Here is a 57344-nt window from a genome sequence, read left to right as displayed (position 1 = left end):
AAGGTTTTAAACCTGAGGATTTAATGTTTGATACCCCAAGATGTTGGTATGGCTACTGCCCTAAAAATTTTGGAGGGAAATATTATGGTGAAGTTTCTCTTTCAGAAGCCTTCAGCAAATCATTAAATACCATTGCTATTGATCTTTTAGCAAAAGTAGGCTTTAAGAAAGTCATTGCCATGGCCAATCAACTGGGTGTAGGGAATGAAGCCAAACTTGGCCATTACTACCCTTTAGCGATTGGAGCATATGAAGAGACAGTGTTAAACATGACAGGGGCTTATGCTGGAATTAATAATCGCGGTTTATACATAGAGCCATCTCCTTTTGAAGAAATTAGGGGGCCTGACAACAGCATTATTTGGAGCAACGAGATAAACAAAAAGAGAAGCAAAAGAGTCCTCTCCAAGCGAGTAGCAGATACAATAAACTGGATGCTAAGAAGAGTTGTTAGCGAAGGTACTGGTGTGGCAGCATCGCTAAAGACAAGGCAAGTCGCTGGCAAGACTGGGACTTCAGAAGGCAATAGAGACCTTTGGTTTATTGGGTCGATCCCACAACTTACAACAGGTGTTTGGCTGGGCTATGACAATAATAAAGAGATAAAAAGTAGTAGTGGAGAAGCTGCATTGATTTGGAAGCAATTTATAGAAGGAATAGACGATGATTTTGAACCTTTAAAGTTTCCCAGAAAACCATGAGGGCTATATATAAAGCACTTAATCTATATCAATAACTGCCGCATAGAAACCATCTCCTGATTGTGCATCATCTGGCCAAATTTGATTTTGATACTTAAGTTTTACTTTGGGGTGCAATGCTAAAAATTCCCCAACTTGTTTGAAGTTTTCTTCTGGGTGCATAGTGCAGGTTGAATATACGATTCTCCCTCCAGGAGACAATAAAGGTAGAACTCCTCTCAGTAACCGGGCTTGTAAAATAATCAACTCATCAATTTTTTCGGGAGTCATTCGCCAACGAGCATCTGGATTTCTACTCAATGTTCCCAAACCCGAGCAAGGGGCATCAACCAAAATTCTTTGAAAATAGCCCTTCCAGTGGGGCTTACAGTCTAATAACATTGAGGCATCAGCAGCCAAGCATTTAAGAGAATTCAAGCCTAAACGCGTCGCGTTCTCAGACACTTTCTGTAGACGTTTAGGAGAGCGATCAACTGCCCATATCTCACCATTATCGTCAATCAATTCCGCAAGATGAGTTGCCTTGCCTCCTGGAGCAGAGCATGCATCTAAAATTCGATCGCCAGGTTCAGCTTCAAGCAATGGAGCAATCCACTGAGATGATCTATCCTGAACTGACCATTCACCTCCTTCATATCCAGGCCATTTGCGTAAGTCACCCATCCCTGAGGTTATTTGCAATCCTGAAGTGCATCCTTTAATAGGTAGACTCGTAATCCCAAATTTATCAAAAATCTCTTGCACACTCCTAGGGTTTGTTTTACATCGATTAATTCTTAAATCAAAGGCAGGGGGCTGATTAAAAGCCATAGCAATACTCTTTGCACCTTGTTCGCCACGCCAAGTGATCAATGAATTAGCCAACCATAATGGGATCGAGAAAGACTGTGCTAACTCTTCCGAAGCATTTGACTTGAATGGTAAGCCTTGCCCAGCCTCTCTAATTCGAATCGCATTGCGAAGAATTCCATTTACTACCGAAGAAAGCTTATTTAAATTATTGTTTTTGGCCAATTGAACGGTTGTATTCACTACTGCAGAAACAGGTATTCTCTCCATTAAAAAGATTTGGTAAAGGCCTATATGCAGTAGCCATCTCAGCCTAGGAGGTTGTTTTAAGGCCGAAATCTTTGCCAAGTTATCAATCCAAGAATCTAAATACTTCCTTTGTCGAATTGAACCGTAAGCAATCTCTGTTGTCAGAGCTTTATCAATTGCTTTCATAGAGTATTTGTTTAAGACCTGGTCAAGGGCCGTCTCTGCATAAGCACCAGCAGAGACAGCCTGCAAAACCTTCCAAGCAGCCATTCTTGGCAATAGTCCAGATTTTGAAGTTTCGATTGAGATAAAAGACTCCTTTTATTTTTTATACCAAGTTAGAAAAGTTTCCTAATGGTTTCCAGACAATTCCTAGTAAAGATAATTACTAACTTTTAGTCTAAGTTTCGAGCAACAAGATTGCATTGAATACACTCTTATAGATACTGGCTACCTTTGAAATATAGCTCTCTTAAGCTTATGTTGACGATCGAATCCTTATCAGTCAAACCATCCATCCTCCTTCTAGCGTCGAGGCTCCCCGCCCCATTGCATCCAGAAATCAACTATTTCATAGAGGTTCCAATTGAACACACTATTGAAAACTAGTCCATTAAAAGTTCCATCTCATGCCTTTATTGCCCCGACGATTTAAAAAGCTTAAATCTATACTTAATCGTCGCATCTCTGACCTAACAATCCTTGTTGAGCAAGTAGAAAAACCCCATAATCTCTCAGCCATTATGCGTACATGTGATGCAGCTGGAGTTTTAGAAGCACATGCAGTAGCACGTGAAACTAAAACAAGAACTTTTAATAGCACTGCCCAAGGGAGTCAAAAATGGGTCCCCCTTAAAGATCATAAGAATATCGAAGCGGCCGCTCTCTTTCTAAAAAAGCAAGGTTTTAAGCTTTACGGAACCAATCTAAGTGTTGACGCTATAGATTATCGTTATTGCGATTATACTGGCCCAACAGCATTTGTTTTAGGTGCAGAAAAATGGGGACTAAGTGAACCTGCTACAAGATTAATGGATGCTGCAATTTACATCCCAATGAGAGGAATGGTGCAATCTTTAAACGTCTCGGTAGCCGCGAGTGCACTACTCTTCGAGGCATTACGTCAAAGAGAAGTAAGCGGAACTCTTCCTCAAAATGGTGAAGGCCTACCCAATGAAATATATGAAAAAATCTTGTTTGAGTGGTGTTATCCTGAAGTCGCCAACTGGTGCAATCAAGAGGGAAGGCAGTACCCTAAATTGAATTCAGAAGGAGAGATTCTTGAACATATACCAAGAGCAATAAAAGTTAGATGTTAAGCCTACTAATTAAAATGAATTAGATTTTCTGATAATTACTAAATTCCACTGTCTTCAACATTGTTCAGATTCATAAATTCTTCTAGAGCCTCACCAACGAAAGAGAGTCCCAATACCAATCCAAACATTGCGATGCCAGGGTACAGAGCAGTCCACCAAATCCCTATAGGGACAGCATCTAATGCCATATTTAAATCACTACCCCATTCGGGTATAGCTTCGGGCAATCCTAACCCTAGGAACCCAAGACCTCCTAGGACCAAGACTGCATCAGCAGCATTTAAAGTTAAAAGCACAGGCACAGATGTAATTACATTTTTCAATAAATACTTTCGCATTATCCACAAAGGTCCAGCTCCCATTGCTCGTGCAGCTTCAACATAAAGCTCTGCTTTAGCTTGAGCCGTTTGGTTTCTGACAACACGAAAGTATTGCGGGACGTATACAACACACAAAGCAATTGCCGCATTGACAATCCCACGGCCAAGTAAAAATGCAATAACTACTGAAAGTAGTAATACAGGCATCGTATATAGTGTTTCCATTAATAGAACAATTACTCTGTCAAAAAAACCACCTAAATATCCACTTAATATTCCCAAAGGAACTCCTATTAAGACTGCCAAGCTCACAGCGAGCAAGACAACAGTCAGAGCAACTCTACTTCCTGTCAAAGTTCGTACACACACATCTCTGCCCAGACGATCTGTTCCACACCAATGGTCTAATGAGGGCGAGGCGTAAATCGGATTATCAAGGCCTAATTGAGGGTCTGGCAAGAAGCCGAGACTGGTAAGAGCTGGGGTGATCAATGCTGCAGCAAAATAAGCACATAAGATTAAGATCCCCCATCGAGCCATCTGACTAGAAAGAGTCTTACTCCCAAACACCCTAGGGGAAAGAGGAAAGCTCAATGCAAAAACCAATTCTTAAAGTCATGATAAGGGTAGAAATGTGAAGTAAGAAGCGCTTAAATATAATTACTAAATAAACTCAAAATGAATTTAAAGAATGATGGCCTAACAGTAGGTGAATTAACCATAACAATAGGAGTATTATTTTTAGTATTCATTGCTTGGTCTACTATTAGCAAAAAGAAAAGTCCAAATCAAACTGAATTAACTCCAAGCCAGCGAACAATTTTCTTGAACAATAAACCCCAAAGAATCTTTCATGTTAGTTCTCTACCTATGAATTCAACTTCAATACAGCCATAAATGCCTCTTGAGGTACATCGACCTTACCCATAGACTTCATTCTTTTCTTGCCTTTCGCTTGCTTTTGAAGTAATTTTTTCTTTCGTGAGATATCACCACCGTAACACTTTGCTAAAACATCCTTACGTAAGGCACTGATATTCTGACTTGCAATAATTCTACTGCCAATAGAAGCTTGTAAAGGTATTTTAAACTGCTGCCTAGGGATAAGCTCTTTTAACTTATCGACCAGTGCCCTCCCTACCCCATAAGCCTTATCACGATGAACAATTGTAGTTAATGGATCTGCCTTGTCTGAATTAATCAAGACATCTAAGCGAACCAAATCATTTTTACGATAACCAATTAAATGGTATTCCATGGAAGCATATCCTTTAGTCCGACTCTTCATTTGATCGAAGAAATCAGTTACCACCTCAGCAAGAGGCATCTCATAAATAAGTGTCACCCTATCTGTAGTTATATACTTCATATCTACGAATTCACCCCGTCGATCCTGGCAAAGGCCCATCAGAGTTCCATTGTAATCATTAGGAGCATAAATCTCCATACGAACATATGGCTCTTCTATAGAGTCTCGGTGTTGCGGGTCAGGCAAAGTCGCAGGATTATCTATCATCAGGGCTTCCCCATTAAGCATGTTGACTTGATAAATTACTGACGGGGCTGTCACTATTAAGTCCAAATCATATTCTCGCTCTAATCTTTCCTGAACGATCTCCATGTGAAGGAGACCAAGGAAGCCACATCTAAAACCAAACCCCATAGCACTACTTGTTTCAGGTTCATACTTCAAAGCAGCGTCTGAAAGCTGTAATTTCTCTAAGGCTTCTCTTAAGTCAGGATATTGATCTGCATCAGTAGGGAAAAGACCGCAAAATACCATTGGCTTTGCTTCTGTATAGCCTGGCAATGGGTCAGCCGCGGGAGCATTAAGTAAAGTAATGGTGTCACCAACTCGAGCATCTGATACCGCTTTAATCGATGCCGCTAAATAACCAACTTCTCCTGCATGTAGTTCATTGACCTTTTGTTGGTCTGGTGCCATGATTCCGATCTCGTCAAGCTCATAGCTCTTCTTACTCGCCATCAATAGAATTTGATCTCTTGCTGAAATACTTCCTGCAGTTACTCGAAAATAAACAATCACTCCTCTATATGGATCGTAATAAGAGTCAAAAATCAATGCTTGGGTTGCCTGTTCTAACGTATCTTTGGGTGGCGGAACACGTTCAACAACTGCTTGAAGAATATCAGTAACTCCTAAACCTGTTTTGGCGGAACAAGAAATTGCTTGAGAAGTATCCAGCCCAATAATTGACTCAATTTCTTTTTTAATTTTCTCAGGGTCAGAGCCTGGTAAATCAACTTTGTTTAGAACAGGAATAATTTCCAAATCATTTTCTAAAGCTAAGTAGACATTTGCCAATGTCTGAGCTTCAACCCCCTGACTTGCATCTACAACCAATAGGGCCCCTTCGCAAGCCTGCAAGGAGCGGCTAACTTCATAAGAAAAGTCAACATGGCCTGGAGTGTCAATCAAATTAAGTACATATTCGTTACCATCGGTAGCGGTATATTTCATCCTCGCAGCCTGTAATTTAATAGTTATTCCTCTCTCTCTCTCAAGCTCCATGTTGTCCAAAAATTGATCTTGCATATCCCGAGAAGCGACTGTAGCCGTATCTTGCAAAAGCCGGTCCGCAAGCGTGGACTTCCCGTGATCTATATGAGCAATTATGCAAAAGTTCCTCAACCGAGAAACAGGGACATTGGTCATGTGATTAAAGCTTCAATTCGCTAAGAGGCATAATGTGGCAATCTGCTCTTATATAGCTAACCCTATCTTCCCAGAGGATACTATTGATTTTTTTCACCAAAGCCCAGCAAAGAATCATTACGGTCACGAGTGGCTTTAAGCATAGATTCATTTGAGTTAAGATCTTCTCCAAAACTTGGTATTAACCTTCTTAACCTGTCCTGCCAAATCTTGGTAGACATCTTTTCTCCCCAGGAAGAGCGTAACAAATCAATCATAATTGCAACAGCTGTACTTGCTCCTGGTGATGCTCCGAGTAAAGCAGCCAATGAACCATCGGAAGAAGAGACCATCTCAGTACCCATTTTTAATTTTCCTCCCTTTGAAGTTTTTTTAATAATTTGCACCCTTTGGCCCGCCAAAGACAAATGCCAATCTTTTGATTTTGCATTTGGAAGGAAGTTCTGCAAGGAGTCAACTCGAGATATATGGTCTTGCTGAAGTTGACCATATAAATACTTAATTAAATCAATATTTTCTAGTCCAGCTTGAACCATTGCTCCCACATTGCCCATTTGAATAGAACGAAATAAATCCCAATTTGAACCATATTTTAAAAACTTTGTATTAAATCCTGCAAAAGGACCAAACAGAAGTGATTTTCGTCCTCTTATCCAACGGGTATCTAAATGAGGGACGGACATTGGCGGAGAGCCAACGTCTGCATTCCCATATACTTTAGCGTTATGGTTATTTGTTACTTGCGTCTCATTACAAACAAGCCATTGACCACTTACAGGAAAGCCTCCATAAAATTTACCTTCAGGGATACCAGATTTTTGCAAAAGCGATAATGCACCTCCACCGGCTCCAAGGAAAACAAACTTACCTTCCACGCAATAAGAATTTAAATCGCTTTTCAAGAATAATTTCCATGGATCCTGACCAAACCTTTGAATATCTATTACCTCTGTAGAGAGTCGAATATGCACAGACCCACTCTCTTCAAGTGAATCAAAATAGGCCCTAGTAAGCGCACCAAAGTCTACATCTGTACCACGTTGAATTCGAGTTGCTGCAACTTTTTCTGAGGTAGGCCGCCCCTGCATAACAATTGGCATCCACTCTTTAAGCTCGGCTTTATCATCACTCCATTCCATTCTTTGAAAAGCCACTTCTGAACTTAGCTGCAAATAACGTTGTTTTAAGAAATCCAAGTCCGCTTCTTTCCATACAAAACTTATATGAGGTAAAAAATTAAGGAAGGTTGCAGGAGATATCCTTCCCATTTCAGCTAGTGAAGCCCAAAACTCCAAGCTCCTCTCAAATGAAGAGTTAATGCTTAAAGCTTTTTCTATTTCTATTCTTCCGTTTGATTGTAATGGGGTGTAATTAAATTCACAGTTGGCTGCATGGCCTGTACCTGAATTATTAAAAGCTGATGTACTCTCAAGTGCCGGGGAATCTAATCTTTCAACAATGAGGATTCGCATACAAGGGTCTAGTTCATGAAGCAATACAGCCAATGTTGAGCTCATAATCCCAGCACCTATTAGCACTGCATCGAATCGATCTTCTGGTCCAATAGCTTCAGAGATAAACACTGATTAGTTTCTGTTTTTATTCACAAAGTGAGTTAGTTAACTAAGCTCAAAGCAATCAACCACTCAATCAACATTATGACTCAAGAAACAATGCCCCTTACTAAAGACAATGTCGAAAAAGTACTTGATGAATTAAGGCCATTCCTAATGGCTGATGGAGGCAATGTTGAAATAGTAGAAATTGATGGTCCAATCGTCAAAGTTCGTCTTCAAGGAGCATGTGGAAGTTGCCCCAGCAGCACCATGACCTTAAAAATGGGAATTGAGAGAAAGCTACGTGAAATGATCCCCGAAGTCAGCGAAGTTGTTCAAATCCTTTGAGCTTTAATACTAGCTCGAAAATCTATTCGACATTAGATTCATTGCCATATTCGGGCCCCTAAAGGTGCTTCTGCTTTACAATGTTGCACATAAATAGAGATATAAATTTCTTCAATTAGAATTAGGATACAAAGACGAAAAGCGAGCAGAAGTCAAGCAGTCAAAGAATACTTAGATTAATTCATACGATAATTATCTGTTGTGAGATTTTATGAATGCAAAGCGATGAATTACTTCCTTTTCAGGTCTAATTATCAATTACCTCAAGCTCACGACTTATAGCCGTCTGATAATTTAGACAATCAACGGGAAGACCGCCATATATAGCTAAAAACAATGGTGCAAGCACTAGCGATGTAAACAACAAACCATAGCCATCAAAAGAGCTTGTCTTGGCAACATACATAACTAAATAAATGAAAGAGATATAGGTATGAAAAACAATGAATCTAGAAGGTTTTAAAGCCATTGACCTGATTGCAGTGCCAAGGAAAAAGAATAGTATTTTCATCTTCTAAGGAACCTGTTTAAGAAGAATTTCATAATTCAAGAGTCGAAAGAAGCCCTTTAACGAGAAAGTCAAGCAAGAATTTCACCTGGAGATTAGTTTAGACCCTCAAGACGAAATCTTAACCAAACCTGAAAATAAATCCGTTTTGTATCCTTTTGAACTACATACGCAGAAAAAAAGCAGGAATAATAAAACTGTAGCAATGGCTACAAGCGTTCACCCTGTTTCAACCAGGGCGCAAATTAGAACCAGGCCATGGAACGGGGACCTGGTCATCTAATCGGACTCTCACAATGCCTACACTTACTTATCGTGGCAAAGAGTATGTTCAGACCAAAGAAGCTGCTCCAAAGCAGTTTGTTGAACTGACATACAGACGTAACATCTACTCCACTCGTCGACAAGAGATCTCTACAGATCATCCTATCCTCAAATACAGAGGAGTTGATTACCAAAAGTAATCAACTCCTCTCATTCACAACAAAATGCCCCCCTCACAAGGGGGGCATTTTTTAGATCTTTAATTCAAATCTCTTTTCAAAGTTTTGAAGAAACTGGAATCTATATAAAATAAACAACGATCAAATTAATCATCTTGACTAACAAGTGCTGCAATCAATCTGAAAACAATAATGATCAAAGCAATATAAATCAAACTAGTGCGGTGGATAAGAGATATGGAGCTGCCGCTATAGATCAAGAGAAATGTTTGTGCTCGCCCATTGCCTTTAATCCAAAACTATTAGAAGTCATTCCAGCTGAAAATATAGAAAAAGATTATGGATGTGGTGACCCAACTCGGTGGATCAAGAAAGGAGATATAGTTCTTGACCTTGGTAGTGGAAGTGGCAAAAATGCTTTCATTTGCGCTCAGGTAGTAGGTAAATCTGGTCATGTTATTGGAATAGACAGGAACAATGAGATGCTTGCCTTGTCAAGGCAAGCTGCGCCTATAGTCGCCGCAAGAATTGGTTTTTCGAATATGACTTTCTTAGAAGGAGATATTCAAGCTCTTGATTCAATGCAAGGCAACGGAGAACAGTTGGTCAAGGATGCAAGTATCGATGTCGTAATAAGCAATTGTGTCTTGAATCTAGTGAATCCCTCAGATCGAGAACGTTTACTAAGAAACATCAAGAGAGTTCTAAGGAGAAATGGAAGAGTAGCCATTAGTGACATAGTCTCCAATAAGAAAGTGCCTTTAAATCTCCAAGAAGACCCTGAACTTTGGAGTGGTTGCATTAGTGGAGCCTGGCAAGAGGATCAGTTCATAAATGACTTCAAAAATTTGGGTTTTAAAGAAGTAATCTGTGTAGATCGTTCCTCAATGCCATGGAAAGTTATTGAAGGTATTGAATTTCGATCAATAACCTTAACAGGTTACTTATAAAGCATTTATTAACATCAGCCAGGCCAAAGCCCCTATTACGAATCATGCGTACCTCTTGATCAAGAGAAGTAACCACTTTGCTTTATAGATAATGACTGTAAGCTTAAGAAAAATGAGTCATTTCTAAAGTGCTTGGGTGTCAAAAATAAAAATCTACGTTAAAAAGAAGTGTCCATTATTCAAGCATTAGGAGTACATTCCAATGGTTGAACTTACTTTACTAGCATTATTAAATTCCGTAGGTGAGAATTTCTGCGAATATCGATCAGCAGGAAATGACACTTATAAGTCATTACTGCTTTCTTATAGTGATGCTAGTCAAGAGTATGGCGTTAATGAAGTGAAAAAGGTTATAAAGGATTCAGATGGTTTAAATTTTTCAGCTGTAGCTGTAGCGATGCTAAAATGCCCACAGCATTTATAAAATATGTACATAATTTTCACTATTGAGTGAAATAATTTTTATTAAAGCACTTATATCATGATACGTGTGAGACCTAGATTAATTCTTTTTTATGACAAGAAATTTCACCTATGCCTACTGGTGCTATGACGATAAAAATAATTGCCTCCAACCCCATAGAATTATCAATTTGATTAACAACATTTCAGGAGTCAATCATCCATGAACAAGTCTTTAAAGTGACCTCCTTAAGAGCCTTAATGCCAGCTCTGGCCAACAAAAGTTATTTCAATTATGGTGGACAAGGGCCATTGCCTCAACCATCTCTAGAAGCAATAATAACTAGTTGGCAAAAGATACAAGAGTTGGGTCCTTTTACCAATAAGGTCTGGCCATATGTCAATGATGAGATAGAGGCTACAAGAAATATGCTTGCAGAAATTTGTGGTGTATCTAAGAGACGTATTGGATTTACAGAAAATGTAACTAGTGGATGTGTTTTGCCCCTATGGGGATTAACTTTTTCGGAAGGGGACAGGATTCTAATAAGTGATTGCGAGCATCCAGGTATTGTTTCTGCATGCAAAGAACTAGCTCGTCGAAAAAGTCTCTATATAGATATATTCCCAGTTCAGCACCTCCACCAAGGTGTCAATAATAGTCATGAGCTAAACGACCAGTTGTTAAAAGGTTTGGATTTTGCTTTAAATCCAAAGACAAGGCTAGTGGTTCTATCTCATCTACTCTGGAATACAGGTGTAATAACACCAATTCCTTCTGTAGCAGAAAAGCTTAACAAGCATACAAACAAGCCTTTTCTTCTAGTGGATGCAGCCCAGAGTTTTGGACAATTGCCTATTGCAGAAGCAGCCTCTCTGGCAGATATTTATGCATTCACTGGTCACAAGTGGGCTTGTGGGCCAGAGGGGCTAGGAGCAGTTGCCATTTCTCCTAGGGTTCTCGGCGCATCAAATCCAACTCTCATTGGATGGAGAAGTTTAAAAAGCGAAGGAAGTATTTATGAAAATAATCCCAACCCTTTTCATGAAGATGCTCGTCGTTTTGAAGTTGCTACATCATGCATTCCATTATTTGCGGGTTTAAGATCATCACTGAAACTTATGGAAAAAGAAGGAACTGTTACCCAAAGATTGCATCAGATCCAAAGGATGAGCAAAGCACTTTGGTCACAGCTCAAAGGGATTAATGGCGTAAATCCTATTCTTGAGGGGCCTCCAGCGTCAGGACTTATTAGCTTTTCTGTAGCCTCAAAATATTCATCCAAGGAAATAGTTAAAATTCTTGGGAGACAAAACCTTTGGATAAGGCTACTTGAGGATCCTACATGGCTTCGTGCTTGTGTTCATATAACAAGCAATACTGATGAGATCAATAAACTGGTTAAATCTCTAAATGATTTAACTAAAGAGATCTAACTATCGTTTTTCTAGTGCTTCTATTGCCGCTTCCTTGTCATTGAAATAGATTTTTTTATCCCCAAGGATCTGATAATCTTCATGTCCCTTCCCTGCAATAATGATTAAATCGTTAGATTTTGCATGTAATATAGACATCTCAATTGCTTTACATCTATCCAACTCAACTATTGCCTCAAAGGTAGTAGGTATTCCAGAAAGAATATCTTCAATAATTGCCATAGGATCTTCAGTCCTTGGGTTATCTGAAGTTACTATTACGATATCTGATATTTCAGCTGCTATTTCACCCATATAAGACCTCTTGCTTTTATCTCTATCACCACCACATCCAAATACACAAATAAGTTTTCCAGAAACAAAAGGCCTAACAGCTTTTAATGCATTTTTTAATCCATCTGGTGTATGTGCGTAATCCACTAAAACAATAGGCATCGGAAGGCTGTCACTTTTAACAGGGACTTTCACCTGTTCCATCCGTCCTGGAACTCCTGAGAAAGTAGCAGTTGCGTGCAAGAGTGTATCTAATTTAAATCCTTGCTGAAGAAGTACTCCAATTGATTGAAGCAAGTTCATCAAATTAAATCGCCCTATTAAAGGCGTCATGAAAGGGCCCTCTCCAAAAGGAGTATGAATAAAACCTTCTGCTCCTGCAGCAGTCATTTTTATACCTGTGATAAATAATTCAGGCCTGACAGATTGAATATTCTTAAGATCTAAAGAAGACTTCCAACAATTCCTTCCCAATCGTTTTGCCAAGCGAAAGCCCCATTGATCATCAATGTTCACTACTGCCCTTGCCTGACCATCTTTAATTAAATACGATTGAAACAAAAGTGCCTTAGCCTCAAAATAAGCCTCCATAGATTTGTGATAATCCAGATGGTCCTGAGTAAGGTTTGTAAATATCGCGCCAGAGAAATACAACCCAGCAACACGTCTCTGCGAAAGGGCATGAGAACTAACCTCCATCGCGCATAACGAAGCCCCTGAGGCGACAATTTGAGAAAGCTGGGCATTCAAAGTGTCTCCAAATGAAGTGGTATGAATAGACTGCTCGGAGTACTTAGGCCACCGATTGATTAAAGTCCCTAATAATGCAGTTGCTTTCCCTGAACTCTTACTAAGGTGTTCAATCAAATGAGTCGTAGTCGTTTTCCCATTAGTTCCAGTTACACCAATTAAAGCCATCTCTAAAGAAGGTTTGCCCCAAAACACAGAAGCAATCTCGCCCATCCATTGACTTACTGGGTCAGGTACAACTACTACTAAGTTTTTCTTATCATGAGGTATACAATCTCTTGCAGAATCTCCCACCACCGCTGCCACAGCACCAGCTAAAAAAGCCTCATTACAGAAAGCCCCTCCATTATCTTTTTGACCAGGAAGTCCAAAAAACAAATCTCCTTTCTTTACGCAGCGAGAATCACTAGAGATATTTTTTATTTCAGGATCTTGCAAATCAATTGGGACATCTAATCCGATAGCCTTTAAGAGAGAATGGAGACTGTGACTCATTTTAAGAACTCCAAGCCAAGACTAGTTAACTCTTTCAATATTCATCTGAATCTGTTTGTGAAGCCAGATTGCAAGATCTTTTCCCCTCAACCTGGGTGAAACTCTTGGCAACTCAACCAAACTTCCCTTCGTTGAATGAAGTGTCAAAACTGGAACTTCCATGGAGAAACGAGCTCGCTCATCATCTGTCACTTCAAAACCATCAATATTTTTAACGGAAAAATCTAATTGAGGGTGTATTTTTTGCCATGAGATATCCCTGAGCTTGTCTTCTAAGCCTTTGCATAAACAGCATCCTACCCTTGAGTACAGAGTTAATTGAACAACACGCATTAATCAGGGACTGGGTCACAGCCACAAGGAGTGAAAGGATGGCATCGAGAAAGTCTTTTCATTGTCAGCCAGCCTCCTTTCAAAGGACCATGACGTGAGATAGCCTCAACCCCATACTCACTGCAAGTAGGAATAAAGCGACAATTAGGGCCCATTAATGGGGAAATCCAGCGCTGATAAAAACGTATAAATGCTAAAAGAAACATTCTCATGGCGTTATTTAGCTGATTCAGCGGATTAAAGGATAGAGTATTAAGCTCGTGCATCAAAATAATCAAGCTGGTTAAATTTATTCCAGCATGATGATTTAATCACGATTATCCCCTATTTAGCTAATTATGTCTCGATACCGTGGACCTCGACTGAGGATCACGCGTCGCTTGGGAGATCTACCAGGTCTCACCCGGAAGGCTGCAAAACGGTCTAATCCGCCAGGTCAGCACGGCCAAGCCCGTCGCAAGCGCTCTGAATACGCGATCCGTCTAGAAGAAAAGCAAAAGCTGCGCTTTAATTACGGAATCTCTGAAAGACAGCTTGTCAGGTATGTAAAAAAAGCTCGTTCCCTTGAAGGTTCTACGGGAACAAACCTTTTAAAGTTATTAGAAAATAGGCTAGATAATGTTTGTTTTAGGCTTGGATTTGGCCCTACGATTCCTGGATCACGCCAACTAGTCAACCATGGCCATGTCACTGTCAATGGCAAGGTCCTAGACATAGCAAGCTATCAATGCAAACCAGGTGATGTGATCTCAATTAGAGAAAAAAAAGGCAGCAAAAAATTAGCCGAAGGGAACTTAGAATTCCCAGGCCTTGCGAATGTGCCTCCACATCTGGAATTTGAAAAGTCAAAAATGTCAGCGAAAATTACTGGGAAGTGCGAGCGCGAATGGGTCGCAATAGAAATTAATGAGTTGCTAGTTGTAGAGTACTACTCACGTAAAGTCTAAAAAACTTCATCAATTATCGTCAAAGCCTTTAATTTCATTTCTTTAGTATCTAGCCAAGCCCTCTTTTTTAAAGGGGGCTTTTCCTACAATTATTAAACCTGCAGAAAGTAAATTGTCATAGTGGCCTCAACTAACCCCTCAAAGAGCCACCTGCCTGGCATAAACACTCGCTTAATTCATCATGGAGAAAGTTTTGCTCAAGAGACTGGGGCAGTTATGGCGCCTATCTTCCAAAGCTCTACTTTTGCTCATGGGAACCCAGCAGGATTCGATTACACTCGCTCGGGGAACCCAAACTTTAGAATTTTAGAATCGGTGCTGACCTCATTAGAAGAGTGCCGTTATTCGACTGTTTTTGCCTCTGGAGTTAGTGCCATTACAGCAATAGTTGCTTCTCTAAAAGCGAATGACCTGATACTTTGCGAAGAAAATCTATATGGCTGTACTGTTAGATTATTTGAACAAGTCTTTAAAAAATTTGGGATTAAGACCAAGTGGGTAGACTTTAGTGAAGCATCTACAATTAATACTATTAAGAGTCAAAATCCAACCATGCTATGGCTGGAAAGTCCTACGAATCCTCTCTTAAAAGTAGTCGATATAAAGAAAATTTGTGATATCGCAAAAGGAGAAGGAATACCAGTAGTAGTAGACAATACATTTGCTACAGCGATAATCCAAAAGCCATTACATTTAGGTGCAACTCTTTCATTGACAAGCACAACAAAATACATTAATGGTCATTCAGATGCTCTGGGTGGTTCAGTCTGTACCAATGATCCAGATTGGGATAGACGTATGAAGTTTGCACAAAAATCATTAGGCCTTCACCCCTCGCCCTTTGATTGCTGGCTAATTACAAGAGGAGTAAAAACACTAAATTTACGTATCGAAAAGCAAGTGAGTAACGCTGCCGCTCTAGCTGATCAATTAGCTAATCATCCATCAGTAAATTGGGTAAGATATCCATTCCGTTCCGATCACCCTCAATTTAGTCTCGCTAGAGAACAAATGCATTTGGGCGGAGCAATTGTGACGACAAGTCTCAAGTCCAATCAAAGTCAAACTTATTCATTCTGTAAAAGTCTCAACTATTTCACTATGGCCGAGAGTCTAGGTGGTGTTGAGAGCCTGGTTTGCCATCCAGCGACAATGACTCATGCTGCTGTTTCTTCAGAGACCAAAGAAAAGCTTGGAATTAACGAATCACTTGTTCGCTTTTCAATTGGATGTGAAGATTTTATTGACTTGAGCAATGATGTAGCTCAAGGGCTAAATATATTGCAGTGATTGCAAGAAATCTGCTGATAGATCCCTATTGGGAAGCCAAAGATCTTGGCAAGGCAATACCTAAAAGTCCACATGCTGTTTCAGTCGCATTACCCCGTTGGGAAGATGTCATTGCATATGAAGAAAAAGATCCTTTGTGCATGAAAACACTTCAATCGATATATCCAAGATTTGGCCTCAACCCATTAGTTGCTGCAATCTCGCAGAAAGCTTTAATGCTTTATGGTAAAGATAAAAGTAGCTGTTGGCCTTATCCAAACTTTTTAACTGCAGAAAAAGCCAAAGAATACTGTGGACGTATAAACAAAAACTCAAAATCAATCATTCAGGAATTGTCTGGACTCCACTGTTTAGTTGTGGATAATCAAACGACACCATCAGCAAAAGCATTTTGGCAGCACACAGGTCTTGGAGCTTCTTCAAGACAAGCCTCGATAGCACTTAATCAAGTAAAACCACCTTCAAGAAATTCAGGAGACAATGCCAGAAAGTCTATAAAGAATAGATTGGCAAAAATATATGGTTGCGAGCCAGAATTAATTCAACTACATCCATCAGGGATGGCTGCACTAACAACGGCCCTTGAAGCTTTAGCAAGACTCTATCCTAACAAGCCTACCTTGCAACTAGGGTTCCCCTATGTTGATGTATTAAAACTACCTCAAGAAATCTTTGCTGGAAGTGAGCTGATCCTCGAGCAAGAAGAAATCCGCATAGCAAAAGAACTTGATCAGAGGAAGCCCTCCGCCGTAATAGTTGAACTGCCAAGCAACCCAATGCTTGAATGCGTGGATTTACCTTTAATAGCCAAGATGGCCCATGCTAGAGGGATACCAGTTATTGCAGATGACACTATTGGTTCATCGGTCAATATTGACCCTCTACCTTATGCAGACTTAATCTTTAGCTCATTAACTAAAAGTTTTGCTGGGAGGGGTGACATTCTTGCAGGATCTCTAGTAATCAGTCCTGAATCTCCTTGGAAAAATCTTTTTAAAGAGTTAATTCCGAATTGCCTCCTGGCCACCTTATCTGACGCAGATGCAATAGAGCTCGAAGAAGCTAGTCAGGATGTCAATGTGCGAGTTCATCAATTAAATAAATCATGCATTACCTTAAAGCAACATCTAGAAGATCACCCTGATATTTCTAAAGTGCTGCATCCAGCTAATTGCACAAATTTCAAATCTCTAATGCGACCTCAATCAGGTTTTGGATGTCTCCTTTCTTTTGAATTAAAAGAGGGTTTATCAAAAGCCCAAAGATTCTATGATTCCCTTCAAGTATGCAAAGGTCCTAGCTTAGGTACTAACTTTACATTGGTATGTCCATATGTTCTTTTGGCTCATTATGAAGAATTAGACTGGGCTGCAAAATGTGGACTCCCATCTAGTCTTCTTAGAGTTTCAGTTGGTCTCGAAGATCCTGATGATCTATGGGACCGCTTTAAAAGAGCTTTGAATTCCTAAAGCCAAGATTTCTAATAGTTATTAATTCAGCAAAGGTTCGTGCAAGATGATTAGATTTTGGCTAATGATTAATTACTGATCTCTCACAATGTCTCGCATTTACAAAGATAACAGCTTCGCGATCGGCAACACTCCCTTGGTGAAACTGAACTCTGTCACCAAAAATACCAAAGCAACAGTCCTAGCAAAAATCGAAGGGCGTAATCCTGCTTACAGTGTTAAGTGCAGGATTGGCGCAAACATGATCTGGGATGCCGAGCAAAAAGGCCTCCTCAAGCAAGGACAAACCATTATTGAGCCAACTTCAGGGAATACTGGAATAGCTCTTGCATTTACTGCTGCTGCTAGAGGGTACAAGCTAGTGCTTACGATGCCAGAGTCAATGTCACTTGAAAGGCGTAGAGTAATGGCAGTGCTCGGTGCGGAGTTAATTCTTACTGAAGCGTCAAAAGGCATGCCAGGTGCAATTGCCAAAGCAAAAGAGATCGCTCAAAGTGATCCACAGAAATATTTCATGCCAGGACAGTTTGATAATCCTGCTAATCCTGAAATTCATTTCAAAACAACTGGACCGGAGATCTGGAATGACTGCGATGGGAACATTGACGTGCTTGTTGCAGGAGTAGGTACTGGTGGAACAATTACTGGTATCTCCAGGTATATAAAGGGAGAGAAAGGTAAGTCAATGCTTTCCGTTGCAGTAGAGCCCTCACATAGTCCTGTTATTTCGCAAACCCTCAATGGCCAAGAAGTAAAGCCTGGTCCTCATAAGATTCAGGGAATCGGAGCCGGATTTATTCCTAAAAATCTTGATCTCTCCGTTGTAGATCGAGTTGAGCAAGTGACTAATGAAGAATCAATTGCCATGGCTCTTCGTCTTGCCAAAGAAGAAGGCCTACTAGTTGGGATCTCCTGTGGAGCTGCTGCAGTCGCTGCAGTACGGTTGGCTGAGCAAGAAGAGTTTGCGGGGAAAACCATTGTTGTAGTCTTACCTGATCTAGCAGAAAGATACCTCTCTTCTGTTTTGTTTGCAGATGTTCCAACTGGAATTATTGAAGGACCCGAGGCGACTTAGCACCAGGCAAAACAGCTTCTGGCGTAATAAACATTGCATCCCCATAAGAGAAGAAACGATACTTGCGCTCTATAGCTTCTTGATAGAGCTCAAGTAGACGTTCTCTGCCTATTAAGGCACTTACTAGTAGTAGTAAAGAACTTTTAGGAAGGTGGAAATTTGTTAAAAGACCATTTACGACACCAAATTGATAGCCAGGCTTTATAACTAAATCTACTAAGCCTTGGAAAGCTTTCATAGAACCACCTCCAAGCAAAAAAGAAGCCTCAAGTGATCTCACAGTTGTTGTCCCAACAGCAAATATACGTCCACCTCTAGAACGACAAGCTTGAACTGCACTGACAACCTCTTCCCCTACCTCGACCCACTCACTATGAAGCTTCAAGTTAGTAAGATCCTCTTCCTCTATAGGTCGAAAGGTACCAAGCCCTACATGCAAGGTTACGCTTGCCTTCTCAATCCCTCGTTGAATTAAAGCATTTAAAATCTCATCACTTAAATGAAGGCCTGCTGTAGGAGCAGCTACTGAGCCGGGGGTGGAGGCAAATCTAGTCTGATAACGATCTGCGTCCGAAGGGTCATGTTGACGAATATATGGTGGCAGTGGCACTTCCCCATAACGCTCCAAAAGGTTCTCAATACTTTTCCTATTACTAAACTCTTGTGGGAATTGAACAATTCTTCCACCAGTTTCAAGATCCTTAGTAAGCACCTGAAGCTTTAATGATTCCTGTTCCAATGCCTCCATCCAAACATAATCCCCAGGTAAAAATTTCTTAGCTGGTTTTGCAAGACATAGCCAACGTCCATCTCCATGAGGTTCTAATAACAAGAGTTCAGCCATTGCACCACTTTTCAGTCGAACTCTTAGCCTTGCCTTAAGAACCCGAGTATTGTTAATTACGAGCAAGTCGCCAGCACGCAACTCGTCTAACAAATTCCAAACTTTTAAATGACTAACACAAAGATTTGGGCCATTGTCTTTAGATACAACCATTAAGCGTGCATCATGGCGCGGATTTAAAGGCTTTTGAGCTATAAGCTTGGAGTCCAACTCATAGTCATAAGAACTAAGTGATAAGTCTTGAGAATTAACTAACAAATGATCTTATTCCTAGGAAAGTTAAAAGGTTTTTTACAGTACACATAGCAATTGCTTAAGTAGCAAGTTGTTCAGGGTTGTTTTCAATCAACCTTGAAAGGTCTTTCAAAAATGCTGCGCCATCCGCACCATAAATAACTCGGTGATCGGCAGTAAGATTCACTTGCATTTGGCGTTTTACAGCCATCGACCCATCCTTAGCTGCCACGACCTGAGGAATTGAAGCAGCAATTGCCAAGATTGCACCAGTCCCAGGTGGGAGTATGGCATCAAAACGGTCTACGCCAAACATTCCTAAATTAGAAATGGTAAAAGTGCCACTACTGTATTCATTAGGTTGAAGTTGTTTTGATCTTGAACGTTTAACTAAATCTGCCCATTGACGTGACAACTCAAATAGATCCGTAGTATCTGCATTCTGAAGTACCGGTGTGATTAGCCCCCCTTCTTCCATTGCAACTGCAACTGCTACATTAACTTGCTCTGGATAAGACATGCCTTCATTACTGCACGCTGCATTCAATTGAGGATGTCGAGCAAGCGTCTTCCCAACTGCTTTAGCCAATAAAGCAGTCATAGTGACTCCATTAGGTTTTACTTGCTTATAAAAAATATCAAGCTTGTCTGTATTTATTGAATAACCCACCCTAAAACAAGGAATAGATAAGCTTGCCTCCATATTTCTATTGACTGCTTGCTGAAGAGTATTGAATGAGACTGTCTCCCCAGGGGCCCCAAAACTATTACCCTTGGGAGCTTCATTCACCTTAGTCTCTTCTTGAGGAGCGCCTGTATTAGCTGCTTGAGAGTTGAAGACCTCTAATCGTGCTGGTGCATCACTTTCTGCCACCCATGGGACAGTAATTGGTTGTCCTTGGGCAGTTTGAACATCTTCAGCTTGAATTCGTCCATGCGGTCCTGTCCCAAGCACAGTTGCCAAGTCTACGCCTAATTGCGAGGCAAGCTTTCTGGCTCTAGGGGTGGCAATGATACGACCATCATTCACAACGGCTCGAGGAGGCAAAGATTCAGCTTTTTTTGATGCTTGAACTTCTAAAACAGATCCTTGATCTTGAGAGGCTACTTCAAGTGTCTGCTTAGAAGATTCAGAGTCGCTTGAGCTGACTTCTTTTGAGGCCTGATCTTTTGTCGGATTCTTAGCTTTTACTTCAGCAATCTGATCTTCTGTTTCAACAATCAAACCAATTATTTCACCAACCGGGGCTGTACTGCCTGCTGGCATAAGCACTGCAGCGAGGTATCCATCCTGAAATGACTCGACTTCCATGTCAGCCTTATCAGACTCCACTACAAGAACAGCCTCTCCTCGGGCAACTTTTTCGCCGGGATTCTTAAGCCATTCAACTATTTTCCCCTCCGTCATAGTGGAACTAAGAGCGGGCATAAAAATGTCGTGTGTTGCCAAAACTATTCTCCTGGAAAGGGTTTAGAGGTTGTACCCAGCTCCCTATACAACATTCTTCCAGCCTTGCCGAAAGAATGCTCTAGGTCAATGCATATTTTAAAGCGTCATCAAAATACAGGCACTTGCATGAAAAAACTAAATAATAAGACCTTTAGGATAAAAGCACAGATGAAAATAAGGTCTATTAGTTAGCTACTATATAAAAATTATAACTGCAAAAGAGATGTCAATAAGCACTCGAAAACTAAAAGGACCTATAGAGTTAGCAGTTGCAGGTTTCACAGAATTTAAAACCATAGTTACAAGAAAAGAAACTATTATCTCTTACTTCATCTGCTATGGAATTATAAACATTGCAAGTGTAAAATATGCCATACAAAACCCTGATTCATTCCTTGGTTTTCAAGGAGAGTTAATCTTAAATTCAATCATTTCGTACTTCTTTTGTACTGCTATATACGTAATACTTGAAAACAATAGGAAGAAGGGCATGTCATTATTCTCAATTGGCTTTACTCCCTTCTTAAAAAAATCTTTTGCTCTTTGGGGTGTAAACATTATCGCTAGTATACGTATTATATTAGGAACTATTCTCCTTATATTACCAGGCATAGTACTTGCACTTAGATATATCTATATATCTGAAATCAAAGCTATTGAACAGATTAATAATAAAGAGGTTTTAAGAAAAAGTACTGAACTGTCAAAAATAAATCGATGGAGATACATATCTGCTTGTTTACTCATCTTAATAGGCAGTACAATATTGAGAGTGATTTACTTAAGTATAGTCTCGAAATTTGACCCTTACTTAAATCAAAATTTTCTTTTATTAATTATAAATGAGTTTTTTGGTGGATTTATAACCTGCTGGCTATATACAACTGGATATATAGCTTATCTTGATGCAACTGAGAGTCATAGCTCCACAAAATACAATTTCAATCTGGCAGATACATCCCATCGGGCTTAAGAACCACATAGCCTATTAAAGCTATTTGGACTCTAGAGATAAATAGCTTATAAGCGAATTAAAATGCTTAGCAATATCTATTCGCTTTAACTTTTACAATCAATAGTCCTGGGAAGATCTTTTAAAGATTTTTATTCATTCATTAAAAAAAAGTGTGTGTTTTAATTCTGATCTATAGCCTCTACGACACCATCCCTAACCAATAGAGAGACATTCATTTTATTAACTAAATTATCCCCAACATTAAGGTCACAGAAACTTTCAATCTGTCCCTGGTCAACTATTTCTTCCATTTTTAATTCTCTTACTTGAGATTGATTTTGAAGTAAATTTCTCTTTTGTTCTTCCAGTTCAGAGCGCTTGCCAGCGACCTGCTGCTGTACTTGCGCGACCTGTTCCTGAACCCTGGGATCTAATGGGTTTGCGCTCTGACTTCTTATTCCTTCAACTATCTGTTGGCCTTCTTTCTCTAACTGAGCAAGCTGCTGATCAGTGCTAGCAATTGCACTGCTTATTTCTCTTTCTGCTTCTTCTTTCCATGCTGGTGTTACGACCGCTCTAATATTAATAGAACGCTTAATAGAAATAGTCATTCTTTCAGACATAAAAAAGTTTTCTCAAGGCCAAGACTCTCAACTAATGTGAAATAGGTCAACCAAACCAATTACTTAAATACATCAAGACCATAAATTGAAGCTATTGCATCTTGATCACGTTCAGTTATTTTTTCTCTTTTTTGCTTAAGAGTCTGAGTAAGCAATCCATTCTCAATAGAAAACTCTGATACTAAAGCAACACCAGTAATTCTCTCCTCCGGACGAGAGCCATGGCGCCTTGCAAGTAAAAGATTTATCTCTTTTCTTAAAAGCTTTCTTAAATCTATATTTCCTGGATATCCCCCAAGATCCTTAGGCAATTCTAAGTCCTGATCAATTCCCCAAGACAAAACTTGCTCAGCGTTAGGTACCACCAAGGCTCCTAATTGCTTCTGGTCTTGCCCAACAAGCATTATTTGCTTAATCAAAGGAGAAGCGACCAAAACCTCTTCTAATGGTCCTGGCTCAATATTCTCACCACTACTAAGAACAATTGTATCTTTAGCTCTTCCAGTCAGAACAAGGGATCCATCTGGGAGCAGCATCCCTAAATCACCAGTATTAAACCAACCTTCTTCATCAAAGACCTTCGCAGTTGCTTTTAGATTACCGAGATAACCTTTCATTACTTGAGGTCCTTTTGCAAGAACCAAACCCTTTTCTCGATAATTCATAACCCTGCCATCTTCAGGGTCAACTATTCGAAATGCTGTTTCAGGAAGAGGTGGTCCAGAACTGCCTCTAATATTTCGCCAGGGCCTACGACAACTAAGTACTGGACTAGTTTCTGTAAGTCCATAACCTACTAATAATTCCACTCCTAAAGACTCAAAAAATTGATCTACGTGCGGAGCTATCGCTCCACCACCATTTATTGGGAAAAGCAATCTTCCACCACATAATTGGGTAAGAACCTTTGGCCAAAGCAAGCAAGAACTCATGAAATGAACAGGCCATCTAAGTGCAACTTCTCCTAGAGCAAAAATTCGTTCTAAAAAGAAGACATCATTAATCAACAAGTTCCTAAGTTTTCTTAGCGCCAACTTATAAGCACCACTATTATTTAGGGCTGCTTTGATAATGTTCTGCCTAAATGATGGCATCTTCTTGATTGCATCATCAAAACCAATTTTTACAGATTCCCAAAGCCGCGGAACAGTTGCCATCACGACAGGTTTAACCCTTTGAAGATCTTCTTTGAAATGCTTGATTGTCGTGTAATTCTGTGTACATCCACAAGAAAAGAAATAATACTCAGCACTCCTTTCATAAGAATGCCAAATTGGCAAAACACTCAGAAGTGGTGTCCCTGGGGAAGGATTAGCAATGCATGCTAAAGAACTTATCTGATGCAAAAAATTTGCATGAGTAAGAGGAACACCTTTAGGCTTTCCTGTTGTACCAGAGGTATAAAGAATCGTCGCAATTGGTGAGTCTGACTTATCACCATAAGAAGCTTTTTTAGGCACTTCTATTGAGAAGTTTGTGGAAGCCTCTTGAAAAAAGTCATCCCACGCAAGTAATGAATCAGTTGACTGGCCTTCCAAAACCAAAACAAACTTTAATTGCTGTTTTTGGTCTTCATTTAATGTAAGTTTTTTCCATAATTCAATGGATTGAACGATTAGTCCCACCGAAGATGAATCCTGCAAAATATAACGAAGTTCAGAAACCGGAGCAGATGCCCCTCGGACAGCATCTACTGCTCCTACTCTCATTAAGCCCTGATCAACAATTAGCCATCGAGGGCTATTCTCAGCGAAGAGAGATACAACATCTCCTCTATTAATGCCTAAAGAGTTAAAGGCTGAAGCAGCCTTTGATATTTTATCGGCAAGCTCCGCATAGCTATAAGTCTCTGGATATAAGGCATGTGGTGCTTCTAATGCTCTTAGCTCTCCATGTTTTTGTTCCAAAAGAGGCCATATTTGATCAATTCGATCGATTGCATGTATATAAGAATGCGCTTTTAAAGCTTTTAATTCATTTTCAGTAGGTTTCCACTCTGCTGTAGCAGTCCGAAGATTATTTGTTTGGTCTTTAGGAAATAAATTTTTTGCCATTTTTCAACTAGGAGGAGCACCTATTACCATTAGCTTTAATTCTTATCCAAGGCGAAAGTATTTATTACTAGATACATCACAAACCGAAACGTTCAGTTAATGACTTTTTGATGAACGGTTTAACGTCCACTGTCTTTAGATCAGGGATCAAAGAACTCAATTTCCCTACTTTTGAGCCAGTCAATCCACATGGAATTATTCGCTCAAAACCTCTCAAATCACAATCAACATTAATTGAAAGTCCATGTTGCGTAATCCATCTTCTACAGCCAACACCAATTGAGGCAACTTTGAAATCATTAATCCAAACCCCTGTAATTCCATCAATTCTTTTGCCAACGATACCCAAATCTTTAAGCGTGTCTAAAAGCACAAGCTCTAACTGACGTAAATACCAATTTAAATCCGTCTTATAGCGACGAAGGTCTAAAACCAGATAAACAACAAGTTGACCTGGCATATGGTGCGTAACTTCTCCACCTCTATCAATACGGTATACATCCCATGGGGAATTACTTAAATTGAATAAAAGATTATCTTCAGTTGCACCTCTTCCTAGGGTATAGCATTCAGAATGTTCAAGTAACCAAACTGCCTGCGAAGAGCCTGGTTTTTCAAAAAGCAGTTTTTGCCTTTGCTTCTGCCAATCCCATGCAACCCTAAAATCTATTAATTCAGATGGTTCAAAAATTAACGTTGAAGGACCCTCATCTGATAAATAATCTATATCTAACTTTTCCCCATCATCTGGATCTGGAGAACAAGAATGAAATTGCTTATTCATGGTCGCAATCTTGAACTAACCCCTTCTCTTCGCGAATATACCCAGTCAAAATTAGAAAAAGCCATACATCACTTTGATGGAATCGTACAGGAAGCTGACGTCCACTTATCCATAGCAAAAAATCCTAGTGTCCCTCAACAAATTGCTGAGGTGACTGTCTTTGCGAATGGTACTGTCATACGTGCTCAAGAACGAAGTCAGAATCTTTATGCAAGTATTGATCTCGTAGCCACAAAGCTTTGTCGACAATTACGAAAATATAAGGAGCGTCATAGCGACCACCATCATAGTCATGGTCATAGTGCTTCTTTAACCCCAACTACTGAAGCCGTTGTGGAGGATAAAGCAATAGATAGTTCATTAATTCAGGGGAAAGAAGCCCACCTCCCAACTCCAGGGATCCGTCGTAAATACTTCTCAATGCCGCCAATGAGTACCGAACAAGCTAGGCATCAACTTGACCTAATAGATCATGACTTCTATATGTTCAAAGAGATAGAGACTCAGCAACTACAAGTTATTTATAGAAGAACTCATGGGGGTTACGGCATTATCCAAGCCAAAGATGAAGACTGATTCTTACTCTGATGACATCCAACGATATCAATACAAGCAACGCGGAACTCTCTTCATTTATTCACCAAGCTGCACTAGACCCTCACTTACCTCTCGAGTCACTTAATGAAATTTGTGATGCCTCTAGGCATTTTAGTTTTTCAGGTCTTGTCACCAGCCTTATTCGCATATCTGCTGCAAGAAAACGACTAGGGAAGAGTCAAACAACAAAACTCATTACTGTAATTGGTTTCCCTTTTGGTGACATTCCACATAAAATCAAAAGTTTTCAAGCGGAATGGGCCGCAGAGCATGGAGCAGAAGAATTAGAGTTAGTCCCAAATTTTCTTGCAATACATGAAAACAAAGTAGAAATATTTGCAGAAGAGATTGCAGAAATATGCAATATGGGTCTACCTACAAGAGTCATACTTGACGCAGCAAGGCTTCCTCAAGAAAAACTTGCTGTAGCTGTAGAGGCATGTATTGATGCAGGAGTTAGAGGCATTCAAACAGGTAGTGGCTTTGGCCCAAAAGTCTCAAATCCTTTAATTGCTGAATTAACTGCTTTAGTAAAAGGAAGATGTTCTCTAAAAGCTGTGGGTGGGATAAAAAAGATAGATCAAGCGTTGGAACTGATAGCTGCAGGAGCCACAGAAATCGGTACATCATTAGGTCCAGATTTAATGAAAGAGCTTAAAAACAAGAATCGATGAAAAGCTCATCAAGAATCCAAGGGCTCTCTCTAAAAGTTGGCCCATTGGGAGAAAATGATCGACTTTTAACCATCCTTAGTGCTCAAGAGGGGATTGTTCGGCTCGCGGTTCCTGGAGCTAGGCGACCTAAAAGTAGTCTTTCAGCCACAACGCCACTAACTTTCCTTGAATTGCAGATTGGAGGGAAAACAGGCCTTAGAAGAGTTAATCAAATTAAAATATTAAAAAGCTTTAGTAAACTAGGCGAAAGTCTTGAAACTCTTGCAGCAGCTCAAGTCATAGCAGAGTTATCAATTCTTTTAGTAGGCGCAAATGACCCACAGCCAGGAATTCTCAAAGCAGCCTTGATTCATTTAGAACGACTAGAAAGTAAACAAACTGGAACATTATTTACCTTAGCCAATTGCATACAATCATGTGTTCATCTACTAGCTCTAGGCGGATACAATCTGCCTATTCAGGAGTGTTGGAGAACTGGAGAAGCTCTTGAGCCCCCTATTGGAAACTGGAGTTGGCGATGCAGTTTTCTTGCAAGTGAAGGTTTTGCAGTCGGATCAATCCCTAATGCAACAATTGAACTTAATGCCTCTGAGCTAGCCCTGCTTCAACGTCTGATAAAGCCAAACCTGCCAATAAAAAGTAATGGTGAGCTACTTGGACCATTCAAAGTTTGGATTAAATTATTAATTGTCTTGGAAGCTTGGATTGAAACCCATCTACAACAAAAGCTAAATGCCCTCCAAATATTAAAAGCATCAATAAATGCCAATGAAAGAAAAGAAATCACAACAAACTAAAGACAAAAGATTTTGACAAGAAAAAAATATCTTTATAAAAAAGAAAGTGGCCTAAAGGAAGTAATTGCAATTAATTACTTTCGAAAAATTTGGATAGCACAGGTATTTTCTCAACTAGGAGATAAGTTTTTAATAGTTTTAACGATCTTTATTATCAGTAAAAACTGGTCAAACTCCATACCTACTTTTTCAGATCAACCAGAAAAGGCAATTACACTTTTGGCCAGTGGTGTTTATTTAGCAAATAGTCTTCCTGCAATATTTTTAGGCGCTATTGCTGGAGTTTTTTCAGATAGATGGCCAAAAGTTCCCATTATGATTGCATCAAATGTACTTAGGGCAGTATTGGTAATCTTAATCCCAGTTTGCTTAATACCTGGGCCAATTATAAATGGCGTATCCTGGGGGTATTGGTTTTTACTAATAATTATATTTCTTATATCATGTCTTACACAATTATTTACTCCAGCCGAACAATCAGCAATACCATTAATAGTTAGTAGTAATAAGCTTTTAGCAGCCAATTCTATTTATCAGTCAACTACGATGGGGGCAATAATAATTGGCTTTGCTTTTGGCGAGCCTTTACTAAAAATACTTGGAGAGACCTTTCAATCAATAGGTATTTTAGGAGGAGAGTTTCTTCTTCTACCTATCTGCTATGGAGCAGCATCATTAATACTAAATAAAATAAAGTTAAAAGAATCTCTGAAGCCTAAACTGAAGAAGAATATCTTTTACGACTTGAATTCTGGATTAATAGTTCTCAAAAAAGTCCCAACTGTTAGGAAGGCAATTCTTCAACTCGTAATACTTTATTGCTTAATGGCAAGCTTATATGTTTTATCTATAGGACTTGCTTCTTCCATAACTATTCTAGGTCCTACAAAGTTTGGGGTACTTCTTTCTTTCACTGCTATTGGCCTTGCATTTGGAGCTTTTCTTATGGCTCAGAAAGCAAATCTGATTCAAGGGCATAAATTACCAGCAATAGGTCTTTGCTTAATAGCATTGAGCTTACTTTTACTAGAGCAATCCAAAGGATTATTAGGTTTTACTCTCGCAATTTGTACTCTTCTTGGTGTAGGGGCATCTCTAGTGGCAATCCCAGCTCAAACAAGTGTTCAAAAAAACACACCAGAAGAATCACTTGGGAAAGTACTTGGTCTTCAAAACAATGTAATCAATATTGCTCTGAGCCTCCCTCTCTTAATCGCAGGTGCATTAGTAACGCAATTGGGAGTTACACCTGTTCTATTTCTTTTGGCAGGACTTGCACTATTTGGTGCATTATTCGAAAATTTTCTGTAACTACTGCTAGCTTTCAAGAAAGCTAATTAATTTACGGGTGGCTCATATTGCTTGGCTAGGTAAGAAGTCACCTTTTTGTGGGAATGTCAGTTACGGCATAACTACAACAATGACCCTTAGGGAAAGAGGGCACCAAGTCAGCTTTATTCATTTCGATAACCCAAGTAACGCGAATAATACAAAAACTTCTCTACTTGCTAATGATCCTGAAGTAAGTCTTCCCTATTTAATTAAATCCCAGGTCTATACAATCCCATCCCTAAGATCGCAAAGAGAACTTAGAGAATCTCTTGAAAGATTAAAGCCTGATCTTGTTCATGCCAGCTTGACACTCTCTCCACTGGATTTCAGGCTCCCTGAACTATGCCAGCAAGTAGGTCTACCTTTGGTCGCAACTTTTCATCCAGCTTTTGACTCCAAACTAAGAAACCTTACTGCTAGCACTCAACAACTCACCTACCAGCTATATGCTCCATCACTCGCAAAATACGAAAAAGTAATTGTTTTTTCCGATAGACAAGCTGAAGTCCTTGCAAAGCTTGGCGTAAAAGAAAATTGCCTTGAAGTTATACCGAATGGTGTCGACACTACGATCTGGAAGCCTTCTAATAAAAATTCCATAAATCCTAGGAAGGAAGAGGTGATGAGACGTCTTGGCAGCGAAAGAGCTTTCTTATATATGGGAAGAATTGCAGCAGAAAAAAATGTTGAGGCTCTCCTAAAAGCATGGAGAGCGTTAAATACAAAAGGTTGTCAACTTGTGATTGTTGGAGATGGACCACTGAGACCAACTCTTGAAAACCATTTCAATTCAACTAATGACAGTCAAATCCTCTGGTGGGGGTATGAGTCCGATCTGAATACAAAAGTCGCCCTCCTTCAATGTACTGAAGTTTTTATTCTCCCAAGCCTTGTAGAAGGTTTATCATTAGCTCTCCTTGAAGCAATGGCAACTGGCACTGCATGCATTGCTACTGATGCGGGAGCAGATGGTGAAGTCCTTGAAGAAGGGGCTGGCATAGTGTTAAGTACAGATAGTGTTACATCACAATTAAAAACACTGATACCTTTGATAAAAGAACACCCATCTTTAACTGCTGAGCTAGGGCAAAGAGCTCGTCAAAGAGTTGTAGATCAATTCACACTGAAAAGAAACATTGACTCTTTAGAGATTCTTTATGACAAGGTCTTAAGGAAATCATCCACTAGCAACCAAGCTCCCGACTTCTTTCCGCGGCCAAAACAACAGCCTCGATCAAAGCTGAGCGAATACCTGCCATCTCTAGATGGCGCAGAGCAGTAATAGTTGTGCCGGCAGGAGAAGCAACCATATCTTTAAGCTCTCCAGGATGCAAATTGCTTTCCTTCAATAATTTTGCAGATCCAGCAAGAGTCATATTCGACAAATCATTTGCTAATGAGCGAGGCAAACCAGCCGCAACCGCTCCATCAGCCAAAGCTTCTGCAATCACGGCCACATAAGCAGGTCCTGAAGAAGTTAAAGCAAGAAATGCATCAAGCTGCTTCTCAGGCAATTCAAGTACTTCACTAATAGGTTTAAAAATGGCTTCTACAGATAGGCGCTGATCGGTTGTAACTCCTGCACCCCATGATAGGCCCGTCAGTCCTGACCTGACAATTACAGGAATATTGGGAACTGCTCGCACACAATTATGAGCAGGGAAGATTGATTGCAACCTTTTTAAATTAACACCAGCTAAAATAGAAATGAGAACTGGCTTGGGTCTATCTGGGACAATCTCCAGTTGAGAAACCTGCTCTTTAATATCATTTAACTGTTGTGGTTTTACTGCTAAAAGTTGTATTGGAGAATTCCATACCTCAAGAGAAACTGGATTGTCTGAGGAAACAATAGATAGATCTTGAGAAAACTCTCCTAAGACTTTTTTAACACTACTTCTCTGACCAACAACACCCAAAACTTCATCAGGTTTAAAATCACCTCTTTCCAGTAAAGGGGTCAAAATAGCCTGAGCCATTCGCCCTAGACCAATTATCCCTATAGAGAAAGGCACCTAAATCTTCAAATAGCAGAAGCAACTGGGGTTCCCCAAGCAGGCTCAGGGGCAGTAACACTTTCTGATATGGTCTCCTCAGACTGTTGAGTAGTAGTAGTTACATTTGACGGTGCTGGTTCTTCTTGAAAGGAGTTAGTAACACTCACACAACTTGGAGCAAACAAGAAAATGCTTTCTCCAACTCTCTCTTGATGACCATCTATAGCGAAAGTACCCCCAGCAACAAAATCCACGGCTCTTTGAGCCTGATCTGGCTCCATCATTGTTAAGTTTAAGATCACTGTCTTTCTTTCTCTAAGCGCCTGAATAGCTTTAGGCATTTCATCAAAGCTTCTGGGCTCCATTAAATTAACTTCTGCTGTTGCAGTTGAAATCCCAGGCATACCAATAACATTTGAAGATGAGCCACCGCTGACATCGAAAGGGTTAGAACCTGAGAATGAAGCTAATCCACTCGTATACTCTCTCGGATTACGATTTCCAGCGTCGAACTCATCTCTTGAATAATCATCTAGTTCATCAAAATCGCTATCTAAATAGTCATCACCAGCGACAACTGCTCGAAGACGTTGAATAAGCGACACCAGTAAAGCCCTCTCGAAGAATTTTTAGATTATCGGTAATACCGAAAAGGATCATCTCCTCAAAAAGGAATATGTCCTATCCCTAAGTAGCGTTATTTGTAGGCAGTAGCAAGTTTTTCAATTGTTTTTATTTATATAGCTATGTATTTTTATTATTTATGGCGCTCTCCAAACAAAATTGATCCCAATCGAATCCATGTTGCACCCGCTTCTATTGCGTCTTCCCAATCTCGGCTCATCCCCATGGAACAATCTTGAAGGGACAATTGATCGGCGAGATTTCTACACTCTTTAAACAGATTCTTTGTTCCATGACGATCAAGACCAGCAGGTGGAATTGTCATTAATCCGCAAATTCTGACATTAGGCAAAGTTATTAATTTGGTCCATGCTTCTAACAACTCGTCAACCTCGAAACCTGTTTTTTTATCATCTTTTCTAAACTTAACCTGAAACATAATTAGAGGCATTTTATTTTCCTCACCAGCAATTCTTGAAATTCTTTTCGCCAACTTTATTGAATCAACAGAATGTATAACATCAAATGACTTAACTACGCCCCTTACTTTATTTGCTTGAAGACGGCCAATAAAATGCCAACGAATTTCTTGTAAGTCATTAAGTACATCGAACTTTGTCAAAGCTTCTTGCAATCTACTTTCACCAAAGTCAATTTGCCCCTCGATGAAAAGTGATCGGATTTCACTGGCTGGCTGTCCTTTGCTAACTGCCAGCAAATGAATACCTAGTTGGCTTAAACCTGCAAATTGACTCAAGCGACTAGGAGAAGACACGCAAAATTTAAATAAAAGTTTGTTTAAATAGTTCTTGCCATCTCTCTAACTCTATAGACCCATCTCTTTGACATCGTTTTAAATGCATTTCGGCATGGTGGCGAGCATCCATGTAAGGAATTACCTCAAATTGAGCACCTCTGGTTTGGAGAGTGACCAAGAAAAACATTTTTTGAGCATAAAGAGTTGCATATACATCCCTACCCTCGCGTCCTGGTGAAACAAGATAAAGCATCCCAAAAGTAGGATGATTTAGATATCTCTCTGCGTTAGATCCCAATTACTGAAATGTATATAGGTAATTAGAATAGTGCTTCGCAGCTTAACTTATACAGAACCCTAATAATAGAATAAGAAAAACAATTGCATTAACTAGAACTCACCGTATCTAAATCTCAGGAGTAAGGCACAAATCAAACATAATGCAGAACTACTGTTAATGAGAACAGATTGTGTTTTGAGAATCCTTTCTGGCCTGAATTGACGAGGCATCACGATCAAGCCGCCTGTCCGCACTAAAAGCGCATCAGCCCCTTGTTCTGCCCTTAACAATATATTTGCTAAAAAGCGCTCGCCTAAAGATAAAAAGACGCCTAAAGAAGCTTTAAACCCAAGATGCCTAAAATTAATTGCTCGTGTAGCTAAAGCTCTTAAAAGGTTTTGCAACTCTTCTTGAACTAAAGGTAAAAATCTAAGTGCTAAAAGAAGCTGAAAGCTCAATCGATTAATTGGCAGCCCAAATATTTGGAAGGGTTTCAAGAACCAACTTAAGGACCACATCAAATCTTCTGGAGCAGTAGTTAAAAGCATGAGATTGACACTATGAATAACAGTGAAAATCAAGGTGGAAGTTTTTATACCTAAATCAAGCGAGCGTCTATCAACTAACAGTGGACCAAGTTTCAACTTGCCCAAATAAATTGGTCCAACACTGAACAGATGCCAAGAAGGGAGAGAAACGACTGCGCCTGGGAGCTCTTCATGAGGTCTAACTGGTAATGATATCGCTGGTTCACTTGTTGGTAGGAAGGTCGCGAACAGTCCGAATGTAATTGAGAAGATAAATAAAAAAAGCAGAGATCGCCACCAAATTCGTGCAGGGATCGAACTAAAAACAGTAATCCCCAACAACATAAGAACTAAATATATTCTCCATAGAGGTCCAGCAAGAACTGGTGTCACTAAAAACATCATGACCCATGCAAATTTGAGCCTGGGATCAATTTTTCGCACCCAACCAGCTTCTCCAACTACAAACTGTCCAATAGGTAATTTTTTCAAAAAATCCATTGGCTATTTAGATAAATTTTCTTTTTGGCGAGCTAAATCTTTTTGTGCAGCACGCTGTTGCTTCCCTCTCCAAAACAACTTCAATGGAGTGCCTTCAAAGCCAAGGCCTTCTCTCAGTTGTCTTTCGATGTATCTTCTATATGAATCACCAAAAAGCTTAGGTTCGTTAACAAAAAGGCTAAAGCTTGGAGGCTGAGTTGAGACTTGTGTCCCGTAATAAAGGCGACCTTGCCTGCCACCACGAGTTGTTGGTGGGCTCCTCCAAGTTAAAGCCTCTGAGAGGACTTCATTAACGACAGATGTACTAACTCTTCTGCGATGTTGTTCTACAGCTAAAGATGCCAAGTTGAAAATCAATTGAACCCTTTGACCAGTTAGGGCGGAAGTAAACAACATGTCAGCCCAATCAAGAAAATAAAGCTTTGAACGTAACTCCTTTTCCATAAGTGGCATTGTGTAAGTATCTTTCTCAACTGCATCCCATTTATTAACTACAACTAAACAGGCTTTTCCCTCTTGTTCTATTCTGCCAGCGAGTCTCTGATCCTGCTCTGTCACCCCATCTAAAGCATCTATAACTAATAAGCAAACATCACTTCTTTCAATTGCTTTCAAACTTCTATTAATTCCAAAATACTCTGGACCATAACTCACACTGCGTCGTCTACGAATACCAGCTGTATCAATTAACTTCCAAGCTTGCTGTTCTCTTTTTAAAAGAGTATCGATTGTATCCCTCGTAGTACCTCTAATAGAGCTAACAATTGCCCTGGTCTCGCCACATATTGAATTCAATAGACTTGATTTGCCTACATTTGGCCTGCCAATAATTGCCAATTGAATAGGTTCATCCTCTTCCTCGCTGGACTCCTTAGATGGCAATAGCAATATCACTTGGTCAAGCAGCTCTCCAGTACCTGAACCATGTATTGCAGAAACTGGATAAGGCTCTCCAAGTCCAAGGCTCCAAAAGTCTGCTGCCATAGCAAGGCCCTGCTCAGGGGATTCACACTTGTTTACTGCTACTAAAGTCGGACATTCACAATGTCTCAGCCATGAAGCTATCTCTTTATCTGCAGTGGTAACTCCTTCTTGACCGTCAACAACAATCAGAGCTACTGAAGCCTCTGAAAGAGCAAGCTTTGCTTGTTGGCGTATTTCTGGTAAAAATTCACTTTCATCGTCAAATACAAGTCCCCCAGTATCTACTACTTTAAATTCTCTATCTGCCCAAAAAGCATCTTGATATGTTCTGTCTCGAGTCACTCCAGGCTGATCATCGACTATCGCCTCTCGACTGCCACAGAGTCGATTGACAAGAGTAGACTTACCAACATTTGGACGTCCAATTATGGCAACAATTGGACGTCCCATCCTTGTATCTGATAGCTATTGTTCTTGACATTACTAAAAATAGATGAATTCACCATCTTTAATTCATGAGCGCAGATAAAGAAATGGAATTTTCTCTCTTTGCCAATAATTAATTGATTAGAAAAAATACATAGGTGTATTTAAGTAATTGGTAAATCACCTGGATGGCCATTCGCAGGGTTGTCAGGAGTCAATAGCAAAGCAGGCAATGGACCTTGTTCAGGAAGGTCTATTCCTTGTAAAAGGATCCATGACAATAACCAATTAACCGCTGTAGCTCTCCTTGTCCTTCTTGGATACAATTCATCAATACGATAGCCTTCAAAGCCCAATATCTTTTTCAATGACTGCTTGTGCTCCTTTGGGATAGAACGAGTTAAATAAACAGATCCAACTCTCTGAGCAATGACTTCTGGAGCTTCTGGAAACTTCTCACTCCAATAGATACTAGTGTCTGAACCAGCTACCCACAAATTTGGAACATCTTTTTTTTCCTGATATCCCAGTCTTTCCCAAACTAGAATGCATACAAACCTATCGCTAATATGATCAACTAGAATTTCCATTAACAAACTCCTACTTAAAGGCCAAACCGTGTTCATGAGATGTATAAAATCATCAAATTAAGTATCTTCTAAACATTAACGGTAGCTTCAATGATGAACGACAATAGAAATGGCCCTTTTAAAAAGAAACTTCATAACGATAAGAGACCCCTCAGAGATAATGGGTCATGGACAGGTATAGCAATAGTAATAATTGCTATTGCTCAATTACCTATTGCTCTAAAAGCCTCTCTAGAAATTCTATCAATAAGCAATCTTTACCCATATCCTGAAACGGGCCAAGATTTATGCAAAAAATAAAAGTGCTTTCTATTTTATGGACGGCCAATGAGGTCTGACAATTAAGAGAGAAAAGTAAGGCTTAGAGTCTTTAGATACATTTTCTGCCTTGGAAATTTCTTGGTCAAAAAAGCCTACTTTCTTAACGAATAGAGTCTTATCTAACAACCCTTTTTTCTCTAAAATTGGTCTAACCCATTCCCACCGAAAACCTAATTTTAACAACACCAAAACTAATCCTTTTCTTAGAGACTCATCGAGTAAATTTTCAAAATCTTTCGGCTCTTCGGGAACAGGCGAAACAAAAAGTGCTTCTTTTTGCAAAGACAATGGCCATTGACCTGCGGCAGCGGCTGCTGAGAATGAGTTAACTCCCGGGATAATCTTTAAAGTACATTCAGGGTAATGTGACTTTAAATAAATTAAGACATAACAACATGTGGAATATAAAGAAGGGTCTCCCTGACTTATGAAAACAACATTTTCTCCAGTTTGTATAGCATTGCTTAACTTTTCAGAGGCTATCTTCCAATGTTGATCCAGTGAGTCACCATCTAAAGTCATTGGGAAGACTAATGGCATAGTTCTTTTCCCTTTTATCCAGTCACCAGCTATTTCAGCAGCCATACTTTTACCCCCTAATTGTGACACTGGGTAGGCAATCACAGTTGCTTTTCTAATTGCTTTGATAGCAGCAATAGTTATAAGTGATGGGTCGCCAGGTCCCACTCCAACAAGAGTTAATGATGGCTTAATATCTCCAAAGCTCTTGAAGCGAAGTTTAAGGAAAAAATAGTTTCTTAGATTGTTTATTAAATTTGCAAGAGAAAAGAGTTTTTGATTATAATTCACGGGTAATTAGTAACTCTTAATAGACTTAATAAGATTAGGCATCGTTAACTATGCATTCTAGGTTCAGGATGTAAATTAGAAAGAATATTTGATTCTATTTCGGCTAATTCAGTTAAACGTGAGACGACAATAGCTTTATTAAACCTTTCAATTGACAATGACCAATATAGATTAAAATGCCTAGCCTCACTAGCAAGCAACTCCCCATACATATCCCTTAATTCAGTATCAGTACTATGCAAGGCAAGCAAAGACATTCTTTCATGGCTTCTAGCCTCAATCAATCCTGAAACAAGAAAAGTGTCTAGCATTCTTTTAGGCTCTTGCTTTCTAACTTGCTTAATTAGTAATGATCCATAAGGTGGAGCTGCCAAAGGTTCCAGATACCTTCCTCTAGAAACAATAATGTCAAGGACTTTCTCAAAATGCTCTAATTCTTCTCTAGCCAAAGGGCTTAAGACCTCAGCCAATCCAGGCTCACATAAGTAACGAAACATCAGCTGAAGTGCAGCTCCAGCAGCCTTCCTTTCACAATGGGCGTGATCTATAAGAATTTCAATTGGATTGGCTAATGCTAGTTCCAACCATTTATCACTTGTTTTTCTAAGAAGCCACTTGATTTTGACTGGCTTACGCTCAACTTCACTCAAAAGTCGCATTATTCTTTTGACCTATTCCTCAGGTAATCCAAAATACCTTGAAAGGCAAGTTGATAGCTCATAACTCCAAACCCACTGACTACTCCAATGGCTCTATCAGCCAACAAAGATTTTTGTCGAAAAGTCTCTCTAGCATAAGTATTACTAAGGTGAAGCTCGACATAAGGAATCTCCGCACTAAGCAAAGCGTCTCTCAAGGCTATTGAAGTATGGGTATAGGCTCCTGCATTAATCAAAATCGCATCGACTTTCCCAATACTCTGATGAATATAATCAACAAGAGTTCCTTCGGAATTGCTTTGAAAGCATTCAAGGCCAACTCCTTCTTCCTTTGCTCTCTGCGAAAGACTAATTTCAATAGATTCAAGGCTTTGAGAGCCATAAATAGAGGGCTCACGCTTACCTAAAAGATTGAGGTTTGGGCCGTTTAAAAGCAATAGATTCATAGCCCTAAACCGAAGATTCCTTTGAAAATCGTATCTATTTATCAGGAAAATGCACTATAGATTAGAGAAATTTCGACGCTTAAGCTGATATTCTCCTTGAGTGGTGCGGGTCGGTGCCCGAGTGGTTAATGGGGGCGGACTGTAAATCCGCTGGCTCTGCCTACGTTGGTTCAAATCCAACCCGGCCCACCTCCACAAGCCCTTGTAGCTCAGCGGTAGAGCACTCCCTTGGTAAGGGAGAGGTCTCGGGTTCAAGTCCCGACGAGGGCATGAGCCCTGATCTCTTCTAAAAGAAAGCCTCTCAGGCACCAGAGGTTCTTAAAGACAGAAAGTGGACGTCCACTTTTTAGTCCACTTTTGCTCTGTTGATCATTCTTGCTTGATGCATCTGACCTGATGCAATTCAAGAAATGGCAACCATTCGAAGAAGCGGCAAAGGCTGGCAAGCACTCATTAGAAAGAAGCAATATCAAGGACCAAAAGCCAAAACATTTAGCTCAAAAAGCCAAGCGCAGTTGTGGGCGAATGCTGTTGAAGGGTCTCTCAAAAGGCCAACCCAATTAGACCAGCCGCCACCGCAAATTCTCAAAGAGGCTATTGACCTGTATATCGATGGGCCACTGCAAAAACACCGCAGTGGTCATAACGAACAATATCCCTTAAGAGCAATGGCTAATAGCTGGATGGGAGGTGTTCTGCTTAGTGAAATGTCAATCCGGCATTTTGCTCTTTGGAGAGACGAACGACTGCTCAAAGTCAAACCCAACACAGTGATGAGAGAACTCAGGATCTTGCGGGTTCTGCTCGATTGGGCCAAAGATGAACAAGGATGCCTGCTCAAGAGCAACCCTGCACGGGAACTCAAAGTCAGAGGGACCCATGACGCCAGAATTCCTCATCTCACCAAACAACAAGAGCAAGATTTACTCCAGCAATTAGCTCAAGCCAAAAATCCCAATCATCTGCGCTTAACGCAGCTGGCACTAGCAACTGGAATGCGACGCTCTGAACTACTTTCAATGAAATGGGATGATTTAGACCTCGATCTAAGACTTGTTTGCCTAACAAGAAAAGATTGCGCCGCCCAGGGAATGCAAAGGAGTGAACGCTTAGTACCACTATCTCCACAAGCCGTTGAGCTCCTCGCTCAATATCCAAAAGAGCAACAACACATCATTGGACTGAGCTCTGGTTCTGCACGTCACGGATTTGATCGAGCGAGAAAAGCTGCTGGATTGAATCAACTCCGATTTCATGACCTGCGCCATATCGCCATCAGCAAGATGTGGGCTGAAGGTATGAATGCCCTCCAAATATCAGCAATTAGTGGGCATAAAGATCTACGAATGTTGATGCGCTATAGCCATTATCAACTGGGGTATGGGGGCAAATGAGGTGTTCTTATTTTTCATTTCTAGAAGCTCAAAAATAGGCCCTGGAGATTTGAAATCCCTTCCTTGAAATTATTTTTTTTGTAGACGTGATGGAACTTATTTAGGAAATTTTTTTAGGTTATTAATGATAATTTCCTCACCTAATTTATAGTCTGGCAAAATTTTAATTGCATCGGATATCAATTCAGCAATTACCTCAACTTCATCATTAAGCTTTGCCATTCGAGCTCTTGTTTTAAGATTTTTCACCAGCGTTGATTTCTTAGAGCATTCTTTAAAACCATATATTATTGGATCTGGGTAAAAATTATGTGTATTTATATAATGAAGAGGAAATGAAAAGTCTTCATAATCATACGCACTTTTACCAATTTCTTTCTCTAATCTTACCAGTAGAAATAAGCCCGCAATATCAAAGTAAAGGTCAAGACATCTACAAACAAGAGCTTCTCGATATTTCTTTTCTTTTATATAACAACTTTTCATCTTAGAAAAAATAACCCTACGCTCCCATGATTTGATGATGTCATTTTCAAGGCCATTTTTCTTTGGGATTCTAATTGGAAAATCACCATCTAAAAATCTTTGAAATGTCTCCCAAGACTCCTCTAAGTAACCAGCATGATGCATATATAAAGGTAATCTTACAAAATCATATATAGAGTAATTCAGTGGATATTTAAGAGGAGAGTTAAAGAAAGCATCATATGATTTGTTTAAATATTCGATAGCTAAATCCCACTTTTTTTCGTCTTTATATGAATAAGCAATATTCATGAATTTCGCTGGATCCTCCCCAGAATATTCAATTCTTGGAATGCCTATTATACTAATTTCATATATTTCGCATTTTGGCAATTCTTCTAGAGCTATTGGAGCTATCTCTATTAATTTTTTACTCCAGTCTTTAAGCTTCTCAATATACTTATCTCTTTCCTCTTTGACTTGTTGAACATTAAGAACTGTAATCTCCTCATTATCATTATACTCAGGTTCCTTTGGATGCACATCCTTAAATAGTTCAGTGAGATTATTTATTTGGTAATCAAACCAAAGCACTATTAAAGTTTCACGGCTCCAACCTTGTAGACCATTCTCAGAGATATATTCTGTAATGGCATAATCCCATTTATTATTGAATTCTTTCCATCCTTCTATTTCTTTTAATTTCGTATATGTTTCTTTATATATTTGATCAGCTGATGGAAAATGAATTTCCAAAGGTTTTTTATTGTTGTTGGCTTTATCTTATCACTCATAATTAGTTCTTTAAATAGTTACGACTAATAGTTTTAGGTTATAGGTAATCTCATTTCAGAAAGTCTTACCAGATATCAATATTCGTCTCACTTTCTTCTTTCTTTCCTTGCTCCAATACTTCAAGTGCCTTTTTGAACTCTTCTTCCTCCGGAGGGATGACTACTTCTTCTGATCCCTTCGCTTTGATGACTGCTTTGATTTTTTCCTCAAAGTTTTCCTCAAAGTGCCCTTTCATTTCTTTCCAAACTTCTCTCTCTTCCTCATTCCCAACAGTTCCTCTTACTCCAAACCTCATCAATAATTTCCTTAGCTCTTTCGGGAGTTAAGGGTTTAGCTGAGTCTGGTATTGGAGCTGTCTGTGTATTGATTTTTGGTAGATGCTTTGGAGTTCTCATTTGACTATGAATTAATTAACTAACTATCTAACTATCTATCTATCTATCTATCCATACAGTCTCAACAGGGATGATACGGAATGTCCAATGAGGGGACATTCAGATCATCAGGGTTGAACTTTTAGATATTGAGTGTTGGGGTTTGTGTGTTTGGGAGATACAGACAGTGCTTTCGTGATGTTCGTTCGCTTCGCTCACCGGAACATCAGTAAAGGAAATTGTTGTCTTAAGTTTTTATCTCCTCTCCTCCTATATACGTGCAACCTCGCTCTCTTCTCTTCCCCTGTATAATAGTGGGGTTAGCGAGAAGCACTGCAATCAAAGCGATCTCAGCAACAAAACCCACACTCAATCCAGTGGCCTAAAACCACATAAAAGTGGACTTAAGACAGATCCCAGCACTCCCTAAAAAAGATTTGGTCTTACTCAAGATTTGATCTAAGTTGGCTCAGTATCAAGCACAGAGCTGTCTGACAAGGCTATAGAGGCGGTCTAAACCCGGCCCACCTCTCCACAAGCCCTTGTAGCTCAGCGGTAGAGCACTCCCTTGGTAAGGGAGAGGTCTCGGGTTCAAGTCCCGACGAGGGCATGAGCCCTGATCTCTTCTAAAAGAAAGCCTCTCAGGCACCAGAGGTTCTTAAAGACAGAAAGTGGACGTCCACTTTTTAGTCCACTTTTGCTCTGTTGATCATTCTTGCTTGATGCATCTGACCTGATGCAATTCAAGAAATGGCAACCATTCGAAGAAGCGGCAAAGGCTGGCAAGCACTCATTAGAAAGAAGCAATATCTAAGTCCCAATGGGGTAAATCATGAAAGATATGCAAATCAATGTGAATGGAGTGAGAGAACCTAAGTGAAGAATCTTCCTCAGAATTGTCAAAGATGCGGAGCGCCTGTTCAATGGAGCAAATCATCATTAATAACTAAATGTGAGTTTTGTGTTCAGCCAGTTTCATCAGCCAGTCAATATCTAGGCACAGACAAATAGATCCCTTGAGAAATAAAGATTGCCTTTAACAGTATTCCTCTCCCTTCTAAAGAGAAGATAAATAATCATAGAAGGATTCTTCTTGAAAAGCAGAATATATTGTCCGCTAATCAGATTGATTTCTTAGAGCAGAATACACAAAAAATCTTTAGCCAAGTCTAGAGGAAAGAATTAATAAAATTCTCAAGTAATATATTTGCTATCAATATTGAGCTCCTTTTAGAAGCTCAGTATTAAAGAGTTATCTTTCTAAAATCTTTTTTAGAACGAACAACAAATAGCAGAGGCAATACTATGACAGTGCCAGTTGCAAAGGTCAGTACTATGTCAATAGTTGAGCCACTTACACCAAGTTCAGATGGCATAAGCCCAAGAATACTTACTAGCATTGAATTCACCTTAGATTTGGATTCAATATAAAAGAAGGTTTACGTATAGGCTGGCAAAACGTTACCTGTATATGGTCAGATTGATACGCTGAAAAGAATTATTTATATCTTAGTAATGAGTAAAGGGTATAGATTAGAAAAATATGCCGGTCAAAAAAAATGGACAGCAAGGAAGAATCAAATCTGAGGAAAGATATTGTTCAAAATATTCAACCTGAAATGGAAGATCCGTCATCTGTAGAAGCCGCATTTAGCTCGATATCTTTGGCTTCTGAAGAGACTTCTATAGATAATGAAGTGCTTCACTTACAAGAAGAGGTGTCAGTTCAATCAGATAAGATGTTGGCCAAAGGAAAGATTGAAGCTCAAAGCTCTATTCACTTTGAAGATGTTGTTAAATCCATAGAATCAGCATTCCCTAGCGAGAGGCCTTTAGAAAGTGCTGCATTCCCTCATCCTAGAAATTGGCTAGGGCCTCGCTTTATGGCAATTTGGTCATTCCCTATTATTGCTATTAATAAACTTAGAGAAATAGTAAATTCTACAAACCCTGTAAGGCCCTATCAAGAAACAGAATATACAATTACTAAAGCTGAGACAATCTTTACAGCTAGTCAGAAAGTCTTCAAAGGGTCTAGTCCCATAAGATTCTTTGGACCACTTTTCTTGTCTATATGGGTCTTACCTTTTGCAATAACTGGTGTTGTCATGGAAATACTCTTTGTTGGACCTTTGAAAGGTACAAGCCCCTTTGGATGAAAATAATCATGGACACAATTATTGGTAGGAAATAGAACATTAAATTGATAACTTCTTTGCATTAGGCATTAAGGCTTGATGCTAGATATTGAATATGAGTTAATTAATTACAGATGCTTTTTAAAATTCTATTAGTAATCTCGCCAATATTAATCTCAATAATTTCAACCATAATATGGCTTTCTGTTTGGGGAGTATTGAAATGGGATAACAAAACTCTCCCTGGGTTCCCAAATGTTGAGAATATTCAAGACTGGGAGGATAGCGGTGTCATCCCTAACAATCGACCTAGTGGAGGGTATCCAGTCTTCACTGTAAGAACTCTTGCTGTAAATGCATTAGGGATTCCTACTGTTTTCTTTTTAGGAGCAATATTTGCAATGCAATTCATTAGAAGGGGACTCTTTGTAGGGTAAATAGAGTTATGAATAAGATGCAAGCTATAGATCAAATAGTATTCTTTGTACTATCAATCACCGCCTTTACATGGCTATCCTTTTCAACAACTGGATATTTATTAAAGATATATCTATAAAAGTAAAGGTTATTCTTAAACTATAATTCAATATATTTTTAAAAATCTTTTATTGAGACTATTTTCATAGGGCTTTCAACTGGCTAATGAAAAGTGAACATTGGCTTTATACAAAATCAAATCCCAATCACTTTGATTTGATATCCATTCTTACTTAAGTCAATAAACTTTTTTTATCCTCATCAGTAAAGCTCTTTATTCTTCTGGCATAGACAGCATCAGCATTTAAATCTTCTATCATTTCATATCCCAAGAACTCTAATAATTCTTCCTGATTATGAAAACATTGATCGCTCCACTCATAACTTTTATTCCCTTTCGAATACTCATACTCATAACTCTCATAAAAATAATCAGTTCTATAACGCTCTACTACTGATTCCCACTGGGGTATAGAGGGTGATTAATTTTTCAAATGTATTCACACAGTAGGAAGGTCTTACCACATATCAACATTCTTCTCACTGTCTTCTTTCTTTCGTTGCTCCAATACTTCAAGTCTCTTTTTGAATTCTTCTTCCTCCGGAGGCAGGACTACTTCTTCTGATCCCTTATCTTTGATGACTGCTTTGATTTTTTCCTCAAAGTTTTCCTCAAAGTGATCTTTCATTTCTTTCCAAACTTCTCTTTCTTCCTCATTCCCAACAGTACCTCTCACTTGAAGATCAAGCACTTCTTTTACAAACTTTCTGAGCTCAATCTCAGGCATTGAGTCCACACGACTATCAATATAGAGATCCTTAAGAGCATCCAATTGCGCTTTGCTTAGATCCTTAAAAGAGATTGCTTCGTCCTTCATGCTGCCGCTACGCATTCATCAGTATGTTGTTCCCTGAGATTAAGATATTCACCAGCCGGTTTGGAATAAGAAAGGTAAAAAAAAGTCCGCTATAAAACATTCTTGTTTTATTCGGCCAAAAGTAATTATATTGAAAAAGAAATGAGGCCCCAATGCAGATCATGCATTAATGCAAAAGGAAGTCCGGATAGAATCTGCTGCTATCAGTAAACTGAGAAGTATCGAGATTATCAATCTTGGTCTGCAATCGGCCTAATTACAATACAAAGAGGATCAATTCATGCGGCTACACCTGATACGAAAAACTTTGGCATCATCAGGAATATTCCTTTTATTACTCTTGCTTGGTCACAACAAATCAGCTTTTGCTCATCACCCTTTTGAAATGGGAGGCACCTCTCAATTATCAACATTGCAAGGATTGTTAAGTGGAATTGGACATCCATTACTTGGACCTGATCACTTAATTTTTATGTTGGCAATTGCCTTTGTTGGCTTACGAAAACCTAAGAAATGGTGTTTAAACCTAATTGCTGTTGGTCTAGGTGGAAGCGCATTCTCACAAGTGCTCCCTTTACCTGATTTACTAGAACCTTGGGCTGAAGCACTTGTCTCATTATCCTTAGCTATAGAAGGCTTAATTATTCTCAAATATCTCAGTTCACAATGGCTCCTGCCTATGTTCTCCTTGCACGGCTACTTACTTGGGAGCACAATCATTGGAGCCGAACCTACGCCTTTAATCAGCTATTTTTTAGGACTGCTTATCGCCCAAGGCGCTCTACTGCTAATAGTTACAGGAGTATCTCAAAGAGTCATTAGTTTGATCGGAGAAAATGGGAAAATATTAAATGCTGGAATATTAATTGGGATAGGAGTTGCTTTCTCTTGCGTAGCTCTAGTATATTAAAGAGTTTTCAAAGTAACATCATTTATCAATCTAAATAAATATTTTAGCGAATAAAAAGTAAAGAAAGTCCTAATTAGAGGGGAGCAAAAGCAACTAGATAGTAAATACCTTCACTTCGATCAGCGTTTAAAAGCTTTGACAATATTTAGATAAAGAATTGAAAGCTATTCATCAAAATATCCATCATAAAAAGTCATTTAATATTTCCATGAGTTGAGCATGGCATCCATAGACTACCCATCTTGTGAACGCCTAAACAACCCATTTTTTTAGCCTCTTCTTCAGCCTTTGATTTTGTTGGGTAGGCATAAATATTGTTTAAAGCAGACTCTGAACTCTCAAGATTTTGACGAACAAATTGTCCTTCTGGGCTCCATACCTTGAGGCCCATAGTTGTTATACCAGCAGAGAGAACTCCCATTCCTACTATTGAAGCGTTAATGACTCCCATCGCTACTACTCCAAGAGATACAACCCCCATTGGAACTATTCCTATAGTTACAATTCCCATCGGCACAATCCCAATGGAAACAAAACCTAATGGAGCTATACCAATTGCAATTTTTTTGGGTTTGCTGCCGCAATGGGTAGGACTATCTAATTCAGGCTGGATTGGATTAGTCATGAATAATGTACCAATGGTCTAATGGTTGTGATGATTAATCCCATTACCACTATGCTTCGTATCCCCTTGATGGGTTTTATGACTCTTGCAAGGCATCCACTTCTCACCCATTTTATGGGCTCCACTGCAATTGAAAGCCTTAGCAGCTTTTTCAGCTTCGGCTTTAGTATTAAAGAGAGCAGGCGTAGCACCTTTATGTGGTTCTCTTGCACAGCTAAATAACACCGATGAAGCTGGAACAAGAATCATTGTCAAAAGCAGATTGAGCTTATGCAAAGTAAAAGATCGTCTCATTCACAATAACTAATCAATCTTGCTTGTCAGCTATTTAAAATAGTTTTCTAAGTATATAACTGCAGTCCCTGATAATATCAAAGTAATTCATTAAAAATTAATCTCTTACATTGAAAACTATTCTTAGGCCTATCACTCCTTTAAAAGAGTTTATTAAGGCAATGGAACTGGCAGGTCTATCAGATAAAGAGTACGAATTAATTGATTACATAAGATATACAGGTGTTTTCTCACAACCAATGATTGTAAAAGATCTCAGAATGAGCTCAAAACCACCTGCATTATCAATTATTTGTGAGGTATGCAGAAAGATTGGAGAGTACATGCCAGACCATTTTAAAGCAGTTCGGCAATGGTCGCAATCCATTAGTGAACACAATGTAAAATGGGATGGGGACCTTATATGTAGTGCAACCAGGAATATTGATGGTACGCCATTATCACCAGAATCGAGGACAGCTCTATATGATTATCTTGCCGTTCATAAAGAGTTATTTACAGGCTTTGATTAAGTAAGACAGAAAATCTTATGGACTCTGAAATTTAAACTTATAATTAAATAAAAGGTTATTCTGTAAAAAAGTATGCAAAACCATTTGCCAACCTTTTAAGGTTCATCCTTTTGATGGAAATTAGCATCTTTATTGAGAAAATTACTCAAAACACCAAGAGAAAATATAGCGGCAACGGAACCTATAAAGATTGTCAATTCCGGCCCTTTAAGTACCTGAACATCACCATTTAATAATTCACTTAGACTTACAATCCCTATATTCTTAAGCGCAGACCCACCTGAAACAAAAGGAGCATCTGATATAATTATACTTATAATTAGGGCTGGGAAGAATTTACTCCATTTTACCTTTGTTAGACCTATCGCATAACAAACAAAGTCAAAGAATTGCGTCATCAATAAACCAGTCATTAAAAAGAAGTTCTTCTCTAAATATTTCTGACTTATTGACTCCACTCTTTTCATTTGATTCGATCCCAAAATTGTTCTTACGACACCCCTGCCTAGCTTTCTCGAGATCAAGAAAGAAGTCGCACATGAAATAAAATCAGCTGCAAATATAAGCGATAAGCCTGTCTCAATTCCATAAAAATACCCTGCCAGAATAGAACAGTATGTCCCAGGCAATATTGGAATTACAATACTGATAAACCTCAAAAAGAATATTAATAATGCAGTAAGAATTCCAGCATTAGCAAACTTGACGTGACTGTCTTGAATAAAATTATTAATGAACCCTTCATCAAAAAGATAATGGCTATAAATCAATAATAATACTACAGATATTAGCAATAGGTATTGATAAATAGATTTATTCCTAAGCATCTCTTTCATTAGAACTTAATAACGAGATTAATCTTGATCATTTTTGTTAAAGGATTTAAATAATGCAATGAATCGAATAGCTTTTACTAGACTCTTTAAAACAAATCGGAAAACCATTGTCTAATAAAAGCCTCGATGTCAATGAAATGCTTGAGCCAGTTATCTCTGGCCTGACAAGATCAGAGAACTGGCGAAGAATTCAGCTCAAAAGATTAACAGCAATTACTGAAGAGCATGAAAGTGAAATCCTCTCATCATTAGCTACTGACCTTGGCAAGCCACCTACGGAAGGTCTCTTTGAAATTATATCGTTAAAGCAAGAATTAAAAGTTGCCCAGAAAAACCTAACTGACTGGATGCGTCCAAAATTAGTAAATGTGCCGCTATTTCTGAAGCCCGGGAAAGCAAAACTTCAAAATGAGCCACTGGGTTGCGTATTGATTATTGGTGCATGGAACTATCCTTTTATGCTTACTCTTCAACCATTAATATCAGCATTGGCTGCAGGCAACACAGCTGTTCTTAAGCCTTCAGAGTTTGCTCCCTCGACTTCTAATTTAATAGCAAGACTGATTAGCAAGCATTTTCCAAAAGATATAGTGAGAGTATTAGAAGGAGATTCAGAATTTTCCAAACAATTGATGAATAATAAATTTGATCATATTTTTTTTACAGGGGGAAGCAAAACTGGCGCAAAGATTATGGAAGCTGCGGCAAAACATTTGACACCAGTAACACTTGAACTTGGCGGGAAGAATCCTGCAATAGTTCTCAAAGGCTCAGATCTGAAGACAACAGCGAAAAGACTTGTATGGGGAAAATCCATTAATTCTGGTCAAACTTGCCTGGCTCCTAATCATCTTCTGGTCGAAGAGGGTATAAAAGATGATTTAGTTGAATGTATGTGCAAATCTATTATTGAATTTTACGGGGAAAATCCATTGGACTCTCCTGATTTAGGTAAAATAATAAATAGCAATCAATTCAATAGACTAATTGATCTATTAAATCAAATAAAAACTAAGAACCAAATACTGTTTGGTGGAGATGTTGACAATAAGAACAAGAGAATTAGCCCAACATTAATTGAGCTAGATTCAATTAATGATCCTTTAATCGAAGAGGAATTATTTGGACCAATACTACCTATTTTAAGTATTCCAAATCTAGATTTTGCAATTTCTGAAATAAGGAAGCAACCCAAGCCGCTTGCTATTTATATGTTTGGCGGTTCAGGTGAACAGCAAAAAACACTATTGGATAAATCTAGCTCTGGAGGAGTTTGTTTTAACGATGTAGTGATGCAGGCTGCGATCCCTGAACTCCCATTTGGTGGCGTAGGGAATAGCGGAATGGGTAGATATCATGGAAAAGCAGGATTCGATAATTTTTCTCATCAAAAATCAATCCTTGAACGACCATTTTGGCTAGACATTCAATTCCGATACCCTCCATACAAGATTGATATTTCCTTGTTTAAAAAGCTCTTCAGGTGACTAAGTTAATGGATAGATTTTAAAGATGCATATACTACGTTTGCCAATCTTCAAAAGAGCATTATCTTTCATATAAATACCCTAAGAGTATGCAAAAATTAATTGCTCTGTTAACACTTTTCTATTTAACACCGATACCTTCCTTTGCACAATCAGTTACCGTCAATCCAGGAGACACTTTATCAAAGATTGCAAGCCTATATGAAGTCTCAATTAGATCAATAATGGATCTCAATCAAATTTATGATGCAGATGCTTTACAAGTTGGTCAAAGAATAAAACTCCCAGAGAATGCAAAAAGTTCTCTAATTGCAAGTGATATTTCTCATATTGTTAAAAGTGGAGAAAGTATTGAAGAGATAGCATCAAACTACAACGTGAAAGGAGAAGATATTATAAGATTAAATCGCATTAATAATCCTAATTACCTATATATAGGACAAAAGCTGATAATGCCTCAGGGCGCATTGGGCCAAAGAACCTCTAATTCCAATAAGAAGAAAAGTTATAAGGCTTACCATGTTATTTCAAAGGGAGAAAGCTTGGGGATGATATCCAAGGCTTACAATATTCCGATTAAAGACTTGATTAGCAATAATAATATCTACAACCCAAATGTTATTCAACCTGGTTCTAAGCTTTATCTCGTTAGCAAAAAAGACCGTGCTAGTTCTAGTAATTCATTCTTCAGAAAAAACTCTACAGAAGCAAAGAGTTTTAATGAGGTTAAGTGGCGTGATTATGGCCATCTCAAAGTAAAATGGTCTAGTTGGAAACAAATGGATGGAAGCTATGTTGCCCCTGCATTAAACATGCAAGGTAATCCTTTATTTATTGCCGTTAATTGTCCATCACATAAGCTAAACTCTACTGGGAAAGGCAATAAGTGGAAAGATTGGATAGCTCCTAGTAAAGGGTTTGAATTTAACTTATTAGATGATCTTTGTAGGTAGCCAAACTGAAATTAAGGATTTAAAGAAACACTATTTAGTCTAGCTAATTATTGGAGGTTCTATATGATCTGGAGATTCTTCGACTATTTGCAATCTAACTTTTTTACCTCCCGACAACTCACCTAAAGAAACCTTTATTCGAGCTCCACTAAGTGTTTGTAAAGTATCTAAAGCTGCCCTCAGATGAGGTGTACTGCTGCCACTATCTATCCACAATTTTTCATACAATTCTCCCAGCTTTCTCCACGCTGTATGCATCCTTAGTACAGATGCCTCAATAGTTTTAGCCTGCACAAAAGCATCAGTTAATGTGCCTAACAACTGGAGTCTTTGAGCTTCCTGAGTAGCTTTTTCAAGATCTAGGTCTTCCCGTTGAAAAGCTCTTAAGGCAAAAGATGCATCAATAGCCTTTCTCATATACCTCGCAACAGTAGTAACACCCTTAATAGATTCCAAATCAGAGTCTTCCTGTAAAACCTTGCGAAGATCTTCCTGTTGTATTTCAGGCAATTGAGAAAGTTCCTTTACCAATGGGGCAACAACTCTAGGGGGCAGTAAATTTGCCTGCGTCTTTTCTCGTATAACGTCAGGAAGAAGCGGGCTTGTAGCTGATGTGAACTCATCCGAAAGTCTTCTAACCTGCCTTCGCGTAATAGCATTACCTTCATTGGCAGATTCAGCAATCATTTGCTTTACTTCTGGAGCTGACTGAGCAGTTTCAATAAAAGCTCTTCTAGAAAAATTATTAACACTTTCATCTTCAAGCATTCCTGCTCCTACAAGATCATCTGCAGATTCTGCAAGTTGAATAAGTGCGTATGCCCTTGTTTTGCTTATCTCCATCTCTCGCAACCATTGCAAAAAGCCTGCACCTCTCCCTTCACCTCCTTTTTTTTCCCTGTCTCTAACAACTCTTAAAATTCTTCCTCTCCATATCTCTGTTTGCAAATCAAAACGTTCACATATAGACCATGCTTTTTCTAAACGATCGAGAAACTCAATACTACTAAGATCGTCGCTTTCAGGATCCGGCAAATCCAATTGAAGAATTGAAGTATCTAGTTTCACTAAAAAATAGAATTCAAAATAATGCTGACACACTCTCAAGCTCCTGGGGCGACATTCTGTGACGCTCCAGCAAAATTTTACTTCCGGCTTGATAATGTATTAATGAAGTGATTTACAAGTAGAGATGGCTATTTCCAGAGGTGACAAAGTAAGGGTTAAACGCCCTGAATCCTATTGGTATAACGAAGTCGGCAAAGTGGCTTCAGTAGACACTTCAGGGATCAAATATCCTGTTGTAGTTCGTTTTGAAAAAGTTAATTACGCAGCCTATAGCGGAGTAGATGGTGGTAACAACACTAATAACTTCGCCGAAAATGAGCTTGAGGCTGTTTAAAGTTATTGCCTGAGCTCCCTGAAGTAGAGACAGTCCGCAAAGGCTTAGAGAAGCGGCTGAAGAATTTTTATATAGATAATGTTGAAGTTTTATCAGAGAGATCTATTGCCAGTAATGGTGGTAGCAATGTGTTTATATTTAATTTAAAAGATCTAGTTTTTGGCAGATGGAGCAGAAGAGGAAAGTACTTAATAGCTTCTCTATGCAAAGAAAGTGATCTCATTGAAGAGATCCCTTCAGGCACACTAGTAGTCCATTTAAGAATGACAGGATATTTCGAATGGCATCAAAATACCAAGGCTCCTTGCACTCATACAAGAGTTCGTTTTTGGAATAAAAAAGGTTCCGAAATCCGCTTTATAGATATTCGAAATTTTGGGCAAATGTGGTGGATACCTCCTAACAAGCTTCCAAGCGAAGTTATCAACGGATTAAAAAATTTAGGACCAGAGCCATTCAGCAAAGATTTCAACCCCGAGTATCTAAAATATTGCTTAAAAGGAAGGAAGAGGTCTATTAAATCATCCCTATTAGATCAATCTATACTTGCAGGAGTAGGAAACATATATGCAGATGAAAGCCTTTTCGAAGCAGGAATAACCCCTATAAAAGCATCTGGTGACCTCAATGGTTGTGAGCTGAAAAAGCTTTGCAAAAGCCTTACTAGAATTCTAAAAGCTAGCATTGGGAAAGGTGGAACAACTTTCTCAGACTTTAGAGACCTAGAAGGGCTTAATGGTACTTATGGTGGTTATGCCTGGGTCTATCGACGTAATCAAAAGCCTTGCAGAAAATGTGGAACATTAATCGAAAAAACTAAGGTAGCTGGCAGAAGCACTCATTGGTGTCCGAACTGTCAAAACTAGCTAGTTATTCAAATAATGAATTTAGGAGGAAAATCTTATTTAACTTTTTCAAAAATATTTGGAAAAATGTTTTACCTGGCATTGAGCTATTTTCTCAGGGGGCTACCCCCCAAATATCGTCGCCGCTGATGCGTTTCACAACCGAGTTCGAGATGGATCGGAGTGGTTCCACATCGCCATGAACACCAGGAAAACATTTTCAAGGTTGAACCTTGAGAACTGCATATTGTCTGGAATAAGTAAAGCTTTTAATAAATTAAGAGCTGAAGTGAGGTCAAGCCCTCGGTCTATTAGTACTCCTCCGCTGCACCTGTTACCAGGCTTCCACGTAGAGCCTATCAACGGGTGTTCTTCCCGTGACCTTACTGGCTTATGCCATGGGAATACTCATCTTGAGGTGGGCTTCCCACTTAGATGCTTTCAGCGGTTATCCACTCCGCACATGGCTACCCAGCGTTTACCGTTGGCACGATAACTGGCACACCAGAGGTGCGTTCCTCCCGGTCCTCTCGTACTAGGGAGAAATCCTCTCAATATTCCTGCGCGTACACCGGATATGGACCGAACTGTCTCACGACGTTCTGAACCCAGCTCGCGTACCGCTTTAATGGGCGAACAGCCCAACCCTTGGGACCGACTTCAGCCCCAGGTTGCGATGAGCCGACATCGAGGTGCCAAACCTCCCCGTCGATGTGAACTCTTGGGGGAGATCAGCCTGTTATCCCTAGAGTAACTTTTATCCGTTGAGCGACGGCCCTTCCACTCAGAACCGTCGGATCACTAAAACCGACTTTCGTCCCTGTTCGACTTGTAGGTCTCACAGTCAAGCTCCCTTCTGCTTTTGCACTCAACGACTGATTTCCAACCAGCCTGAGGGAACCTTTGTGCGCCTCCGTTACCTTTTAGGAGGCGACCGCCCCAGTCAAACTGCCCAGCAGATACTGTCCGCTTCCCGGATAACGGGTAAGCGTTAGAACCCTAGCTCTGAAAGAGTGGTATCTCACCATTGACTCAGTAATACCCACAAGCACTACTTCATAGTCTCCCACCTATCCTGCGCATTCAGAGCCCGAGCACAATATCAACCTGCAGTAAAGCTTCATAGGGTCTTTCTGTCCGGGTGTACGTAGTCCGCATCTTCACAGACAATTCTATTTCGCCGAGCCTCTCTCCGAGACAGCGCCCAAATCGTTACGCCTTTCGTGCGGGTCGGAACTTACCCGACAAGGAATTTCGCTACCTTAGGACCGTTATAGTTACGGCCGCCGTTCACCGGGGCTTCAGTCGCCAGCTTCGCTTACGCTGACCGGCTTCCTTAACCTTCCGGCACTGGGCAGGCGTCAGCCCCCATACATCGTCTTGCGACTTAGCGGAGACCTGTGTTTTTGGTAAACAGTCGCTTGGGCCTCTTCACTGCGACCAGCTCTCGCTGGCACCCCTTCTCCCGAAGTTACGGGGCCATTTTGCCGAGTTCCTTAGAGAGAGTTATCTCGCGCCCCTCAGTATTCTCTACCACCCCACCTGTGTCGGTTTCGGGTACAGGCAGTTATGCCTTAACGGGTATAGGGCTTTTCTTGGAAGCATGACATCACCAACTTCGCTGCCGTAGCAGCTCGTACTCACGCCTTAGCTCAGAACGTTTTCACCGTTCTTCAAAGCCTCGAACGCTTGAACCAGTAACCAACATCTGGATTGGCTAGCCTTCTCCGTCCCCCTTCCCAAAACATAACTGGTACAGGAATGTTGACCTGTTATCCATCGACTACGCCTTTCGGCCTCGCCTTAGGTCCAGACTAACCCTCCGCGGACGAGCCTGCCGGAGGAACCCTTAGGGTTTCGGGGCATGGGATTCTCACCCATGTTTTCGCTACTCAAGCCGACATTCTCACTTCAATGCAGTCCACGCCCGCTTACGCTAACGCTTCACCCCACATAGAACGCTCCCCTACCATTTAACAAGTTAAATCCGCAGCTTCGGTACAACGCTTAGCCCCGTTCATTTTCGGCGCAGGATCGCTCGACCAGTGAGCTATTACGCACTCCTTTGAGGATGGCTGCTTCTAAGCAAACCTCCTGGTTGTCTAAGCAATCCCACCTCCTTTATCACTTAGCGTTGATTTGGGGACCTTAGCTGGCGGTCTGGGCTGTTTCCCTTTCGAGTGTGGAGCTTATCCCCCACAGTCTGACTGCCTAGTTACACACAGGGTATTCAGAGTTCATCTCGATTTGGTACCGCTCTCGCAGCCCGCACCGAAATGGTGGCTTTACCCCCCTGCTGGAGCACTAGACGCTACGCCTCAACGTATTTCGGGGAGAACCAGCTAGCTCCTGGTTCGATTGGCATTTCACCCCTAACCACAGCTCATCCGCTGAATTTTCAACTTCAGTCGGTTCGGACCTCCACTTGGTATCACCCAAGCTTCATCCTGGCCATGGTTAGATCACCAGGGTTCGGGTCTATAAACACTGACAAACGCCCTATTAAGACTCGCTTTCGCTATGGCTCCACCATTACCGGTTTAACCCGCCAGTGCCTATAAGTCGCCGGCTCATTCTTCAACAGGCACACGGTCACCCGATAAGTCGGGCTCCCATTGCTTGTAAGCTCACGGTTTCATGTTCTATTTCACTCCCCTCCCGGGGTTCTTTTCACCTTTCCCTCGCGGTACTGTTTCGCTATCGGTCACACAGGAGTACTTAGCCTTACGAGGTGGTCCTCGTAGATTCACACGGAATTCCACGTGCTCCGTGCTACTCGGGATACAGCTAGGCCAACTCTCCTTTCGATTACGGGGCTTTCACCCTCTATGGCGCGCCATTCAAACGCTTCTTCTAGGTTTGTTGGTCCACATTGCTGTCCCACAACCCCGACGATCGGAATCATCGGTTTGGGCTTGTCCCCGTTCGCTCGCCGCTACTTAGGGAGTCGTTTTTACTTTCCTTTCCTCCAGCTACTAAGATGTTTCAGTTCGCTGGGTTGGCTCGTTCCAGCCTATGAATTCAGCTGGTCGTTCTAAGGGTTGCCCCATTCGGAAATTCCCGGATCAAAGCGTGTTTCCAGCTCCCCGAGACTTATCGCAGGTAACCACGTCCTTCATCGCCTCTGTGTGCCAAGGTATCCACCGTGAGCCCTTTGTAGCTTGACCATTTAGTTAATTTATTTGATGGTTATTAGACTTTTATAAATGAATATTTTCCATCTATAGAAGTAATAAACAAATAAATTTCTCGGCTCTTAATTATTAGAATTGAACATAAATTCAATTAATAGAATCAATAGAATTTATGGATCTATTTAGATGCTTTAATTCTTTCCAGACTCACATATGCAGTTGTCAAGGTTCTACTGAACTTAACTGTCCTTTAGAAGGACAGTGAGCCCAGCGTCTTACCAGCCTTTATAAAAAAGGGTAATAGGAAGCTAGGTTCAATCAGTTGAACAACGTCTAAATCACATTTAACAAATATCAATCTCCATAAATTGAGTTATCAGGCAGTGGATCAGTGGAGGTAAGCGGACTCGAACCGCTGACATCCTGCTTGCAAAGCAGGCGCTCTACCAACTGAGCTATACCCCCAACAACGAATGGGCCATCCTGGACTTGAACCAGGGACCTCACCCTTATCAGGGGTGCGCTCTAACCACCTGAGCTAATAGCCCAGAAGAAAGTTTTGTTGGGTGTGACCTAGACAAGCTTAGGAACTGAAATTAAAAACTAAAGAATCAATGATTTCTCATGATTTGTATAGTTCTCAACCTGAGGTACCGATCGACCTAAGGTGACAGGATTATGGCCTGAACTTTTTATCCAAACATCATAATCAGTTTTGTCTCCCTGTTAGGAGGTGATCCAGCCGCACCTTCCGGTACGGCTACCTTGTTACGACTTCACCCCAGTCATTAGCCCCACCTTCGGCGTCCTCCTCCACAAGGGTTGGAGTAACGACTTCGGGCGTGGCCAACTTCCATGGTGTGACGGGCGGTGTGTACAAGGCCCGGGAACGTATTCACCGCAGTATGCTGACCTGCGATTACTAGCGATTCCTACTTCACGTAGGCGAGTTGCAGCCTACGATCTGAACTGAGCCACGGTTTATGGGATTTGCTTGCTCTCGCGAGCTTGCTGCCCTTTGTCCGTAGCATTGTAGTACGTGTGTAGCCCAGGATGTAAGGGGCATGATGACTTGACGTCATCCACACCTTCCTCCGGTTTATCACCGGCGGTCTTTCTAGAGTGCCCAACTAAATGCTGGCAACTAAAAACGTGGGTTGCGCTCGTTGCGGGACTTAACCCAACATCTCACGACACGAGCTGACGACAGCCATGCACCACCTGTCACTGCGTTCCCGAAGGCACCCTCTAATTTCTTAAAGGTTCGCAGGATGTCAAACCCTGGTAAGGTTCTTCGCGTTGCATCGAATTAAACCACATACTCCACCGCTTGTGCGGGCCCCCGTCAATTCCTTTGAGTTTCACACTTGCGTGCGTACTCCCCAGGCGGAACACTTAACGCGTTAGCTACGACACCGAAGGGGTCGATTCCCCCGACACCTAGTGTTCATCGTTTACGGCCAGGACTACAGGGGTATCTAATCCCTTTCGCTCCCCTGGCTTTCGTCCATGAGCGTCAGTTATGGCCCAGCAGAGCGCCTTCGCCACTGGTGTTCTTCCCGATATCTACGCATTTCACCGCTACACCGGGAATTCCCTCTGCCCCTACCACACTCAAGCCCAACAGTTTCCACTGCCATGATGGAGTTAAGCTCCACGTTTTAACAGCAGACTTGAAGGGCCGCCTGCGGACGCTTTACGCCCAATAATTCCGGATAACGCTTGCCACTCCCGTATTACCGCGGCTGCTGGCACGGAATTAGCCGTGGCTTATTCCTCAAGTACCGTCATATCTTCTTCCTTGAGAAAAGAGGTTTACAGCCCAGAGGCCTTCATCCCTCACGCGGCGTTGCTCCGTCAGGCTTTCGCCCATTGCGGAAAATTCCCCACTGCTGCCTCCCGTAGGAGTCTGGGCCGTGTCTCAGTCCCAGTGTGGCTGATCATCCTCTCAGACCAGCTACTGATCGAAGCCTTGGTGAGCCATTACCACACCAACTAGCTAATCAGACGCGGGCTCATCCTCAGGCGAAATTCATTTCACCTTTCGGCATATGGGGTATTAGCGGCCGTTTCCAACCGTTATCCCCCTCCTGAGGGCAGATTCCCACGCGTTACTCACCCGTCCGCCACTAACCCGAAGGTTCGTTCGACTTGCATGTGTTAAGCACGCCGCCAGCGTTCATCCTGAGCCAGGATCAAACTCTCCGTTGTAGATCAGGCCCTTTTGCAGACAGCTAAAAAGCTACCAACTCAGTCTGATTTGCTTCACCTACCAAAAAGCACTGGCG

Annotated in this window: 59 protein-coding genes, 5 tRNA genes and 3 rRNA genes (1 of these 67 only partly in view); 31 read left to right on the top strand and 36 right to left on the bottom strand. The window is 40.2% G+C overall.

Features of this window, described 5'->3' with window-relative positions; genetic code table 11:
* Positions 1-701 carry the 3' portion of a transglycosylase domain-containing protein gene (locus P9211_RS02120; RefSeq protein WP_012194977.1) on the top strand. It extends 1108 nt beyond the left edge of the window, so the window shows 701 of its 1809 coding nt (coding positions 1109-1809); its start codon lies off the left edge, out of view; it ends in the stop codon at positions 699-701.
* 18 nt (positions 702-719) lie between these two features.
* Here P9211_RS02120 and P9211_RS02115 read toward each other — a convergent pair whose 3' ends face one another.
* On the bottom strand, positions 720-2009 hold the full coding sequence (locus P9211_RS02115) for a 16S rRNA (cytosine(967)-C(5))-methyltransferase (RefSeq protein WP_086934867.1): 1290 nt from the start codon (positions 2007-2009) through the stop codon (positions 720-722).
* Positions 2010-2368: 359 nt separating this feature from the next.
* Here P9211_RS02115 and trmH point away from each other — a divergent pair, with 359 nt between their 5' ends.
* Entirely contained in the window at positions 2369-3058 is a 690-nt protein-coding gene (gene trmH, locus P9211_RS02110) for a tRNA (guanosine(18)-2'-O)-methyltransferase TrmH (protein WP_012194975.1), read from the top strand.
* Between the two features lie 38 nt (positions 3059-3096).
* On the opposite strand, the gene P9211_RS02105 is transcribed toward trmH, so the two are convergent.
* The 3 genes from P9211_RS02105 to P9211_RS02090 form a co-directional block, all read right to left on the bottom strand.
* Positions 3097-3918, bottom strand: a complete 822-nt coding sequence (locus P9211_RS02105) for an ABC transporter permease (RefSeq protein WP_049750889.1) — start codon at positions 3916-3918, stop codon at positions 3097-3099.
* A 328-nt stretch (positions 3919-4246) separates the two neighbouring features.
* Positions 4247-6055 (bottom strand): translation elongation factor 4, encoded by a 1809-nt coding sequence (gene lepA, locus P9211_RS02095; protein ID WP_012194972.1) that lies wholly within the window; start codon positions 6053-6055, stop codon positions 4247-4249.
* Between the two features lie 80 nt (positions 6056-6135).
* Complete coding sequence (locus tag P9211_RS02090; RefSeq protein WP_012194971.1) at positions 6136-7638, bottom strand: malate:quinone oxidoreductase; 1503 nt, start codon at positions 7636-7638, stop codon at positions 6136-6138.
* A 75-nt stretch (positions 7639-7713) separates the two neighbouring features.
* Here P9211_RS02090 and P9211_RS02085 point away from each other — a divergent pair, with 75 nt between their 5' ends.
* On the top strand, positions 7714-7959 hold the full coding sequence (locus P9211_RS02085; RefSeq protein ID WP_012194970.1) for a NifU family protein: 246 nt from the start codon (positions 7714-7716) through the stop codon (positions 7957-7959).
* 247 nt (positions 7960-8206) lie between these two features.
* Here the strand turns inward: P9211_RS02085 and P9211_RS02080 are convergent, their stop codons facing one another.
* Positions 8207-8428, bottom strand: a complete 222-nt coding sequence (locus tag P9211_RS02080; protein ID WP_162465533.1) for a hypothetical protein — start codon at positions 8426-8428, stop codon at positions 8207-8209.
* A gap of 335 nt (positions 8429-8763) precedes the next feature.
* On the opposite strand from P9211_RS02080, the gene P9211_RS09220 reads away from it, so the two are divergent.
* The 4 genes from P9211_RS09220 to P9211_RS02065 all read left to right on the top strand — a co-directional run bounded on the left by P9211_RS09220 (position 8764) and on the right by P9211_RS02065 (position 11699).
* Entirely contained in the window at positions 8764-8931 is a 168-nt protein-coding gene (locus P9211_RS09220) for a DUF4278 domain-containing protein (RefSeq protein ID WP_012194969.1), read from the top strand.
* Positions 8932-9065: 134 nt separating this feature from the next.
* Positions 9066-9860 (top strand): methyltransferase domain-containing protein, encoded by a 795-nt coding sequence (locus P9211_RS02075; RefSeq protein ID WP_041391021.1) that lies wholly within the window; start codon positions 9066-9068, stop codon positions 9858-9860.
* A gap of 202 nt (positions 9861-10062) precedes the next feature.
* Positions 10063-10284, top strand: a complete 222-nt coding sequence (locus P9211_RS02070) for a hypothetical protein (RefSeq protein ID WP_012194967.1) — start codon at positions 10063-10065, stop codon at positions 10282-10284.
* 239 nt (positions 10285-10523) lie between these two features.
* Complete coding sequence (locus P9211_RS02065; protein ID WP_012194966.1) at positions 10524-11699, top strand: aminotransferase class V-fold PLP-dependent enzyme; 1176 nt, start codon at positions 10524-10526, stop codon at positions 11697-11699.
* On the opposite strand, the gene P9211_RS02060 is transcribed toward P9211_RS02065, so the two are convergent.
* The 3 genes from P9211_RS02060 to yidD are packed head-to-tail and all read right to left on the bottom strand — an operon-like array spanning position 11700 to position 13816.
* Entirely contained in the window at positions 11700-13217 is a 1518-nt protein-coding gene (locus tag P9211_RS02060; RefSeq protein WP_012194965.1) for a UDP-N-acetylmuramoyl-L-alanyl-D-glutamate--2,6-diaminopimelate ligase, read from the bottom strand. It lies immediately after the preceding gene.
* A 21-nt stretch (positions 13218-13238) separates the two neighbouring features.
* Positions 13239-13550 (bottom strand): glutaredoxin family protein, encoded by a 312-nt coding sequence (locus P9211_RS02055; protein ID WP_012194964.1) that lies wholly within the window; start codon positions 13548-13550, stop codon positions 13239-13241.
* Positions 13550-13816, bottom strand: coding sequence for a membrane protein insertion efficiency factor YidD (yidD, locus tag P9211_RS02050; RefSeq protein WP_012194963.1), 267 nt, complete (start codon positions 13814-13816; stop codon positions 13550-13552). Before yidD ends, P9211_RS02055 begins: the two co-directional genes overlap by 1 nt.
* A gap of 72 nt (positions 13817-13888) precedes the next feature.
* Here yidD and rpsD point away from each other — a divergent pair, with 72 nt between their 5' ends.
* The 4 genes from rpsD (at position 13889) to cysK (ending at position 18331) form a co-directional block, all read left to right on the top strand.
* Entirely contained in the window at positions 13889-14497 is a 609-nt protein-coding gene (rpsD, locus tag P9211_RS02045) for a 30S ribosomal protein S4 (protein ID WP_012194962.1), read from the top strand.
* A 120-nt stretch (positions 14498-14617) separates the two neighbouring features.
* Complete coding sequence (locus P9211_RS02040; protein ID WP_012194961.1) at positions 14618-15787, top strand: trans-sulfuration enzyme family protein; 1170 nt, start codon at positions 14618-14620, stop codon at positions 15785-15787.
* Complete coding sequence (locus P9211_RS02035; RefSeq protein WP_012194960.1) at positions 15784-17256, top strand: PLP-dependent transferase; 1473 nt, start codon at positions 15784-15786, stop codon at positions 17254-17256. The genes P9211_RS02040 and P9211_RS02035 overlap by 4 nt, the downstream gene beginning before the upstream one ends.
* A gap of 88 nt (positions 17257-17344) precedes the next feature.
* Positions 17345-18331: a cysteine synthase A gene (cysK, locus tag P9211_RS02030; protein ID WP_012194959.1), complete on the top strand. Its 987-nt coding sequence runs from the start codon at positions 17345-17347 to the stop codon at positions 18329-18331.
* Here the strand turns inward: cysK and queA are convergent.
* Both queA and P9211_RS02020 read right to left on the bottom strand, forming a co-directional pair.
* A complete protein-coding gene (gene queA / locus P9211_RS02025; protein WP_012194958.1) occupies positions 18306-19433 on the bottom strand; it encodes a tRNA preQ1(34) S-adenosylmethionine ribosyltransferase-isomerase QueA in 1128 nt (375 codons plus the stop codon). The genes cysK and queA overlap by 26 nt on opposite strands.
* A gap of 55 nt (positions 19434-19488) precedes the next feature.
* Complete coding sequence (locus P9211_RS02020; protein ID WP_012194957.1) at positions 19489-20859, bottom strand: dihydrolipoamide acetyltransferase family protein; 1371 nt, start codon at positions 20857-20859, stop codon at positions 19489-19491.
* Between the two features lie 223 nt (positions 20860-21082).
* On the opposite strand from P9211_RS02020, the gene P9211_RS02015 reads away from it, so the two are divergent.
* On the top strand, positions 21083-21832 hold the full coding sequence (locus P9211_RS02015; protein ID WP_012194956.1) for a hypothetical protein: 750 nt from the start codon (positions 21083-21085) through the stop codon (positions 21830-21832).
* 161 nt (positions 21833-21993) lie between these two features.
* On the opposite strand, the gene P9211_RS02010 is transcribed toward P9211_RS02015, so the two are convergent.
* From P9211_RS02010 to lipB, 3 genes are all read right to left on the bottom strand, one after another.
* Complete coding sequence (locus P9211_RS02010; RefSeq protein WP_012194955.1) at positions 21994-22437, bottom strand: YlqD family protein; 444 nt, start codon at positions 22435-22437, stop codon at positions 21994-21996.
* Positions 22438-22496: 59 nt separating this feature from the next.
* Positions 22497-24491 carry an AMP-binding protein gene (locus P9211_RS02005; protein ID WP_012194954.1) on the bottom strand — a complete coding sequence of 665 codons (1995 nt, stop codon included), beginning with the start codon at positions 24489-24491 and terminating at the stop codon, positions 22497-22499.
* Positions 24492-24567: 76 nt separating this feature from the next.
* Positions 24568-25275, bottom strand: coding sequence for a lipoyl(octanoyl) transferase LipB (lipB, locus tag P9211_RS02000; protein ID WP_012194953.1), 708 nt, complete (start codon positions 25273-25275; stop codon positions 24568-24570).
* On the opposite strand from lipB, the gene hpf reads away from it, so the two are divergent.
* From hpf to P9211_RS01975, 5 genes are read left to right on the top strand one after another with little or no spacing between them, the layout of a single operon-like run.
* A complete protein-coding gene (gene hpf, locus P9211_RS01995; RefSeq protein ID WP_012194952.1) occupies positions 25258-25851 on the top strand; it encodes a ribosome hibernation-promoting factor, HPF/YfiA family in 594 nt (197 codons plus the stop codon). The genes lipB and hpf overlap by 18 nt on opposite strands.
* 11 nt (positions 25852-25862) lie before the next feature.
* Positions 25863-26546, top strand: coding sequence for a deoxyribose-phosphate aldolase (locus P9211_RS01990; RefSeq protein WP_012194951.1), 684 nt, complete (start codon positions 25863-25865; stop codon positions 26544-26546).
* Positions 26543-27343, top strand: coding sequence for a DNA repair protein RecO (gene recO, locus P9211_RS01985; protein ID WP_012194950.1), 801 nt, complete (start codon positions 26543-26545; stop codon positions 27341-27343). The genes P9211_RS01990 and recO overlap by 4 nt, the downstream gene beginning before the upstream one ends.
* A 12-nt stretch (positions 27344-27355) precedes the next feature.
* A complete protein-coding gene (locus P9211_RS01980; RefSeq protein ID WP_012194949.1) occupies positions 27356-28654 on the top strand; it encodes an MFS transporter in 1299 nt (432 codons plus the stop codon).
* A 37-nt stretch (positions 28655-28691) separates the two neighbouring features.
* Positions 28692-29957, top strand: a complete 1266-nt coding sequence (locus P9211_RS01975) for a glycosyltransferase family 4 protein (protein WP_012194948.1) — start codon at positions 28692-28694, stop codon at positions 29955-29957.
* On the opposite strand, the gene proC is transcribed toward P9211_RS01975, so the two are convergent.
* The 7 genes from proC to P9211_RS01940 all read right to left on the bottom strand — a co-directional run bounded on the left by proC (position 29860) and on the right by P9211_RS01940 (position 35337).
* Complete coding sequence (proC, locus tag P9211_RS01970) at positions 29860-30690, bottom strand: pyrroline-5-carboxylate reductase (protein ID WP_012194947.1); 831 nt, start codon at positions 30688-30690, stop codon at positions 29860-29862. The genes P9211_RS01975 and proC overlap by 98 nt on opposite strands.
* 8 nt (positions 30691-30698) lie before the next feature.
* The gene (locus P9211_RS01965) at positions 30699-31277 is read right to left on the bottom strand and encodes a cell division protein SepF (RefSeq protein WP_012194946.1); all 579 of its coding nucleotides are present in this window, start codon (positions 31275-31277) and stop codon (positions 30699-30701) included.
* Positions 31278-31429: 152 nt separating this feature from the next.
* A complete protein-coding gene (locus tag P9211_RS01960; RefSeq protein ID WP_012194945.1) occupies positions 31430-32071 on the bottom strand; it encodes a YggS family pyridoxal phosphate-dependent enzyme in 642 nt (213 codons plus the stop codon).
* A 7-nt stretch (positions 32072-32078) separates the two neighbouring features.
* The gene (locus P9211_RS01955) at positions 32079-32351 is read right to left on the bottom strand and encodes a PipX family protein (protein WP_012194944.1); all 273 of its coding nucleotides are present in this window, start codon (positions 32349-32351) and stop codon (positions 32079-32081) included.
* Positions 32352-32443: 92 nt separating this feature from the next.
* Entirely contained in the window at positions 32444-33361 is a 918-nt protein-coding gene (locus P9211_RS01950) for an energy-coupling factor transporter transmembrane component T family protein (RefSeq protein ID WP_012194943.1), read from the bottom strand.
* 3 nt (positions 33362-33364) lie between these two features.
* On the bottom strand, positions 33365-34735 hold the full coding sequence (gene der / locus P9211_RS01945) for a ribosome biogenesis GTPase Der (protein ID WP_012194942.1): 1371 nt from the start codon (positions 34733-34735) through the stop codon (positions 33365-33367).
* Between the two features lie 140 nt (positions 34736-34875).
* Positions 34876-35337, bottom strand: a complete 462-nt coding sequence (locus P9211_RS01940) for a DUF1823 family protein (RefSeq protein ID WP_012194941.1) — start codon at positions 35335-35337, stop codon at positions 34876-34878.
* Positions 35338-35391: 54 nt separating this feature from the next.
* Between P9211_RS01940 and P9211_RS01935 the strand changes: the two genes are divergently transcribed.
* The gene (locus P9211_RS01935; protein ID WP_012194940.1) at positions 35392-35601 is read left to right on the top strand and encodes a hypothetical protein; all 210 of its coding nucleotides are present in this window, start codon (positions 35392-35394) and stop codon (positions 35599-35601) included.
* 9 nt (positions 35602-35610) lie between these two features.
* On the opposite strand, the gene cobI is transcribed toward P9211_RS01935, so the two are convergent.
* Genes cobI through aroQ form a run of 3 tightly spaced genes read right to left on the bottom strand, consistent with a single transcriptional unit; the run spans position 35611 to position 37537 of the window.
* On the bottom strand, positions 35611-36432 hold the full coding sequence (cobI, locus tag P9211_RS01930; protein WP_012194939.1) for a precorrin-2 C(20)-methyltransferase: 822 nt from the start codon (positions 36430-36432) through the stop codon (positions 35611-35613).
* Positions 36433-36476: 44 nt separating this feature from the next.
* A complete protein-coding gene (locus P9211_RS01925; protein ID WP_012194938.1) occupies positions 36477-37091 on the bottom strand; it encodes a tRNA-(ms[2]io[6]A)-hydroxylase in 615 nt (204 codons plus the stop codon).
* Positions 37091-37537, bottom strand: coding sequence for a type II 3-dehydroquinate dehydratase (gene aroQ, locus P9211_RS01920; protein ID WP_012194937.1), 447 nt, complete (start codon positions 37535-37537; stop codon positions 37091-37093). Before aroQ ends, P9211_RS01925 begins: the two co-directional genes overlap by 1 nt.
* Positions 37538-37644: 107 nt before the next feature.
* Between aroQ and P9211_RS01915 the strand changes: the two genes are divergently transcribed.
* From P9211_RS01915 to P9211_RS01905, 3 genes are all read left to right on the top strand, one after another.
* Positions 37645-37726 (top strand) — tRNA-Tyr (locus tag P9211_RS01915).
* Positions 37727-37735: 9 nt separating this feature from the next.
* A tRNA-Thr gene (locus P9211_RS01910) sits at positions 37736-37807 on the top strand.
* Between the two features lie 140 nt (positions 37808-37947).
* Complete coding sequence (locus tag P9211_RS01905; RefSeq protein WP_012194936.1) at positions 37948-38931, top strand: tyrosine-type recombinase/integrase; 984 nt, start codon at positions 37948-37950, stop codon at positions 38929-38931.
* Between the two features lie 96 nt (positions 38932-39027).
* Here the strand turns inward: P9211_RS01905 and P9211_RS01900 are convergent, their stop codons facing one another.
* Both P9211_RS01900 and P9211_RS01895 read right to left on the bottom strand, forming a co-directional pair.
* Positions 39028-40152, bottom strand: a complete 1125-nt coding sequence (locus tag P9211_RS01900) for a hypothetical protein (protein ID WP_012194935.1) — start codon at positions 40150-40152, stop codon at positions 39028-39030.
* Between the two features lie 103 nt (positions 40153-40255).
* Positions 40256-40486: a hypothetical protein gene (locus P9211_RS01895; RefSeq protein ID WP_041391017.1), complete on the bottom strand. Its 231-nt coding sequence runs from the start codon at positions 40484-40486 to the stop codon at positions 40256-40258.
* Between the two features lie 617 nt (positions 40487-41103).
* On the opposite strand from P9211_RS01895, the gene P9211_RS01890 reads away from it, so the two are divergent.
* Together P9211_RS01890 and P9211_RS09925 are read left to right on the top strand one after the other, a co-directional pair.
* Positions 41104-41175, top strand: a tRNA-Thr gene (locus P9211_RS01890).
* A gap of 140 nt (positions 41176-41315) precedes the next feature.
* The gene (locus P9211_RS09925) at positions 41316-41441 is read left to right on the top strand and encodes a hypothetical protein (protein ID WP_263969734.1); all 126 of its coding nucleotides are present in this window, start codon (positions 41316-41318) and stop codon (positions 41439-41441) included.
* A 368-nt stretch (positions 41442-41809) separates the two neighbouring features.
* On the opposite strand, the gene P9211_RS09535 is transcribed toward P9211_RS09925, so the two are convergent.
* Entirely contained in the window at positions 41810-41965 is a 156-nt protein-coding gene (locus P9211_RS09535; RefSeq protein ID WP_159088364.1) for a hypothetical protein, read from the bottom strand.
* 159 nt (positions 41966-42124) lie between these two features.
* Between P9211_RS09535 and P9211_RS01885 the strand changes: the two genes are divergently transcribed.
* A complete protein-coding gene (locus P9211_RS01885) occupies positions 42125-42724 on the top strand; it encodes a hypothetical protein (RefSeq protein WP_012194931.1) in 600 nt (199 codons plus the stop codon).
* 113 nt (positions 42725-42837) lie between these two features.
* A complete protein-coding gene (psbF, locus tag P9211_RS09210; RefSeq protein ID WP_012194930.1) occupies positions 42838-43140 on the top strand; it encodes a cytochrome b559 subunit beta, long form in 303 nt (100 codons plus the stop codon).
* A gap of 558 nt (positions 43141-43698) precedes the next feature.
* On the opposite strand, the gene P9211_RS01870 is transcribed toward psbF, so the two are convergent.
* The gene (locus P9211_RS01870; RefSeq protein WP_012194929.1) at positions 43699-44073 is read right to left on the bottom strand and encodes a DUF7326 family protein; all 375 of its coding nucleotides are present in this window, start codon (positions 44071-44073) and stop codon (positions 43699-43701) included.
* 265 nt (positions 44074-44338) lie between these two features.
* Between P9211_RS01870 and P9211_RS01865 the strand changes: the two genes are divergently transcribed.
* Positions 44339-44968: a HupE/UreJ family protein gene (locus P9211_RS01865; RefSeq protein WP_012194928.1), complete on the top strand. Its 630-nt coding sequence runs from the start codon at positions 44339-44341 to the stop codon at positions 44966-44968.
* Between the two features lie 193 nt (positions 44969-45161).
* On the opposite strand, the gene P9211_RS01860 is transcribed toward P9211_RS01865, so the two are convergent.
* Complete coding sequence (locus tag P9211_RS01860; RefSeq protein WP_012194927.1) at positions 45162-45593, bottom strand: hypothetical protein; 432 nt, start codon at positions 45591-45593, stop codon at positions 45162-45164.
* 18 nt (positions 45594-45611) lie between these two features.
* Positions 45612-45842 (bottom strand): hypothetical protein, encoded by a 231-nt coding sequence (locus P9211_RS01855; protein WP_086934902.1) that lies wholly within the window; start codon positions 45840-45842, stop codon positions 45612-45614.
* Positions 45843-46006: 164 nt separating this feature from the next.
* On the opposite strand from P9211_RS01855, the gene P9211_RS01850 reads away from it, so the two are divergent.
* Positions 46007-46399 carry a hypothetical protein gene (locus tag P9211_RS01850; protein WP_049750885.1) on the top strand — a complete coding sequence of 131 codons (393 nt, stop codon included), beginning with the start codon at positions 46007-46009 and terminating at the stop codon, positions 46397-46399.
* 95 nt (positions 46400-46494) lie between these two features.
* On the opposite strand, the gene P9211_RS01845 is transcribed toward P9211_RS01850, so the two are convergent.
* Positions 46495-47235, bottom strand: a complete 741-nt coding sequence (locus tag P9211_RS01845) for a TVP38/TMEM64 family protein (RefSeq protein WP_012194924.1) — start codon at positions 47233-47235, stop codon at positions 46495-46497.
* Positions 47236-47372: 137 nt separating this feature from the next.
* Between P9211_RS01845 and P9211_RS01840 the strand changes: the two genes are divergently transcribed.
* Positions 47373-48722, top strand: coding sequence for an aldehyde dehydrogenase family protein (locus P9211_RS01840; RefSeq protein ID WP_012194923.1), 1350 nt, complete (start codon positions 47373-47375; stop codon positions 48720-48722).
* A gap of 89 nt (positions 48723-48811) precedes the next feature.
* Positions 48812-49675 carry a LysM peptidoglycan-binding domain-containing protein gene (locus tag P9211_RS01835; protein WP_012194922.1) on the top strand — a complete coding sequence of 288 codons (864 nt, stop codon included), beginning with the start codon at positions 48812-48814 and terminating at the stop codon, positions 49673-49675.
* 39 nt (positions 49676-49714) lie between these two features.
* On the opposite strand, the gene P9211_RS01830 is transcribed toward P9211_RS01835, so the two are convergent.
* Positions 49715-50776, bottom strand: a complete 1062-nt coding sequence (locus P9211_RS01830) for a hypothetical protein (protein WP_012194921.1) — start codon at positions 50774-50776, stop codon at positions 49715-49717.
* Positions 50777-50867: 91 nt separating this feature from the next.
* Here P9211_RS01830 and P9211_RS01825 point away from each other — a divergent pair, with 91 nt between their 5' ends.
* On the top strand, positions 50868-51077 hold the full coding sequence (locus tag P9211_RS01825; RefSeq protein ID WP_012194920.1) for a photosystem I reaction center subunit IV: 210 nt from the start codon (positions 50868-50870) through the stop codon (positions 51075-51077).
* A gap of 5 nt (positions 51078-51082) precedes the next feature.
* Positions 51083-51943: a DNA-formamidopyrimidine glycosylase gene (locus tag P9211_RS01820; RefSeq protein ID WP_012194919.1), complete on the top strand. Its 861-nt coding sequence runs from the start codon at positions 51083-51085 to the stop codon at positions 51941-51943.
* A gap of 73 nt (positions 51944-52016) precedes the next feature.
* Here P9211_RS01820 and rrf read toward each other — a convergent pair.
* The 5 genes from rrf to P9211_RS01795 all read right to left on the bottom strand — a co-directional run bounded on the left by rrf (position 52017) and on the right by P9211_RS01795 (position 57267).
* Positions 52017-52133: ribosomal RNA gene (rrf, locus tag P9211_RS01815) — 5S ribosomal RNA — on the bottom strand.
* A gap of 80 nt (positions 52134-52213) precedes the next feature.
* Positions 52214-55089, bottom strand: a 23S ribosomal RNA gene (locus P9211_RS01810).
* A 359-nt stretch (positions 55090-55448) separates the two neighbouring features.
* Positions 55449-55521: transfer RNA gene (locus P9211_RS01805), tRNA-Ala, on the bottom strand.
* Between the two features lie 9 nt (positions 55522-55530).
* Positions 55531-55604 (bottom strand) — tRNA-Ile (locus P9211_RS01800).
* Between the two features lie 178 nt (positions 55605-55782).
* Positions 55783-57267: ribosomal RNA gene (locus P9211_RS01795) — 16S ribosomal RNA — on the bottom strand.
* Together the 16S, 23S and 5S rRNA genes with 2 tRNA genes alongside form the textbook arrangement of a ribosomal RNA operon.
* Positions 57268-57344: the final 77 nt, after the last annotated feature.

Origin of the sequence: Prochlorococcus marinus str. MIT 9211 (assembly GCF_000018585.1) — a bacterium.
Taxonomy (GTDB): domain Bacteria; phylum Cyanobacteriota; class Cyanobacteriia; order PCC-6307; family Cyanobiaceae; genus Prochlorococcus_D; species Prochlorococcus_D marinus_B.
This window is presented reverse-complemented; position numbering and strand designations above follow the sequence as displayed.

Bases quoted from the DNA above. Each gene is read 5' to 3' on its own strand.
- hpf (WP_012194952.1), top strand. From the start codon at position 25,258: ATGAAATTGCTTATTCATGGTCGCAATCTTGAACTAACCCCTTCTCTT.
- P9211_RS09925 (WP_263969734.1), top strand. From the start codon at position 41,316: ATGGCAACCATTCGAAGAAGCGGCAAAGGCTGGCAAGCACTCATTAGA.
- P9211_RS02065 (WP_012194966.1), top strand. From the start codon at position 10,524: ATGCCAGCTCTGGCCAACAAAAGTTATTTCAATTATGGTGGACAAGGG.
- P9211_RS02080 (WP_162465533.1), bottom strand. From the start codon at position 8,428: ATGGCTTTAAAACCTTCTAGATTCATTGTTTTTCATACCTATATCTCT.
- P9211_RS02015 (WP_012194956.1), top strand. From the start codon at position 21,083: ATGTCAATAAGCACTCGAAAACTAAAAGGACCTATAGAGTTAGCAGTT.
- P9211_RS02005 (WP_012194954.1), bottom strand. From the start codon at position 24,491: ATGGCAAAAAATTTATTTCCTAAAGACCAAACAAATAATCTTCGGACT.
- P9211_RS02010 (WP_012194955.1), bottom strand. From the start codon at position 22,437: ATGTCTGAAAGAATGACTATTTCTATTAAGCGTTCTATTAATATTAGA.
- P9211_RS09535 (WP_159088364.1), bottom strand. From the start codon at position 41,965: ATGCTAGTAAGTATTCTTGGGCTTATGCCATCTGAACTTGGTGTAAGT.
- P9211_RS01855 (WP_086934902.1), bottom strand. From the start codon at position 45,842: ATGATTCTTGTTCCAGCTTCATCGGTGTTATTTAGCTGTGCAAGAGAA.
- P9211_RS01940 (WP_012194941.1), bottom strand. From the start codon at position 35,337: ATGAACACGGTTTGGCCTTTAAGTAGGAGTTTGTTAATGGAAATTCTA.
- P9211_RS02060 (WP_012194965.1), bottom strand. From the start codon at position 13,217: ATGAGTCACAGTCTCCATTCTCTCTTAAAGGCTATCGGATTAGATGTC.
- P9211_RS09220 (WP_012194969.1), top strand. From the start codon at position 8,764: ATGCCTACACTTACTTATCGTGGCAAAGAGTATGTTCAGACCAAAGAA.
- lipB (WP_012194953.1), bottom strand. From the start codon at position 25,275: ATGAATAAGCAATTTCATTCTTGTTCTCCAGATCCAGATGATGGGGAA.
- der (WP_012194942.1), bottom strand. From the start codon at position 34,735: ATGGGACGTCCAATTGTTGCCATAATTGGACGTCCAAATGTTGGTAAG.
- trmH (WP_012194975.1), top strand. From the start codon at position 2,369: ATGCCTTTATTGCCCCGACGATTTAAAAAGCTTAAATCTATACTTAAT.
- aroQ (WP_012194937.1), bottom strand. From the start codon at position 37,537: ATGAATCTATTGCTTTTAAACGGCCCAAACCTCAATCTTTTAGGTAAG.
- lepA (WP_012194972.1), bottom strand. From the start codon at position 6,055: ATGACCAATGTCCCTGTTTCTCGGTTGAGGAACTTTTGCATAATTGCT.
- P9211_RS02055 (WP_012194964.1), bottom strand. From the start codon at position 13,550: ATGCGTGTTGTTCAATTAACTCTGTACTCAAGGGTAGGATGCTGTTTA.
- rpsD (WP_012194962.1), top strand. From the start codon at position 13,889: ATGTCTCGATACCGTGGACCTCGACTGAGGATCACGCGTCGCTTGGGA.
- P9211_RS01895 (WP_041391017.1), bottom strand. From the start codon at position 40,486: ATGAGGTTTGGAGTAAGAGGAACTGTTGGGAATGAGGAAGAGAGAGAA.
- P9211_RS01905 (WP_012194936.1), top strand. From the start codon at position 37,948: ATGGCAACCATTCGAAGAAGCGGCAAAGGCTGGCAAGCACTCATTAGA.
- P9211_RS01950 (WP_012194943.1), bottom strand. From the start codon at position 33,361: ATGGATTTTTTGAAAAAATTACCTATTGGACAGTTTGTAGTTGGAGAA.
- P9211_RS01845 (WP_012194924.1), bottom strand. From the start codon at position 47,235: ATGAAAGAGATGCTTAGGAATAAATCTATTTATCAATACCTATTGCTA.
- P9211_RS01925 (WP_012194938.1), bottom strand. From the start codon at position 37,091: ATGCGACTTTTGAGTGAAGTTGAGCGTAAGCCAGTCAAAATCAAGTGG.
- P9211_RS01885 (WP_012194931.1), top strand. From the start codon at position 42,125: ATGGACAGCAAGGAAGAATCAAATCTGAGGAAAGATATTGTTCAAAAT.
- P9211_RS01835 (WP_012194922.1), top strand. From the start codon at position 48,812: ATGCAAAAATTAATTGCTCTGTTAACACTTTTCTATTTAACACCGATA.
- P9211_RS02105 (WP_049750889.1), bottom strand. From the start codon at position 3,918: ATGGCTCGATGGGGGATCTTAATCTTATGTGCTTATTTTGCTGCAGCA.
- P9211_RS01935 (WP_012194940.1), top strand. From the start codon at position 35,392: ATGATGAACGACAATAGAAATGGCCCTTTTAAAAAGAAACTTCATAAC.
- P9211_RS01840 (WP_012194923.1), top strand. From the start codon at position 47,373: ATGCTTGAGCCAGTTATCTCTGGCCTGACAAGATCAGAGAACTGGCGA.
- P9211_RS02070 (WP_012194967.1), top strand. From the start codon at position 10,063: ATGGTTGAACTTACTTTACTAGCATTATTAAATTCCGTAGGTGAGAAT.
- P9211_RS01860 (WP_012194927.1), bottom strand. From the start codon at position 45,593: ATGACTAATCCAATCCAGCCTGAATTAGATAGTCCTACCCATTGCGGC.
- P9211_RS01990 (WP_012194951.1), top strand. From the start codon at position 25,863: ATGACATCCAACGATATCAATACAAGCAACGCGGAACTCTCTTCATTT.
- P9211_RS02085 (WP_012194970.1), top strand. From the start codon at position 7,714: ATGACTCAAGAAACAATGCCCCTTACTAAAGACAATGTCGAAAAAGTA.
- P9211_RS02115 (WP_086934867.1), bottom strand. From the start codon at position 2,009: ATGGCTGCTTGGAAGGTTTTGCAGGCTGTCTCTGCTGGTGCTTATGCA.
- P9211_RS01865 (WP_012194928.1), top strand. From the start codon at position 44,339: ATGCGGCTACACCTGATACGAAAAACTTTGGCATCATCAGGAATATTC.
- cysK (WP_012194959.1), top strand. From the start codon at position 17,345: ATGTCTCGCATTTACAAAGATAACAGCTTCGCGATCGGCAACACTCCC.
- psbF (WP_012194930.1), top strand. From the start codon at position 42,838: ATGCTTTTTAAAATTCTATTAGTAATCTCGCCAATATTAATCTCAATA.
- recO (WP_012194950.1), top strand. From the start codon at position 26,543: ATGAAAAGCTCATCAAGAATCCAAGGGCTCTCTCTAAAAGTTGGCCCA.
- P9211_RS01870 (WP_012194929.1), bottom strand. From the start codon at position 44,073: ATGCGTAGCGGCAGCATGAAGGACGAAGCAATCTCTTTTAAGGATCTA.
- yidD (WP_012194963.1), bottom strand. From the start codon at position 13,816: ATGCACGAGCTTAATACTCTATCCTTTAATCCGCTGAATCAGCTAAAT.
- P9211_RS01825 (WP_012194920.1), top strand. From the start codon at position 50,868: ATGGCTATTTCCAGAGGTGACAAAGTAAGGGTTAAACGCCCTGAATCC.